The sequence below is a fragment of the Streptomyces klenkii genome (assembly GCF_003626645.1).
Taxonomy (GTDB): Bacteria; Actinomycetota; Actinomycetes; order Streptomycetales; family Streptomycetaceae; genus Streptomyces; species Streptomyces klenkii.
Map to the genome: position 1 here is coordinate 112,001 of NZ_RBAM01000009.1, position 57,369 is coordinate 169,369.

Annotated in this window: 47 protein-coding genes, 2 pseudogenes and 1 riboswitch (1 of these 50 running past the window's edge); of the genes and pseudogenes, 24 read left to right on the forward strand and 25 right to left on the reverse strand. The window is 73.8% G+C overall.

What is annotated here, in order from left to right; genetic code table 11:
• Nucleotides 1-334 precede the first annotated feature (334 nt).
• From D7231_RS22305 to D7231_RS22340, 8 genes are all read left to right on the forward strand, one after another.
• A complete protein-coding gene (locus D7231_RS22305) occupies nt 335-2,509 on the forward strand; it encodes a hypothetical protein (protein ID WP_120757282.1) in 2,175 nt (724 codons plus the stop codon).
• 67 nt (nt 2,510-2,576) lie between these two features.
• Nucleotides 2,577-4,127: a GT4 family glycosyltransferase PelF gene (gene pelF, locus D7231_RS22310; protein WP_120757283.1), complete on the forward strand. Its 1,551-nt coding sequence runs from the start codon at nt 2,577-2,579 to the stop codon at nt 4,125-4,127.
• Nucleotides 4,124-5,581 carry a hypothetical protein gene (locus tag D7231_RS22315; RefSeq protein ID WP_120757284.1) on the forward strand — a complete coding sequence of 486 codons (1,458 nt, stop codon included), beginning with the start codon at nt 4,124-4,126 and terminating at the stop codon, nt 5,579-5,581. The genes pelF and D7231_RS22315 overlap by 4 nt, the downstream gene beginning before the upstream one ends.
• A gap of 108 nt (nt 5,582-5,689) precedes the next feature.
• Nucleotides 5,690-6,691, forward strand: a complete 1,002-nt coding sequence (locus D7231_RS22320) for a GDP-mannose 4,6-dehydratase (RefSeq protein WP_120757285.1) — start codon at nt 5,690-5,692, stop codon at nt 6,689-6,691.
• Between the two features lie 60 nt (nt 6,692-6,751).
• Nucleotides 6,752-7,465, forward strand: a complete 714-nt coding sequence (locus tag D7231_RS22325; protein WP_120757286.1) for a nucleotidyltransferase family protein — start codon at nt 6,752-6,754, stop codon at nt 7,463-7,465.
• A gap of 9 nt (nt 7,466-7,474) precedes the next feature.
• Complete coding sequence (locus D7231_RS22330; protein ID WP_120757287.1) at nt 7,475-8,374, forward strand: NAD-dependent epimerase/dehydratase family protein; 900 nt, start codon at nt 7,475-7,477, stop codon at nt 8,372-8,374.
• Nucleotides 8,371-9,135, forward strand: coding sequence for a spherulation-specific family 4 protein (locus tag D7231_RS22335; RefSeq protein ID WP_120757288.1), 765 nt, complete (start codon nt 8,371-8,373; stop codon nt 9,133-9,135). Before D7231_RS22330 ends, D7231_RS22335 begins: the two co-directional genes overlap by 4 nt.
• Entirely contained in the window at nt 9,132-9,992 is an 861-nt protein-coding gene (locus D7231_RS22340; RefSeq protein ID WP_120757491.1) for an endo alpha-1,4 polygalactosaminidase, read from the forward strand. Before D7231_RS22335 ends, D7231_RS22340 begins: the two co-directional genes overlap by 4 nt.
• A 40-nt stretch (nt 9,993-10,032) precedes the next feature.
• Here the strand turns inward: D7231_RS22340 and D7231_RS22345 are convergent, their stop codons facing one another.
• A complete protein-coding gene (locus D7231_RS22345) occupies nt 10,033-10,452 on the reverse strand; it encodes a YchJ family protein (protein WP_120757289.1) in 420 nt (139 codons plus the stop codon).
• A 152-nt stretch (nt 10,453-10,604) separates the two neighbouring features.
• Between D7231_RS22345 and D7231_RS22350 the strand changes: the two genes are divergently transcribed.
• Both D7231_RS22350 and D7231_RS37685 read left to right on the forward strand, forming a co-directional pair.
• A complete protein-coding gene (locus D7231_RS22350; RefSeq protein ID WP_228774206.1) occupies nt 10,605-11,354 on the forward strand; it encodes a polysaccharide deacetylase family protein in 750 nt (249 codons plus the stop codon).
• 109 nt (nt 11,355-11,463) lie between these two features.
• Nucleotides 11,464-13,809: an FUSC family protein gene (locus D7231_RS37685; protein ID WP_147449773.1), complete on the forward strand. Its 2,346-nt coding sequence runs from the start codon at nt 11,464-11,466 to the stop codon at nt 13,807-13,809.
• 25 nt (nt 13,810-13,834) lie between these two features.
• Here the strand turns inward: D7231_RS37685 and D7231_RS37690 are convergent.
• Both D7231_RS37690 and D7231_RS38150 read right to left on the reverse strand, forming a co-directional pair.
• Nucleotides 13,835-14,215, reverse strand: a pseudogene (locus D7231_RS37690) (universal stress protein); the annotation flags it as partial.
• 81 nt (nt 14,216-14,296) lie between these two features.
• On the reverse strand, nt 14,297-15,853 hold the full coding sequence (locus D7231_RS38150) for an FAD/NAD(P)-binding protein (protein ID WP_158673794.1): 1,557 nt from the start codon (nt 15,851-15,853) through the stop codon (nt 14,297-14,299).
• 118 nt (nt 15,854-15,971) lie between these two features.
• Here D7231_RS38150 and D7231_RS22370 point away from each other — a divergent pair, with 118 nt between their 5' ends.
• A complete protein-coding gene (locus D7231_RS22370) occupies nt 15,972-17,507 on the forward strand; it encodes an MFS transporter (RefSeq protein WP_241999856.1) in 1,536 nt (511 codons plus the stop codon).
• Between the two features lie 15 nt (nt 17,508-17,522).
• Complete coding sequence (locus D7231_RS22375) at nt 17,523-18,755, forward strand: sodium:proton exchanger (RefSeq protein ID WP_120757294.1); 1,233 nt, start codon at nt 17,523-17,525, stop codon at nt 18,753-18,755.
• 64 nt (nt 18,756-18,819) lie between these two features.
• On the opposite strand, the gene D7231_RS22380 is transcribed toward D7231_RS22375, so the two are convergent.
• Entirely contained in the window at nt 18,820-19,902 is a 1,083-nt protein-coding gene (locus D7231_RS22380) for a carboxylate-amine ligase (protein WP_120757295.1), read from the reverse strand.
• A 344-nt stretch (nt 19,903-20,246) separates the two neighbouring features.
• Nucleotides 20,247-20,409: riboswitch (cyclic di-AMP (ydaO/yuaA leader) on the forward strand.
• A 4-nt stretch (nt 20,410-20,413) separates the two neighbouring features.
• Between D7231_RS22380 and D7231_RS22385 the strand changes: the two genes are divergently transcribed.
• Nucleotides 20,414-20,887, forward strand: a complete 474-nt coding sequence (locus tag D7231_RS22385) for a C40 family peptidase (RefSeq protein ID WP_120757296.1) — start codon at nt 20,414-20,416, stop codon at nt 20,885-20,887.
• A gap of 146 nt (nt 20,888-21,033) precedes the next feature.
• Here D7231_RS22385 and D7231_RS22390 read toward each other — a convergent pair whose 3' ends face one another.
• Nucleotides 21,034-22,104 (reverse strand): S1 family peptidase, encoded by a 1,071-nt coding sequence (locus D7231_RS22390; RefSeq protein WP_120757297.1) that lies wholly within the window; start codon nt 22,102-22,104, stop codon nt 21,034-21,036.
• A 532-nt stretch (nt 22,105-22,636) separates the two neighbouring features.
• On the reverse strand, nt 22,637-22,843 hold the full coding sequence (locus tag D7231_RS22395; RefSeq protein WP_120757298.1) for a hypothetical protein: 207 nt from the start codon (nt 22,841-22,843) through the stop codon (nt 22,637-22,639).
• 225 nt (nt 22,844-23,068) lie between these two features.
• Between D7231_RS22395 and D7231_RS22400 the strand changes: the two genes are divergently transcribed.
• Nucleotides 23,069-26,035, forward strand: coding sequence for an AfsR/SARP family transcriptional regulator (locus D7231_RS22400; RefSeq protein WP_120757299.1), 2,967 nt, complete (start codon nt 23,069-23,071; stop codon nt 26,033-26,035).
• Nucleotides 26,036-26,066: 31 nt separating this feature from the next.
• On the opposite strand, the gene D7231_RS22405 is transcribed toward D7231_RS22400, so the two are convergent.
• From D7231_RS22405 to D7231_RS22455, 11 genes are all read right to left on the reverse strand, one after another.
• Nucleotides 26,067-26,594, reverse strand: a complete 528-nt coding sequence (locus D7231_RS22405) for a DUF4231 domain-containing protein (RefSeq protein WP_158673795.1) — start codon at nt 26,592-26,594, stop codon at nt 26,067-26,069.
• Nucleotides 26,595-26,642: 48 nt separating this feature from the next.
• Entirely contained in the window at nt 26,643-27,407 is a 765-nt protein-coding gene (locus D7231_RS22410) for a glycerophosphodiester phosphodiesterase family protein (RefSeq protein ID WP_120757301.1), read from the reverse strand.
• A 21-nt stretch (nt 27,408-27,428) separates the two neighbouring features.
• Nucleotides 27,429-28,631 (reverse strand): patatin-like phospholipase family protein, encoded by a 1,203-nt coding sequence (locus D7231_RS22415; protein ID WP_120757302.1) that lies wholly within the window; start codon nt 28,629-28,631, stop codon nt 27,429-27,431.
• Nucleotides 28,628-29,698 carry a hypothetical protein gene (locus tag D7231_RS22420; protein WP_120757303.1) on the reverse strand — a complete coding sequence of 357 codons (1,071 nt, stop codon included), beginning with the start codon at nt 29,696-29,698 and terminating at the stop codon, nt 28,628-28,630. Before D7231_RS22420 ends, D7231_RS22415 begins: the two co-directional genes overlap by 4 nt.
• The gene (locus tag D7231_RS22425; RefSeq protein WP_120757304.1) at nt 29,695-30,597 is read right to left on the reverse strand and encodes a hypothetical protein; all 903 of its coding nucleotides are present in this window, start codon (nt 30,595-30,597) and stop codon (nt 29,695-29,697) included. The genes D7231_RS22420 and D7231_RS22425 overlap by 4 nt, the downstream gene beginning before the upstream one ends.
• An 8-nt stretch (nt 30,598-30,605) precedes the next feature.
• Complete coding sequence (locus tag D7231_RS22430; protein ID WP_158673796.1) at nt 30,606-32,432, reverse strand: Hsp70 family protein; 1,827 nt, start codon at nt 32,430-32,432, stop codon at nt 30,606-30,608.
• Between the two features lie 267 nt (nt 32,433-32,699).
• Nucleotides 32,700-33,485 (reverse strand): 3-oxoacyl-ACP reductase FabG, encoded by a 786-nt coding sequence (fabG, locus tag D7231_RS22435; protein WP_120757306.1) that lies wholly within the window; start codon nt 33,483-33,485, stop codon nt 32,700-32,702.
• The gene (locus tag D7231_RS22440; RefSeq protein ID WP_120757307.1) at nt 33,482-33,754 is read right to left on the reverse strand and encodes an acyl carrier protein; all 273 of its coding nucleotides are present in this window, start codon (nt 33,752-33,754) and stop codon (nt 33,482-33,484) included. Before D7231_RS22440 ends, fabG begins: the two co-directional genes overlap by 4 nt.
• Before the next feature lie 77 nt (nt 33,755-33,831).
• Nucleotides 33,832-34,791, reverse strand: coding sequence for a beta-ketoacyl synthase N-terminal-like domain-containing protein (locus tag D7231_RS22445; RefSeq protein WP_120757308.1), 960 nt, complete (start codon nt 34,789-34,791; stop codon nt 33,832-33,834).
• Nucleotides 34,788-35,957: a beta-ketoacyl-[acyl-carrier-protein] synthase family protein gene (locus D7231_RS22450; protein ID WP_120757309.1), complete on the reverse strand. Its 1,170-nt coding sequence runs from the start codon at nt 35,955-35,957 to the stop codon at nt 34,788-34,790. Before D7231_RS22450 ends, D7231_RS22445 begins: the two co-directional genes overlap by 4 nt.
• Nucleotides 35,954-37,813 carry an AMP-binding protein gene (locus D7231_RS22455; RefSeq protein ID WP_241999857.1) on the reverse strand — a complete coding sequence of 620 codons (1,860 nt, stop codon included), beginning with the start codon at nt 37,811-37,813 and terminating at the stop codon, nt 35,954-35,956. Before D7231_RS22455 ends, D7231_RS22450 begins: the two co-directional genes overlap by 4 nt.
• Nucleotides 37,814-38,210: 397 nt before the next feature.
• Here D7231_RS22455 and D7231_RS22460 point away from each other — a divergent pair, with 397 nt between their 5' ends.
• The 6 genes from D7231_RS22460 to D7231_RS22485 all read left to right on the forward strand — a co-directional run bounded on the left by D7231_RS22460 (nt 38,211) and on the right by D7231_RS22485 (nt 45,521).
• Nucleotides 38,211-39,938, forward strand: a complete 1,728-nt coding sequence (locus D7231_RS22460; protein WP_228774159.1) for a class I adenylate-forming enzyme family protein — start codon at nt 38,211-38,213, stop codon at nt 39,936-39,938.
• A complete protein-coding gene (locus tag D7231_RS22465) occupies nt 39,935-40,393 on the forward strand; it encodes a hotdog fold thioesterase (RefSeq protein ID WP_120757310.1) in 459 nt (152 codons plus the stop codon). The genes D7231_RS22460 and D7231_RS22465 overlap by 4 nt, the downstream gene beginning before the upstream one ends.
• A 143-nt stretch (nt 40,394-40,536) precedes the next feature.
• Entirely contained in the window at nt 40,537-42,018 is a 1,482-nt protein-coding gene (locus D7231_RS22470) for an MFS transporter (protein WP_120757311.1), read from the forward strand.
• Nucleotides 42,019-42,190: 172 nt separating this feature from the next.
• Nucleotides 42,191-44,047, forward strand: coding sequence for an asparagine synthase (glutamine-hydrolyzing) (asnB, locus tag D7231_RS22475; protein WP_120757312.1), 1,857 nt, complete (start codon nt 42,191-42,193; stop codon nt 44,045-44,047).
• A gap of 136 nt (nt 44,048-44,183) precedes the next feature.
• On the forward strand, nt 44,184-44,849 hold the full coding sequence (locus D7231_RS22480; RefSeq protein ID WP_120757313.1) for a hypothetical protein: 666 nt from the start codon (nt 44,184-44,186) through the stop codon (nt 44,847-44,849).
• Between the two features lie 90 nt (nt 44,850-44,939).
• The gene (locus D7231_RS22485; RefSeq protein WP_120757314.1) at nt 44,940-45,521 is read left to right on the forward strand and encodes a DUF4291 domain-containing protein; all 582 of its coding nucleotides are present in this window, start codon (nt 44,940-44,942) and stop codon (nt 45,519-45,521) included.
• A gap of 12 nt (nt 45,522-45,533) precedes the next feature.
• On the opposite strand, the pseudogene D7231_RS22490 reads toward D7231_RS22485, so the two are convergent.
• The 3 genes and pseudogenes from D7231_RS22490 to D7231_RS38365 all read right to left on the reverse strand — a co-directional run.
• Nucleotides 45,534-45,839: pseudogene (locus D7231_RS22490) on the reverse strand (hypothetical protein); the annotation flags it as partial.
• Between the two features lie 527 nt (nt 45,840-46,366).
• Nucleotides 46,367-46,570: a hypothetical protein gene (locus D7231_RS36235; RefSeq protein ID WP_147449775.1), complete on the reverse strand. Its 204-nt coding sequence runs from the start codon at nt 46,568-46,570 to the stop codon at nt 46,367-46,369.
• Nucleotides 46,533-46,820: an ATP-binding protein gene (locus D7231_RS38365; RefSeq protein WP_338419879.1), complete on the reverse strand. Its 288-nt coding sequence runs from the start codon at nt 46,818-46,820 to the stop codon at nt 46,533-46,535. Before D7231_RS38365 ends, D7231_RS36235 begins: the two co-directional genes overlap by 38 nt.
• 301 nt (nt 46,821-47,121) lie before the next feature.
• Between D7231_RS38365 and D7231_RS22500 the strand changes: the two genes are divergently transcribed.
• Both D7231_RS22500 and D7231_RS22505 read left to right on the forward strand, forming a co-directional pair.
• The gene (locus tag D7231_RS22500; RefSeq protein ID WP_158673797.1) at nt 47,122-48,405 is read left to right on the forward strand and encodes an NsdA family TPR-like regulatory protein; all 1,284 of its coding nucleotides are present in this window, start codon (nt 47,122-47,124) and stop codon (nt 48,403-48,405) included.
• Between the two features lie 32 nt (nt 48,406-48,437).
• Entirely contained in the window at nt 48,438-49,151 is a 714-nt protein-coding gene (locus D7231_RS22505) for a creatininase family protein (protein ID WP_120757316.1), read from the forward strand.
• Between the two features lie 196 nt (nt 49,152-49,347).
• On the opposite strand, the gene D7231_RS22510 is transcribed toward D7231_RS22505, so the two are convergent.
• Nucleotides 49,348-50,190, reverse strand: coding sequence for a hypothetical protein (locus tag D7231_RS22510; protein ID WP_120757317.1), 843 nt, complete (start codon nt 50,188-50,190; stop codon nt 49,348-49,350).
• A 219-nt stretch (nt 50,191-50,409) separates the two neighbouring features.
• Here D7231_RS22510 and D7231_RS22515 point away from each other — a divergent pair, with 219 nt between their 5' ends.
• On the forward strand, nt 50,410-51,456 hold the full coding sequence (locus D7231_RS22515; RefSeq protein WP_147449777.1) for a hypothetical protein: 1,047 nt from the start codon (nt 50,410-50,412) through the stop codon (nt 51,454-51,456).
• A gap of 100 nt (nt 51,457-51,556) precedes the next feature.
• Here D7231_RS22515 and secD read toward each other — a convergent pair whose 3' ends face one another.
• Nucleotides 51,557-53,896: a protein translocase subunit SecD gene (gene secD, locus D7231_RS22520; RefSeq protein WP_120757319.1), complete on the reverse strand. Its 2,340-nt coding sequence runs from the start codon at nt 53,894-53,896 to the stop codon at nt 51,557-51,559.
• A 97-nt stretch (nt 53,897-53,993) separates the two neighbouring features.
• Nucleotides 53,994-54,398 carry a hypothetical protein gene (locus D7231_RS22525; RefSeq protein WP_120757320.1) on the reverse strand — a complete coding sequence of 135 codons (405 nt, stop codon included), beginning with the start codon at nt 54,396-54,398 and terminating at the stop codon, nt 53,994-53,996.
• Nucleotides 54,399-54,576: 178 nt separating this feature from the next.
• On the opposite strand from D7231_RS22525, the gene D7231_RS22530 reads away from it, so the two are divergent.
• Nucleotides 54,577-55,215, forward strand: coding sequence for a DUF4352 domain-containing protein (locus tag D7231_RS22530; protein WP_147449778.1), 639 nt, complete (start codon nt 54,577-54,579; stop codon nt 55,213-55,215).
• Nucleotides 55,216-55,237: 22 nt separating this feature from the next.
• On the opposite strand, the gene D7231_RS22535 is transcribed toward D7231_RS22530, so the two are convergent.
• Both D7231_RS22535 and D7231_RS22540 read right to left on the reverse strand, forming a co-directional pair.
• A complete protein-coding gene (locus D7231_RS22535) occupies nt 55,238-56,152 on the reverse strand; it encodes a LysR family transcriptional regulator (RefSeq protein ID WP_120757322.1) in 915 nt (304 codons plus the stop codon).
• A gap of 71 nt (nt 56,153-56,223) precedes the next feature.
• Nucleotides 56,224-57,369 carry the 3' portion of a glycine C-acetyltransferase gene (locus D7231_RS22540; RefSeq protein ID WP_120757323.1) on the reverse strand. Its footprint extends 54 nt past the window's final position, so the window shows 1,146 of its 1,200 coding nt (coding positions 55-1,200); its start codon lies off the right edge, out of view; the stop codon is at nt 56,224-56,226.

A 57,369-nucleotide genomic window follows, 5' to 3' on the forward strand; every position in this document is an offset into this window, starting at 1 on the left:
CTCCGGGCATGGCGCACTATATGCCTGGGCGGTCGAGAGACTGTTGAGAGACGCAAGTGCCTCTCGATGCCGCGGCACCTGTGTGCCCGGCGCGCCCGCGCTACGCCGTGCGGTCCGGCTCCGGCCGTGCGGCTCGGTCACGGGCATCGGTGTCCGGGGCCGTGGGGGGATCCGGCAGGCGGTCGCATGGGGAGGCATGACCGCCGGGGGCCGTGCCAGTGGGGATCAATTGGGGATCGATTCGCTGTGCGGGCCGCGCCGTCGGCGCTGCGCGCACACGTCTTTGGACCGGAGGGCCGCGCCGTGCGCGCCGCCGTCCTGGGGGGAGAAACCTATGGGTCGTCCGACCCGCCTTGCCGCGGTACTGTCCGCGGCCGCTCTGCTCGCCGTCGCCGCTCCGGCCGGCGCGGCCCGAGCCGCCGATCCCGCACCGAGGATCGACCTACAGGTCCTCGTCGTGGACGACGGCGGGCCCGCCACGGAGGCGCTGCGCGCCGAGCTCGACGGCGCCGGCACGCCGTACACCAAGGTGGACCTGACGGACAGCCGCCGGCAGCGCATCGACGAGGCCTTCCTCAGCGACACCGCCGACGGCAGACCCCGCGCCAGATTCCAGGGCGTCGTGCTGCCCAACGAGAACCCGTTCGGCGCGGACTCGCCGGAGATGGCCGCCCTCGCCACGTACGAGAAGCGCTTCGGCATACGCCAGGTCGACGCCTACACGTACGCGAGCCCCAAGGTCGGCCTCAACAGCCCCCAGAACGGGGGAGGGTACAGCGGACCCCTCGACGGCAAGACCGCACAGGTGACCGTGGACGGTGCCACGGGCCCCTTCGGCTACCTCAAGAAAAACGTTCCCTTCGAGGACAACGACACCTCCGTCAACGAGAGCTACGGCTACCTCGCCGCGCCCCTCGCGCAGCAGGAGCAGGGCGCCACCTACACCAGCTACCTCGACGCGCCCATCCCCGGGAGCAGCGGGCGCGGCTCCCTGATCGGCCAGTACACCCACGACGGCCGCAGCGAACTCGTCGTCACCTTCATCGCCAACCAGTACCAGAGCCAGTTCCGGCTGGTCTCGCGCGGCATCGTGGAGTGGCTGACCCAGGGCATCCACCTGGGCGCCTCCCGCAACTACTTCGGCGTGCACGTCGACGACGTCTTCGCCTCCGACGACCGCTGGGACACCAAGCGCAAGTGCACCCCCGGCGACGTCGACTGCCCCGGCAACCCCAGCCCCGACAGCCCGCCGATCCGCATGACGGCGGCCGACGCCCAGTACGCCAAGCAGTGGTCGCAGAGCCACAACCTCCCGCTCGACCTGGCCTACAACGGCGTCGGCAGCGAGGAGTACAAGGCCGAGCACGGCGGGACGTACGACCCGCTGCTCGACCAGCTGCGCACCGACCAGAAGTCCTTCCGCTGGATCAACCACACCTACACCCACGCCTTCCTGGGCTGCGTGCAGAACACCACCGTCGTCCCCTGGAAGTGCGCCACCGATCTCCTCGGCAACGTCCGCTGGGTCAGCCGCGCGACCATCAGCGGCGAGATCGGCAACAACCTGAACTGGGCGGCGCGCCAGGGCCTGACCCTCGACAAGGACGAGCTGGTGACCGGTGAGCACTCCGGTCTGAAGACCACGCCCCAGCAGCCCAAGGACAACCCCGAACTCGCGCCGTCCCTCGCCCAGTACGGCGTCGGCTGGGTCGCCAGCGACAACTCGCGCGAGCCCCAGCAGCGCGCGGTCGGCTCCGCGCTCACCGTGCCGCGCTACCCGATGAACGTCTACTACAACGTCGGCAAGGCCACCGAGCAGACCGACGAGTACAACTGGCTGTACACGAAGAAGGCCGACGGCGGCAGCGGCACCTGCGAGAACTCCTCGACGACCACGTGCCTGAAGGCACCGCTGGACGTCAAGACCGGCTTCTCGTCGTACATCGTGCCCCTGGAGGCCCGCATCGCCATGGGCCACGTCCTGTCCAACGACCCGCGGCCGCACTTCATGCACCAGTCCAACCTCTCCGAGGAGCGGATCGGCTACAACGTCCTGGAGAAGGTCCTCGGCGACTACTCCGGCCTCTACGCCGACAACACCCCGCTGGTCAACCTCCGCATGCGCGACATCGGCGCGGAGATGAGCAAGCGGGCCGCCTGGAGCGCCGCGCTCGCCTCCGGCAAGGTCACCGCCTACCGCATCGGCAGCGCCGTCACCGTCTCCGCACCCGCCGGCACCCAGATCTCCGCCACCCTGCCCGGCGGCACCGTGCGCAACGACACCAACGCCGCCTTCGGCGACGCCTACGCCGGCCTGCGCTCCGGCTGGGCCGCCCCCGCTGCCGGCCAGACCGGCCTCGGCCTCACCCTGCCCGCCGCCACCCCGGCCGCCGGCGCGCCGGCCTCCGCCACCGCCCGCGTCCAGCCCCCGGCCCGCACCGCACTCCCGGTGCCCGAGGGCGTCACCGGCCGCGTTCCGTACGGCCCCGGTGACGCCGCCGGACGCTGACCCGGCCCGCCATCACTCCGTGCCGCACCACACCATGCACAGCCGACACTGGAGAGAACCGAGTTCTATGCACGGACCGCCTGCCGAAACGGCATCCGACACTCCCTCGGTGACGCTGCTCACCGAAGGAACGTACCCGCACAGCCATGGCGGAGTGAGCGTGTGGTGCGACCAGCTCGTCCAGGGCATGCCCGACGTCGACTTCCGGGTGATCGCGGTGACCGGCACCGGCCGCGAACCGCTCGCCTGGGAACTGCCGCGCCACGTCCGGGGAGTGGAGAGCCACCCCCTGTGGGGACCGCCGCCCGCCGGGCGCGCACCGCGCGGCCGGCACCTGCGCGCCTTCCTCACCGCCTACGAGCAGTTCCTGCTGTCCCTCCTGGACCCGGCCCAGGAACAGCACTTCGCCCGCACCTTCTACCGACTCGCCGACCACGCCGCCTCCGGCGCCCTCTCGGCCGCCCTGCGCGGCGAGGCCGCGGCCCGCACCCTCGTCCGCGTCTGGAACCGCCCGCACCTGCACACCGCGGCCGCCCGCCCCACCCTGCACGACGCGCTGCTCGCCACCGACCTGCTGGAGCACGCGCTGCGCCCGCTCGCGGCGACCCCGCCCGCCCGGGGCGTCACCCACGCCGTCAGCGGAGGGCTCGCCACGCTGCCCGGCCTGCTCGCCCACCACCGGCACGGCACCCCCTTCCTCCTCACCGAGCACGGCATCTACCTCCGCGAGCGCTACCTCAGCTTCCGCGCCGAGGCCTACCGGTGGCCCGTCAAGGCCCTCATGCTGGGCCTGTTCCGGCTCCTCGCCGTGGAGAGCTACCGCCGCGCCTCCCTGGTCACCCCCGGCAACCGCTACAACCGGCGCTGGGAGGAGCACGGCGGCACCCCGCCGGACCGCATCCGCACCGTCTACAACGGCGTCGACCCGGCGGCGTTCCCGCCCGCCGGGCCCGAGCCGGAACGGCCCACGCTCAGCTGGGCCGGGCGCGTCGACCCCATCAAGGGCCTGGAGACGCTGATCCGCGCCTTCGCCCTCGTCCGCGAGGAGATACCCGACGCCCGCCTGCGGCTCTTCGGCGGCACCCCGCGCGGCGGCGAGGGCTACCGCACCGCCTGCGAGAAGCTCGCCGCCGAACTCGGCGCCGGCGAGGCCGTCGTCTTCGAGGGACGCGTCGACGACATCCGCGACGCCTACGCCGCCGGCAACGTGGTCATGCTCTCCAGCATCAGCGAAGGATTCCCCTTCACCCTCATCGAGGCCATGTCGTGCGGGCGGGCCACCGTCTCCACGGACGTCGGCGGCGTCAGCGAAGCCGTCGGCGACACCGGCCTCGTCGTACCGCCCCGCGACCCCGAGGCCATGGCCCGCGCCGCCCTGAAACTCCTGCACGACCCCGCGCTGCGCGCCGACATGGGGGAGCGGGCCCGCCTCCGGGTGATCGAGCAGTTCACCCTCCGGCAGACCATCGACGCCTTCCGCGACATCTACCACGACCTCGCCGGCACCCGCCGGCCCGAACCCTTCGAGCGCCCCCGGCGCACACAGGACCGGCCCGCCTGGGCCGCCGCCGATGCCGAGAGACCCGTCATGGCCATGGCCGCGGGCGGTGCGGGATGAGCGGCTTACTGCGCCTCGTGCCCGACGAGCCCGAGCCCGCCCACGACCTGGCGGCCGTCCCCGCGGCGGCGCGGCCCCGCCCGCGGCCCCGCTGGGCGGCCGACCCCGTCGACGCGCTCGCCGAAGAACTGGCCGAGGTGTGCGCCGCGGCCGTCCACCCCGACGAGATCGCGGCCGTCCTGGAGGCCGACGGCCTCACCGGCGAGCAGATCACCGAACGCTACGGCCGCGCCGACGCGTTCGAGCTCGCCGCCGAGCTGTACGCACGCGTCCCCCGCAGCCATCCCGAGCCCGGGCCCCGCCCGGACCCGTGGAAGGTGCGCCCGGGCCGGTTCGTCCTGCGGGCCCTGGTCTTCACCCTGCCCGGCTTCGGCTACTCGCTGGCCGCACCGCTGATGGCCGGCGGCCGCGACGGCTACGGCCTGCCCCAGGGCACCGCCGGGCTCGTCGTCTCCGCCCTCGTGGCCTGGGCCTGGAACCAGGCCCTCGCCCACCGCGCCTACCTGCGGCTGGCGACGGGCGGCCGCACCGCGGCGGCCCGCTGCCTGCAATGGGGCGCCCCGCTCGGCGCCCTCCTGGCGACGGCCGCGGCCCTCGCCCTGCCCGGCCTGGCCGGGGTCACCGCCTTCGCGGCGGGCCAGGCGCTCTACCTCGCCGCGGCCACGGTGCTGCTGGTCCTCGGCCGGGAGAAACTGCTCCTCCTCACGCTGGCGCCCACCGCCGCCGGGGGAGCGGCGCTCCTCGCCGTCCAGCCGCCCGGCGCCGTCCGCACCGGCCTGCTCCTCGCCACCGCGGGCGGCGTGCTCGGCACGGCCGCGTACGAGATCCTGCGCGCCCGCCGGGAAGGGGAACCACCGCAACAACCCGCGCTGTCACCGTTCGCCTCCGTCCCGTACGGCCTGTTCGGCCTGGGCTGCGGCGTGCTGACGACCCTCGCCGCCCTCGGCGACGTCCTGCGCCGCACCCCCGGCGCGACCACCGCCGGAGCCGCCGTCATCGCGCTCACCCTCAGCATGGGCGTCGCGGAATGGCTGCTCTACCGCTGCCGCGGCACCGCCCTCGCGGCACTCGCCCGCTCCACCACCACCGCCGGGCTGAAACTCGGCGCGGCCCGCATACTGGCCCTGTGCGTCGCCGCCTACCTCGCGGCGCTCGCGGCGCTCGGCCTCGCCACCGGGGCCCTGTGGCCCGACGGCCCGCCGGTCACCGCCGCGCGCACGGCCGCCCTGCTCGCCCTCGGCGCCGTCCTGTGGACCGGGCTGCTCCTCCAGGCCTTCGGGGTCGCCTGGACCCCGGCCCTGCTCTGCCTCGGCGCGGCCGGCGCCGAAGCGGCCGCGCTCGCCCTGCGGCTCTCCGCACCCGTCGCCACCCAGCTCGCCGTCTGTACGGCGGCGGCAGCGGGCCTGCTCGCCGCCGCCACCGCCCTGCTCAGCCGGATCACCGCGCACTGCTGACGCACCGTCCGATCCGTACCGCTGCTCCGCCGCTCCTTCGCTCCTCCGTATGTCCCCGCTCCGCCGCGGCGCCCGCCGCGTTCCGCTCACGCAAAGGGAGACACCGTCATGTCCGCACCCGCACCCGTCGCCGTCACCGGCGCGGAAGGATTCATCGGCTCGCACCTGGTGGAAGCGCTCGTCGCCGCCGGCCACCGGGTCCGCGCGATGGTGCAGTACAACTCCTTCTCCTCCTACGGGTGGCTGGAGACCGTCCCCGGCGAGGTGATGGACAACGTGGACGTCGTCCTCGGCGACGTCCGCGACCCCGGCTCCGTCCAGGGCCTCGTCACCGGCACGGAGGCCGTCTACCACCTGGCCGCCCTCATCGCCATCCCGTACTCCTACCGCGCGCCGCACAGCTACGTGGAGACCAACGTCACCGGCACCCTCAACGTGCTCGAAGCCGTGCGCCACCTCGGCATCCCGCGCCTGGTCCACACCTCCACCAGCGAGACCTACGGCACCGCGCAGACCGTGCCCATCAGCGAGGACCACCCCATCAACACCCAGTCGCCGTACGCCGCCTCCAAGGCCGGCGGCGACCGCCTCGCCGACAGCTACCACGCCAGCTTCGACGTCCCCGTCGTCACCCTGCGCCCCTTCAACACCTTCGGGCCGCGCCAGTCCATGCGGGCCGTCATCCCCACCGTCATCGGCCAGGTCGCCGCCGGGGAGCGCACCATCACCCTCGGCGACCTGCGCCCCACCCGTGACTTCAGCTACGTCAAGGACACCGTCGCCGCCTTCCTCGCCGTCGGCACCGCGCCCGCCGCCGACGTCGTCGGACGCACCTTCAACTCCGGTACCGGCGAGGAGATCTCCGTCGGCGACCTCGTCACCCTCATCGGCAAGATCATGGACACCGAGCTGGAGGTCCGCGCCGACGAGGAGCGCATCCGGCCCGCCGCCTCCGAGGTCATGCGCCTGGTCTGCGACGCGACCCGGCTGCGCACCGCCACCGGCTGGGCCCCCGGCCACACCCTGGAGGAAGGACTCGCCCGCACGGTCGCCTTCTTCCGCGACCCGCTGAACCTCGGCCGGTACAAGGCCGGCATCTACAACGTCTGACGCGGCGGCACCGCTCGCCGCCCGTCCCGGGCGTCACCCACGCAGAGAGGAACAGCACCCATGCATGTCGTCATTCTTGCCGGAGGCAAAGGCGTCCGGCTGCGGCCCTACACCACCGCCCTGCCCAAGCCGCTCGTCCCCATCGGCGAGGAGCACGCGATCCTGGAGATCGTGATGCGCCAGCTCGTGAGCGCGGGCTTCACCAGCTGCACCCTCGCCATCGGCCACCTCGGCCACATCATCCGCGCCTACGTCGGCGACGGCTCCCAGTGGGGCATACGCGTCGACTACGCCACCGAAGAGAGCCCCCTGGGCACCATGGGCCCCCTCCTCACCATGCTCGACCGGCTGCCCGAGAACTTCCTCGCCATGAACGGCGACATCCTCACCGACCTCGACTTCGGCGATGTGTACCGTACGCACGTGGCATCCGGAGCCCCGCTGACCATCGCGACCTACGCCCGCCAAGTGAGCATCGACTTCGGCGTGCTGACCACCGACTGCGACAGGGTCGTCGGATTCGCGGAGAAACCCAGAATGGACTACCGCGTCTCCATGGGCGTCTACGGCGTCTCGCGCACCGCCCTCGCCCGCTACACCCCCGGCCTCCCGCTGGGCTTCGACGAACTGGTGCTGGACATGCTGGAGGCACAGACCCCGCCCCGCGCGTACGAGTTCGACGGGTACTGGCTCGACATCGGCCGGCCCGACGACTACGACCGCGCCAACCGGGAGTTCTCCCTGCACCGCGACATGCTGATCAAGGGAGCGTGAACGGCAGGCATGCGCATTCTCGTCCTGGGCGGCACCGGCTTCCTGGGCCGGCACGCCGCCGAGCACCTGCGCGCCCTCCCGGGCGCGCAGGTGCTCCACGCCGGGCGGTCCCCCCGAGCGGACCTCCCCGCCGACCTCGCCCGCCCGGACACCGGGCGGCTCGCCGCCGCGCTGCGCAAGGCCGCGCCGCACGCCGTGGTCAACTGCGCGGGCGCCGTGGGCGGCAGCGCGGTGGACCTCACCGGCGTCAACGCCCTGGGCCCCGCGGCCCTGTGCGCGGCGCTCGCCGAGGCCGCGCCGAAGGCCCGCCTCGTCCACCTGGGCTCCGCCGCCGAGTACGGGCCGGCCGACCGCCCCCTCACCGAGACCGACCCCGCCCGCCCCGCCGGCCTCTACGGCGCCGCCAAACTCGCCGGCACCCTCGCCGTCACCGGCTCCGGCCTCGACGCCGTCGTCCTGCGGGTGTTCAACCCCGTCGGCCCCGGCGCGCCCGCCGCCTCGCTGCCCGGCCGGCTCGCCGGGCTGCTCCGCGAGGCCGGGCGGGACGGCCGGGTCCGCGTCGGCGACCTCTCCGCCCACCGCGACTTCGTCGACGCCCGCGACGTGGCCGCCGCCGTCGCGCTCGCCGTCACCGCGCCCGGGCCGCTGCCGCCCGTGCTCAACATCGCCGGCGGCACGGCCCGCCCCGTCCGGGCCGTGGCCGAGGCCCTCGTCGCCGCGGCGGGCTTCCGCGGCCTGCTCGACGAGGACGGCGACGGCTCGTCCCGCTCCGCCGCCGTGCCCTGGCAGGAGGCCGATGTCTCCCTGGCCCGCAAGGCCCTGGGCTGGTCGCCGAGCCGTTCCCTCGCCACCTCCGTCGCCGACCTCTGGGCCGAGGTCCTGGACCGCCCCGAGGAGTGCGCCCGATGACCCCGCCGGGGCCGCCGCCGGCGGGCGGGCGGCTGCTCGTCCCGCTCTACGTCCACCCCGCGGCCGACCCCGCGGCGTGGGCCGCCCTGGCCGAGGCCGCGCCCCGGCTCCACAGCGTCGTCCTCAACGCCGCGGACGGGCCCGGGCAGCGGCCCGACCCCGCCTTCCACACCGCCGCGGAGCGGCTGCGCTGCGCGGGCGTCCCGCTCCTCGGCTACGTCGACACCGGCTACGGCCGCCGCGCGCCGCGCGCGGTCGTCGGCGACATCCGCCGCCACCGCCGCTGGTACGGCGTCGACGGCGTTTTTCTCGACCAGGTCCCGGCGCACGCCGCGCCGCTGCCCCACTACCGCCGGCTCGTCCTGCTCGCCAAGGCGCTCGGCGCGCGGACGGCCGTCCTCAACCCCGGCACCCACCCCGACCCCGGCTACGCCCGCATCGCCGACCTCCTCGTCACCTTCGAAGGCACGTGGGAGGCCTACCGGCGGGCGGCGGTCCCCCCGTGGACCGCCGACCACCCGCCGGCCCGCTTCTGCCACCTCGTCTACGCCGTCCCGCCCGGCCGGGCGGCCGACGTCGCCCGTACGGCCGACGGCCGCGGCGCCGGTGTCCACTGGGCGGTGCCGGGCGAGGGCACGAATCCTTGGCGCGCGGCGCCGTGGCTCGACGGGGAGCCCCGCCCCGGGGCCGCCGGACCGGAGCCCGGCGCAAGAAGGCCGGGCCTCAGCCCGGACGCGCCGCTCCTGTGGAGGGCACGATGAACCGCCGGCAGTCCTACGCGGCCCTGGTCGCCTTGCTCCTGCTCGTGGCCGTGGCCGGCTGCTCCGGCACGGAGGCCGGCGACGGGCCCGACGACGACGCCGACGGCACCCCCGCGCCGAGTTCCTCCGGGACGGACCGCCGCGCAGGTGGTCCGCACTGGCAGCCGCGGCCCGGGCTGCGCTGGCAGTGGCAGCTCGACGGCAAGGTCGACACGTCCGTCGGCGTGCCCGTCTACGACATCGACGGCTTCGAGAACTCCGCCCGTACGGTCAAGGAGCTGCACGACCGCGGCGCCAAGGTGATCTGCTACGTCAACGCCGGCGCGTGGGAGGACTTCCGCGCCGACCAGAAAGCGTTCCCCAAGCGGCTGCTGGGGGCGCCGAACAAGGGCTGGAAGGGCGAGAAGTGGCTGGACATCCGCCGCCTCGACGAGCTCCGGCCGATCATGGCGGCCCGCTTCGACATGTGCCGCGAGAAGGGGTTCGACGCCGTCGAGCCGGATCTGACGGAGGGCTACCGCAACCGCACCGGCTTCCCGCTGTCCGGGGCGGACCAGCTCGCGTTCAACCGGATGCTGGCCGGGCTCGCCCACGAACGCGGCATGGCCGTGGGCCTGAAGAACGACCTCGACCAGATCCCCGCCCTCGTGGGCGACTTCGACTTCGCGGTGAACGAGCAGTGCGCCGAGTTCGAGGAGTGCGAGAAGCTGACGCCGTTCGTCAAGAACGGCAAGGCGGTCTTCCACGTGGAGTACGCGCTGGAGCCGAAGGAGTTCTGCGGCGAGGCGCAGCGGCTGGGGCTCAGCTCCATGCGCAAGAAGCTCGGGCTGGACGCGTGGCGGGAGCCCTGCCACTGACCCACGGTCACAGCCGAAGCCGCGGCCGCGGCGGCGCGGCTCAGACCTCGGCCACGTACACCCACCGGCCGTCCTCGCGGACGAAGCGGCTGTTCTCGTGCTGGGAGTCCGCGTGGCCGTGGGCCGCGTAGTGGGCGCGGAACTCCACGGTGCCCTCCTGGTGGAAGGGCGTGCCGTCCGTCGTCCCGAGGATCTCCAGCCGGGTCCACTGCATGCCGGGGTCGAACTCCAGGCTGCCGGGCCGGGTGGAGGAGTGCCAGGTGCGCAGCAGGTAGGCGGCGTCCTGGACGGCGAACGCGCTGTAGCGCGAGCGCATCAGCCGTTCGGCCGTCGAGGCCGTCCGCCGGCCGTCGTGCAGGGCGCCGCAGCAGTCGCCGTAGGCGGCGTCCAGCCCGCAGGGGCAGGGGGAGCCGGCGGTCACGGCCGGCCGGGGTGCGTGGTGTCTGGTTTTTCCGCTCACCCCACGATTGTGCCCGTTCCCCGGCCCGGCCCGAGCCGCAGGGCGCCCGCCGTGTGACTCCGTAGGCGGCGCACTGCTGGCGGCTGTGCGCGGGCGCCGGAATCATCTGAACCCCCAGCCGTGCCCCTCGGGAGGAGTCCCCCGTGCTCCACATGTCCCCCGCGCCCCGCACCCTCCGCGTACGGTCGCCCTTCGTCGCGGCCCTGGCCGCACTGCTCCTGACGCTGTGCTGCCTGCCCGCCGCCGCCTCCGGCCCCGCCCCCGGCCGTCCCGTCCCCGCGGACTCCTACGACCGGAGCAGATGCGGCAACACCTCCAAGCGGGTGCTGCTCACGCTCGACGACTGGTCGTACGACCACGCCGAGCGGGCCACGGAGGTGGGCGCGTACCTGAAGGGCCGGAGGATCCGCGCGGCGTTCTTCCTCATCAACGAGTACGCCTCGCAGTACCCGGAGGTCGCCAGGACCTTGCGTCGCCAGGGGCACTGGGTCGGCAACCACACGTGGTCGCACCCGCACTTGACGGGCCTGTCCGAGGAGGCCGCCCGCAAGGAGATCGGCGACGGCGTCAAGAGCTCGCTGTTCCGGCCGCCGTACGGGGACTACGGCCCGCGCGAGGAGCGGATCGCCGCGGACCGCGGCGCCCGCGTGTGCACCTGGACGGTCGACACCCTCGACTGGGAGGGCGGGGACGGCCGCTTCCCCGACGTCGCCACGCTCCGCGCGAGGGTCCGCAACGCCCCCGCCGCGGACAAGCGCGGCGGCGTGATCCTCGGGCACCTCTTCAGCCGCTTCCCGGACGCGGTGCCGGGCATCGTCGACGACCTGCGGGACCAGGGCTACTCCCTGTGCCGCAACACCGGCCCCACCACGACGGTGATCGCGGACCCGCTGCGGTGCTGACCGTAGCCGTGCGACGGGGTGTCGCCTTGAAGCTGACGGGACTTCACTTAATGTGAGGAAACACTATGATCCTCACAATTGGCCGGGAGGCGCCCCGGTGGCCGCAGGCGTGAGCACGCCCGTCCGCAGGCTCCTGCGGCACGAGGGCGTGCCGCAGGCGGCTCGCCGTGCCGTGTGGACGGTGGCGGCCGGCTGCCCGGGCTTCTACCTCTTCCGGTACGTCACCGGCGACTCCGTCATGGCCCTGTACGCGATCTTCGGGGCGCTTCCCCTCGCCGTGTTCTGCCGCGTGCCCGGCCCCGCGCCGCAGCGGACCCGCACCCTGCTCGCCGCCCTGCCCGTCGGCTGGGTCCTCGTCACCGCCGGCACCCTCCTCGCCGTCAGCCCCTGGGCGGCGGCCGCCGGCATGTTCGCCGTCGGCTTCGCCGTCTCCTTCTGCGGCTTCGGCGGCCCGCGCCTGACCGGCCTCGCCATGGCCTTTCAGCTCTACTACGTGCTGCCCTGCTTCCCGCCGTACGAGCCCGGCACCCTCGGCTCCCGGCTCGCCGGCCTCACCACCGGCATCCTCCTGGCCGTCCTGGCCGAGCGGTTCCTGTGGCCCGAGCCCGACCCCGTCCCCTACCGCGCCGTCCTCGCCCGGGCCACCGCGGCCGTCGCCGACTACACCAGCGCCACCGCCTACCACCTGGAGGCCGGCGGCGGCGCGCTGCCCGAGCGGGAGGCGGCCGACCGGGCGCTCGCCGCCGCCCGCGTCTCCCGCGCGCCCGTCACCGAACGCCCCGCCTCGCCCTCCGCGCACGACCGGGCCCTCAACCACACCCGCGCGGCCGTCCGCCACGTGCGCGACCAGCTCGACCGCCTCGCCGACTGCCCCGGCCCCCTCCCCGCCGACCCCGACGCCGTCACCCTGCTCCGGCACACCGAGCTCTCCCTGCGGTCCGTCGCCGGCGAGCTGCGCACCGGCACCGCCGGCACCCACCCCGACCCGCTGCCCGCCGCCCTCGCCGCCTTCGACGCCGTCCGCGCCGCCGGCCTGCGGGGCACGGCCACCGAGCGGCTGCGCCAGGACGCCGTCGCCCGGGGCGCCGCAGAAGGCGCCCGGCTGGCCGGCGAGGCCGCCCGCATCGCCCTCGGCCACGGGCCCCCCGCCGGGCACGGCCCCCCGGCCGGGGACACCGGCGGCTCCGCGCGGCCCGGCACGGACGTCTTCGCGTACGCCACCGCGCCCGCCTACCGGCTGTGGTGGCAGCGCCTGCGCGTCCACCTGACACCCCACTCGGTCCACTTTCAGAACGCCCTGCGCCTGGCCGCCGCGCTCGCCTGCGCCCGGCTGGTCGTCGGTGTCCTCGACCTCTCGCACGGCTTCTGGGTGCTGCTCGCCACCCTCAGCCTCATGCGCACCTCGGCGGCCGACACCCGGGCGGCCCTGGGCCCGGCCTTCGCCGGCACGGTCGCGGGTGCGGCCGTCGCGGCCCTCATGCTCTACGCCGTCGGGGACCGGCCCCTCGTCTATGCCGTCGCGATGCCCTTCGTCATCCTCATCGGCTTCACCCTGGGCCCGCCGCTCGGGCCCGGCTGGACACAGGCCGCCTACACGCTCGCCTTCGTCCTCGTCTTCAGCCAGCTCGCCACCGCCGACTGGCACCTGTCCGAGGTCCGGATCCTCGACGTCCTCGTCGGCGGCGCGATCGGTGCCGTCGCCGGCCTGCTGGCCTGGCCGCGCGGCGGCCGGGGCGAACTGGGGCGCGACATGGCCGACTACCTCGCCGAGTGCGCCGTGGCCTGCCGCGCCGTGACCGCGCTGCTGGGCGACGACCGGTTCCGGCGCGAGCGCTCCCAGGGGGACCCGCTGCGCCCCGCGCGCCGCGCGATGTACCTCGCCGAGGCGTCCTTCGCCCAGTACTTGACGGAGCGCATGCACTGCCGGCGGCCCGAGCAGCACTGGGAGGCCGCCCTGGCCACCGGCCGCGCCGTCGTGCACGGAGCCGAGCTGCTGCTGATGACCCACCAGGACGGCCTGCGCGAGCCCCTCCCGCCGGGTCCGGCCGCCGCGCTGACCGGCCTCGCGGGGCAGGTGGCGCAGGAGGTGCTGCGCGCGGCGGACTCCTTGCGCAGCGGCCCGCCGAGCGAGCCCCGCACGACCGTCTCCCGCTATCCGGCGGAGGAGTCCGGCCCGCTGCGCCGCGCCACCGACCGGCAGCCGGGCATCAGCGACGCCCACGTGCTGCTCATCGTCGACACCGAGGCGTGGCTCACCGGCGTGGCCCACGACGCGGTGCGGACGCGGGCGGCTCCGCGCCGGACGGACGTGCCGGCCACACGTCGAGCAGACCCGCCGGGATCGTGGCCGGCGGCCGGGCCGGGCGCCGCCGCGGACGGCCTCCGGCACCGTCCTCCTCCGGTTCGTCCCCGGCACGGGGGTGGACGACCAGGACCGGGCACCGGGCGTGCCTGAGGCAGTGGCGGCTGACCGAGCCGTGCACCAGCCGGTGGACGGGGCCGTGGCTGCCCGCCCCCATCACCAGCATGTCGGTGTCCTCGCGCGCGCACGCCACGAGCGCCGGCCCGGCGTCCGCCCGCAGCACCCGCGGGCGCACCCGCAGGCGCCGCGCGTCCTCGCCCAGAGCCCTGCGGCAGGCCCGTGACAGCTTGTCCCGGGCCGCTCGCTCCCAGTGGGCGCAGATGTCGGGCGGCGCCGGCTGCACGGCGTCGGCCGCCTCTCCGCCCGGGGGCTGCCAGGCGAGCACCGGGCAGAGCACGGCACCGTGGTGGTCCGCCTCCTGCGCGGCCTGCCTGAGGGCGGCCAGGCTGCCCGCCGATCCGTCCACTCCGACGACGACGCGCGTCACGTCCTTGGGCATGGGCTCCGTCCTTTCCCTCCGCGGACCTCTCGCTCCTCGTCCGGCTCCTCGGTCCGGCTCTGTGTCCACTCCTTGTCCACGCTAGGAAAGGCAGTCCCCGGACGGCATCGGCCGTATGGCCGAAATGACCGAAAAGGCCGGATCTACCGGATCCGGGGGCGCCGTCTCCGCCAGCCGGTCCGCGACCTGCCGGGCCTGGCGGACCACGTTCCGCAAGTGGTTCGCGAAGGGGATGTGGACGTGCGTGCCCACCCCCACCACCCACACGCGCTCCGGCGGCGCCCCCGGCCTGCTCCGTACCCGCAGGTCCGCCTCCAGGCGGCCGACCGCCGTGCCCCCGGCGGGCGCCCCGTCCAGGTGCAGGGCGGTCCGCTCCCGGTCCCAGTGCAGGACCGGCCGCTCGAAGCCCGTGGCGTTGACGACGTAGTCGTACGTCTCCGGCGCGGCCCCGGAGCGCTCCACCCGCCACAGGCCGTCCTCGAAGGAGACGGCCCGCGGGTAGGGGCGGGCCACGCGCAGCGCCCCCGAGTCGAAGTGCGCGAGCAGCCGCCGGGCGTTCACGCGGGCCAGGGCGGTCGCGTACCGGTCGGTAAGCCAGGCGAACTCCGCCGACAGCTCCTCCAGCCGGCCCGCGGGCAGCGCCGGGGCGAGCGAGATGAGCTGCTCGATCATGGGCACGATGACGTCCGGCCAGGCACAGGCGCCCGCCTCGGCCAGGGTGGTCTCCTCGCGCAGCCGCCGCACGGGATCCGAGGCGCGGGAGACCTGCCGGCGCAGCGGGCGCCGGTCGTACAGCCGCACCGCCTCCACGACGCACCGCGCCAGCCTGTCCTCCAGGTACGGGTCCGCCGGGTCGAGGCGGGGGACGCGCTCCAGCGGCGGGTACGCGCGCAGCGGCGCGGCGAGGGACTCGCGCACGGCGGGCAGCTTCCCCGACGGCGAGGTGAGGGTGGCGCGGTGCCCGTCGCGGCACAGCAGGAGCGCCGCGTCGGCCGCCGACTGGTGGGTGCCGAGGACCAGCACCCGGGAGCGCGGGCGCAGGCCCTCCCGGATCCGGCTCGACGGGTAGGGACTGTCGAGGTAGCGCGGGTGGTGCCGGAACTCCGCGAAGCCGTACGGGATGCGGGGGCGCTGGACGCCGGTGCAGACGACGACGTCGTCGGCGTACAGCTCCTCGCCCGTGCTCAGCCGCACCCGGTGGCCGCCGCGGCCGTCCGCCGCCGCGCCGACGCTCTCCGCCGAGGCCCGCACGTGCTCCACGGCGATGCCGGCCCGCCCGGCCTGCTCCCGGGCCCGGGCCGCGCGGTCCGCGCAGTACTCGGCCATGCGGGCGCGGGGGACGCAGTCCTTCGCGGAGCCCGTCCAGCCCTGCGCGCGCAGGTGCTCGACGAAGTCGCCGGGCCGGTCGGCGAGGAGCGAATTGAGCTCGGCGGCCGAGTTGCACAGCAGCAGCGGGTCCTCGTCCCCGAAGGCGAGTCCCCAGCCGGCCGGGCGGGGGTCCACGACGCGGACGGCCCGCACGGGGTGCGGGGGCCGGCGGCCGGAGAGCGTGCGGACCAGCTGCACCAGCAGGCTGGTCCCGGCGACCCCGCCGCCGATGACGACGACCTCCCGGCCGGTGTCATCCTTCACATCCACCGCCCTTCTCCCGGCTCTCACTCCCGGGCCCGTAGAGCACAATGCCCAGCCGGCCGGCCCGCGGAACCCGCCCGGCCTTCCGGATGCGGGCCACCGGCCCTGCGGATACGTTCCGGCTGTGGACCGTCTCTCCTCCGAAGGCCCTCCTGAGCAGGCGCGGGCCGATCCCGCGCGCTGGGGGATGCTCGCCGTGCTGTGCGCGAGCCTGCTGCTCGTGGCCATGGACGCCACCATCCTCAACGTGGCCCTGCCCTCGCTCATCAAGGAGATGCGGCCCGACGCCCTGGAACAGCTCTGGATCATCGACATCTACGGGCTCGTCCTCGGCGGCCTGCTCGTCACCGCGGGCGCGGTCGGCGACCGGTACGGCCGGAAACTGCTGTTCACCACCGGATTCACGGTCTTCGGCGCGGCCTCGGTGCTCGCCGCCACGGCAGGCCTGACCGAGAGCGTCCTCCAGCTCATCGCCGGGCGCGTCCTGCTCGCCATCGGCGGGGCCATGGTGATGCCGTCCACCCTGTCCCTGATCCGCACCATCTTCCCCGACCCCCACGAGCGCACCCTCGCCATCGGGATCTGGGCCGCCGTCGCCGGGGCGGGCGCCGCGATCGGCCCCCTGGTCGGCGGGCTGCTGGTGAACGCCTTCTCCTGGTCGGCGGCGTTCTGGGTCAACGTCCCCGTCGTCCTGGTCACCGTCGTGGCGGCCGTCCTCCTGCTGCCCGAGTACCGCAGCCCCTCCCACCACGACCTCGACCTCGTCGCCGCCCTGCTCTCGGTGGCCGGGGTGGTCCTCACCGCCTGGGGCATCAAACACCTGGCCGGCGGCTTCCGGCCCGCCGACCTCGCCGCCCTGCTCGCCGGCCTCGCGGCCCTGACCTGGTTCGTCCGCCGCCAGCTGCAATCCGCCGACCCGCTGCTGGACGTCCGCCTCTTTACGAACCGCCCCTTCCTGGCCGCGGCCCTCGCCACCCTCATCGCCATGATGGGCATCGGCGCGGCCCTCTACCTGATCTCGCTGTGGCTCCAGTACGTCCGCGGCCACGACGCCCTCGCCGCCGGCCTGCGCACCCTGCCGGTGGCCCTCGCCCTGCTCGCCTCCTCGCTGCTCACGCCGTGGCTGCTGCGCCGCACGGGCGTCCGCACCGTCCTGACAGCGGGCCTGGCCGCCCTGACGTGCGGCTTCGCCCTCCTCGCCGGCGCGCCCCAGCCGCTGGGCTACGGCGTCGTCGCCGTCGCCCTCGTCACCTTCGGCATCGGCGACGGCATGGCGATCACCGCCGCCGCGGCCGTCATGGTCGCCGCCGTCCGCCCCGAACGCGCCGGCCAGGCCGGCGCCGTCTCCGAGAGCGCCTACGAACTGGGCATCGGCTTCGGCGTCGCCCTCCTCGGCAGCATCCACACCTCCCTCTTCCGCTCCGGCATGCCCCCCGGCATCCCGCCGGCCGCCCGGGAATCGGTGGGCAGCGCCGACCAGGCGGCCCGCGCCCTCGGCTACGGCACGAGGGAGGGCCGCACCCTGCTCGCCGCGGCGAGAACGGCCTTCGACGACGCCCTGCGCACCACGTCCCTGGTGTCGGCGATCATCGTGGCGGCGGCCGTGGCCCTCGCGGCATTCCTCGTCCCGAAGAACTTCCGCGCGGACTCCGCGCACTGACGTTCAGGAGCCGGTATGCGCGAGTCGGCGGCCCCGCCCTCCGTCCTGGCGAGCGCGGTGCGGATTGCGGTTGCCTGTGCGGGGGCGGTTCCTGCGGTTGTGGTGCGGTTGAGCGGGGGCGAGCCGGCGCCCGGGGCGGCCGTCGGCGTGTTCGGGCTCGGCGTGCTGAGTGCGGCGCTGTTGCTGATGTGGGCCGCGGAGACGGCCCGCGCGGACATGGCCGGGGCGCTCGCGCTCGCCCTCCTGGCCTTCATCGCCGTGCTGCCCGAGTACGCCGTCGACCTCTACTTCGCCTACGCGGCCGGCTCCGACCCCTCCTACGCCGCGTACGCGGCGGCCAACATGACCGGCGCCAACCGGCTGCTGGTGGGCGTCGGCTGGCCGCTCGTCGCGCTCGCCGCCGCGCTGTCCCGGCGCCGCCGGGGCGTCGCCCCGGGACCGGTCGTCCTGGAGCCGCACCGCCGGATCGACGTGGCCTTCCTCGCCGTGGCCGCGGTCGTCGCCTTCGTCATGCCGCTCACCCGGGAGATCAGCTGGTACGTGCCGGTCGTGCTCATCCCCTGGTACGGCTACTACCTCTACCGGATCGGGAAGTGCGGTTCGGGCGAGATGGAGGAGATGGTCGGCGTGCCGGCGCGGCTCGCCGCGCTGCCCCGGGCCGGCCGGCGCACCACCACGGCCGTGCTGTTCGCCGGCGCCGCGGCGGTCGTCTTCGCGTGCGCCGAGCCGTTCGCGCACGGCCTGGTCGAGGCGGGCGCCTCGCTCGGCATCGACCGCTTCGTCCTGGTGCAGTGGCTCGCGCCGCTCGCCTCCGAGGCCCCGGAGCTGATCGTCGCCGTGGTCTTCGCGTGGCGCGCGCGGGCCGGCGACGGGCTCGGCGCGCTGCTGTCCAGCAAGGTCAACCAGTGGACGCTGCTGGTCGGCTGCCTGCCCCTCGCCTATGCGCTCGGCGGGGGAGGGGCGGCCCTGCCGCTGGTCACCCGTCAGGTGGACGAGGTCGCCCTGACGGCCGCACAGACCGTCCTGGCCGTCGTCGTCCTGCTGGACCTGCGCTTCGCGCGGTGGCAGGCGGCCGCCCTGTTCGTCCTGTTCGCGGTGCAGTTCGCGCTTCCCGGCGAGTACGCCCGAGAGGTGCTGACCTACGTCTACCTGGGCCTGGCGGCCCTCCTGCTGACGACGCGGGTCCGGTACCTCCCGGCCACCGGGCGGGCCCTCGGCGGGCGGATCGAGGGCGATCCGCACTTCTGACGGGGTGCCGGCAAGCCTCTGACGAAGTGCCGGCAAGCGTCCGGCGAGGCCGCCCGGCCGCGGCCTACGGCTCCGCGATCAGCTCCATCACCGCCTTCAGCCCGTCCGTGGCCAGCGCCCTGCGCTGCCGGTCGGCCGGGGTGCCCCGGCGCAGCAGCCGGTGCACCAGCGAGCTCACCTGCCGGGTGTCGCCCGCCTCCTCCAGCGACTGCCCTATGTGCACGAGGAGGGAGCGGACGACGTCGTCCGCGCCGCGGCGCAGGCCCGCGGGGTCCACGAGCACCCCGTCGAGGCCGTGCCGCGCGGCGTGCCAGTTCGCGGCGGCGAGGAGCTCCGGCAGGCAGGGTGTCGGGGGCCGCCCGGCCTTCTCGTCGCGGATGGCGGTGGCGACCAGCCCGCGGACGATGCCGGCGAACATGACGGAGTCGTCGGCCCGCAACTGCACGTCCAGGCAGCGCACCTCGATCGTGGGGTAGCGCTCCGAGAGCCGCGCCTGCCAGTACAACTGGCCCCGGTCGGCGATCGCACCGGCCGTCATCAGCGCGTTGATGCGCTCCTCGTAGTCCGCGAGGCCGTGGAAGTACGGGGGCGGGCCGCTGACCGGCCAGCGGCTGTAGACCACGGTCCGCCAGCTGGAGAAGCCGGTGTCCTGGCCGTTCCACAGCGGGGAGTTGCCCGCCATAGCGACGAGGACGGGCAGCCAGGGCCGCACCCGGTTGAGGACCGCGACGCCCATCTCGCGGTCGGGGATGGCGACATGGACGTGCATGCCGTGGACGAACTGCTCGTCCACGAGCTGGGCGGCACGCGTCCGCATCGCCAGATAGCGCGGGTTGATGGTGACCGGGACGGGCTCGGGGCCCGAGCACGGCGCCGTTCCGCAGGCGGCGATCCGGCAGCCGGACCGCTTGGCGGCGGAGCTCACCGCGTGGCGCAGCCGCAGCAGGTGCCGGCCGGCCTCGGCGAGATCGGAGCAGACCGGAGTGGCAACTTCCACCTGGGCCTGCAACAGCTCCGCCTGAATCTCCCGCTCGTGCACGACCGGATCCAGGTCGACCGCCGCCCGGACCTCGTCGGCCAGGGGTACCGGCAGTGCGGTGGCCGGGTCGAGCAGAAGATACTCCTCCTCGATCCCTAGGGTGAGCATGCCGTAGGGCTACCCTCGGGCCCTTGCTGCGAACCGCACGGAGCCCGCCGCTCCGGCTTTCTGACGCAAAGACGCCCTGCCGCGCCCCCGTTCACCTCGTCCTTCGCGCCCTGCCGCGGTGACTCGAATCAGTTCTTCAACCGCCTTTTGATAAAAGGGATTTCCCGCTGCTCGTGATGCCGGGTAACACCCCGGTTCCGCGGGCCGACGCGAAGTGAAGAAGTTCACAGAAGCCCCTTTCGGCTCCGAATTCCGGCAGTTCGTGATGCAGGATCGTGCATCGAACAACAAGATCCCGTCACCGAGGCGGGCGACCCGGGCGGACGCCGAGTCCTGCCGCCGTACCGGGTGCGGAGCAGAAACGAATGGATCGGCAGGAGCGGGAGACCCGAGCACGGCGGACCACGATGGCGGTGGTCCTTGGGGTGAAGCCATTTCGCATGGCCGGGCAACTTCGACAGCCCGAACCCGACAGGTCATCTTTCGTAGGCGGATGACGAAGGGTTTTGGCATGTCTGCGTTCCCTGGCATATCCACGCTCATGTCCCGCGCCGGTGCCGCCTCCGTGGTCACCGCCGCCACCGTGACCGCGTCCATGCTGCTTCCCGGCATGTCGGCCGAGGCGAGTGCGGCCACCCCGGGCGCCGCCGCCCTGAAGGTCGCGGCCTCCAAGCAGGGCTCCCCCTACCAGTACGGCGCCGCCGGCCCCAACCGGTTCGACTGCTCGGGCCTCACGCTCTACTCGTTCAAGAAGGTCGGCAAGAACCTGCCGCGCACCGCGGCCGACCAGTACAACAAGACCCGGCACATCTCCTCCGGCTCCCGCCAGGCGGGCGACCTGGTCTTCTTCCACTCGGGCAGCAACGTCTACCACGTCGGTATCTACGCGGGTAGCAACAAGATCTGGCACTCGCCCAAGCCCGGCGCGTCGGTGCGCCTGGAGAAGATCTGGTCCGGCAGCGTCTGGTACGGCCGGGTCAACTGATCACGCGGGCCGGCCACGTAAACCGATCGCGTCGGCCGGCCACGTAAACCGATCGCGCCGCACACGCCCGACCGGGCCGGGGCGACCCTACCCCGGCCCGGAGACCTCCGGGGATCCCTCCGCGGGCATCCCCGGAGGAGTGTGCGTCAGGGCAGCTGCGCCCCGAAGGCCTGGAGGGCCGCCGGTACGGGCTGGAAGAACGTCTCGCCGCCCGAAGTGCAGTCGCCGCTGCCGCCCGAGGTGAGGCCGAGGGCGGTGTCACCGTCGAAGAGCGCGCCGCCGCTGTCGCCCGGCTCGGCGCAGACGGAGGTGCCGATCATGCCGTCGACCGCGCCCTCTTCGTAGTTGACGGTCACGTCGAGGGCCGTGACCTGGCCGTCGTGGACGCCGGTCGTGCTGCCGCTGCGCTGCACCGTCTCGCCGACGGTCGCTTCCCCGGCCTTGCTGATGTTCTGCGTGCTGCCGTTGTAGAGGTCCACCGCGCTGGGGTGGGCGGTGGACGAGGTGTAGCGCACGAGCGCGTAGTCGTGGCCGGGGAAGGTCGAGCTCTCGGTCGCCCCGATCCGGGCGCCGCTCTGCGTGGCGGACCAGGTCTGCGAGGCGTTGCCGCAGTGGCCGGCCGTGAGGAAGTACGGCTGACCTCCCTTGGTGACGTTGAAGCCCAGGGAACAGCGCACGCCGCTGCCCCAGATCGCGTCGCCGCCCGCGATGAACGGGCGCAGCGTCCCGGCCGTTCTCTTCACGACCGCCTTGTCGCCGAGGCTCGCGACGACCTTGTCGAGGCGGTCCTTGCGGGCGCCGGTGACGGTGCTGTCGGCGGTGACGACGACCTTGTTGAGGCGCGGGTCCACCGCCCAGGCCGTGCCCGGAATGGAGGCGTCCGACTTCAGCGTCCCCCGGGCCGAGGCGAGCTCGGTCGCCGAGTGGCGCACGGTCCTCGGCTCGGCGCCCGCGGCCCGTACCCGCGCGGCCGCCGCCTGGTCGAGGACGCCGACGACGAGCCGGCCGCTGCCGGCGTCGTAGTACGCGCCGGCCGAGTCCGCGCCCAGGCCGGCCGTGACGCGCTGGGCGAGCTCCGCGGCCTGCGGCGAGGAGAGCTGACGGGGCGCCGGCGAGCTGGCCTGCGCGCTGGGGAGCGTGAGCGCCGCGGCGGTCAGGGCCGCCATCGCCGCACCGGCGGCGGCCGTACGGCGCGTGGAGATGCGGGAACGTTTCACTCGTGGCCTCCTGTGGGGGAGTGCCCGGCGGCGCGGTGGCGCCCGGGCGGTGTGGAGGACGTGCGTTACGTCGTGCGTCTGCGTGTACGTCATGCGCCCACGTGCCGCGCACGGGTGGGACACGGAGCGCGACAGGCCGATGTGATCGTCGCGTCCATGTCAAGAACGGGATACGGGCGAGTATCCCGAGGCGGCGAGCGGAAGTTCAAGAGCGACATTCGGTCGTGCGAACGGTCCCGGCGGCGGACCCCCGGCGGCTCACGCGCACCGCGAGCCGTCCCCCTGAACGGGGGTGACGCGTACGGACGGAGGCCGGGCGGTGAGCGGACGGCGAGGCGTACGCCTGTCCGGTATTCGTCATCCGTGGGCCGTCCGTGCCGGGCCCTGGGGGAGGCCTTTGCACAGTCTTAACGGGCGACCTTAGCGAGCGATCTTAGCGAGCGACCGTTCTTAACGGCCGGGGGCGACGCGGCGCCCGCAAAGACAAAGCCGGGGCCCGCCGTACGGCGGACCCCGGCCTCGTCACGCCCCGTTACTGGGCGCCGGACGTGTGGGTCGGGCGGATCGGGCCGCTGCCCCCCTGCCCCTGCGCGGCGCCCCCCTCCACGTGCTCGACCGGCTGGTCCAGCTCGGTCGAGATGGCCTGCTCGGTCGGCGTGGCAGGCTGCTCGGCCGGCGTGGCGGCCTGCTCGGCGGGGGCCCCGGCCTGCTCCGTGTGCTTGGGGTCCTCAGCGGTCATATCGAACTCCTGTAGAGAAGGCGCGCCGTGACGCGCCGTGAAACACATGTGCTTGAAGTATGTATCGGCGCCATCAACGTACGATCAACGACCCCTCACCGGGCGCGGGCCGCCCGCCCGCGGGCAGGGCCGGCCGCATTCGCCGGACCCTGCTCTTGTCAGGGACACTGAGGTACTGTCACCGCTGGCGCCGGACGGATCCGGCACGGCACGGTCGGGGGAGACATGCGGGAGACAACGGAGCCGTCCGCTCCCCTGCTCCATTTCCAGCTGCTCGGCCCGGTCCGCGCGCAGGCGGGCGACCACCACGTGGATCTCGGGGCCCGCCAGCAGCGCGCCATGCTCGCCGTCCTCCTGCTCCGCGGCGGCGCCACGGTCTCCAGCGACGAGCTGATCGACGCCCTGTGGGGCGAGAACGCACCGCCCCAGGCCCTCGGCACCATCCGCACCTACGCCTCCCGCCTGCGCACCCTCCTCGAACCCGGCCGCGCCGCCCGCACCCCCGCGACCGTCCTCGTCTCCGTCGCCGGCGGCTACGCCCTGCGCGTCGAGCCCGGGCGCGTCGACGCCCACGTCTTCGAACGCCTCCTCGCCGAGGCGGCCGCCGCCCGCACCGCGGGCGACACCGGGACGGCCCACGCCACGTACGCCGCGGCGCTGGAGCTGTGGCACGGCACCGCGCTGGCCGGGCTCCCGGGCCCGTACTGCGAGCGCCAGCAGGACCGGCTCGCCGAAGCGCGCCTCGCCGCCCAGGAAGGCCTCTTCGACTGCGCCCTGGCCCTCGGCCGGCACGCCGAGATCGTCCCCGAGCTCACCTCGCTCGCCGCCGAACACCCGCTGCGGGAGCGGCTGCGCGCCCAGCTGATCCTCGCCCTCTACCGCTGCGGCCGCCAGGTCGACGCCCTCGCCGCCTACGCCGACGCACGCCGGCTGCTCGTCGAGGAGCTCGGCGTCGAACCCGGCCCCGAGCTGACCCGGCTGCACGCCCGGGTCCTGGCCGGCGACCCCGGGCTCGCCCTGCCCGCCGCCGAGGCGACCGCAGGCGGACCGGCCGAGGACCGGCGCCCGGCCGGCGCCCCCTTCCAGCTGCCCGCCGGCATACCCGACTTCACCGGCCGCGAGGAGCTGCTGCGCGAGGTGCGCGACGCGCTCACCGGAGCCGCCGGCCCCGCCGTGCCGATCGCCGTGCTCACCGGCATCGGCGGCGTCGGCAAGACCACCCTCGCCGTCCACGCCGCCCACCTGGCCCGCCCCGACTTCCCCGACGGCCAGCTCTACGTCGACCTGCGCGGCACCGGCGCCGACCCCGCGGGCAGCGGCAGCGTCCTCGCCCACTTCCTCCAGGCGCTGGACGTCCCCGAGGCCGACATCCCCGACGACCTGGAACAGCGCGCCGCCCTCTACCGGTCCGTGCTCGCCGACCGCCGCGTCCTGCTCCTCCTCGACAACGCCCGCGACGCCGCCCAGCTCCGGCCGCTGCTCCCCGGCACCGCCGGCTGCGCCGTGCTCGTGACGACCCGCTCCCGTGCCGTCACCCTCGGGGGCGCCCGGCAGTTCCACGTCGGCGTGGCGAGCGAGGCCGAGGCCCTCTCGCTGCTGGCCGCCATCGCCGGAGAGGAGCGCGTCTCCGCCGAGCCGCGCGCCGCGAAGGCCCTGGCCGCCGCGTGCGGCCACCTGCCGCTCGCCGTCCGCATCGTGGCCTCGCGCCTCGCCTCCCGGCCCGGCTGGACCGTCGCCTCCCTCGTCGCCCGCCTCGACGACGAACGCCGCCGCCTCGACGAACTGCAAGCCGGCGACCTCACCGTGGAGGCCACGTTCCGGCTCGGCTACACCCACCTGCCGGACGACCAGGCCCGGGCCTTCCGCCTGCTGGCCCTCGCCGACGCCCCCGACCTCCCCCTGGCCGCCGCGGCCGTCCTCCTCGATTGCGACGAGTTCACCGCCGAGGACCTCGCCGAGGGCCTCGCCGACGCCGGCCTGCTGGAGTCGTACGCCCCCGGCCGGTACCGCTTCCACGATCTCCTGCGGCTCTACGCGCGTCGCCGCGCCGAGCGCACCGAGACGCCCGAGGCCCGCGACGCCGCCGTCACCCGCCTCCTCGACCACCTGCTCGCCACCGTCGGCAACGCCTCCCGCATCCTCGAACCCGACCACGCCCTGCACCGCCACCTCCACCCCGTCACCGCCCCCGGCACCGGCTTCGCCGCCGCCGACGAGGCCCGCCAGTGGCTGCGCCGCGAACACATCACGCTCGCCGCCGGCCTCGCCCAGGCCGTCCGCGAACTGCCCGGCGCGCTGCGCCCCGCCGGCGACGTGCTGCTCACGTGGTCGGGCCTGATCGAGGGCCCCGCGCACCGCGACGAACTGCGCCGCCTGTCCGAACTGACCGCCGTCGCCGCCCACGGGGCGGGCGACCTGCGCGTCGAGGCCCGGGCCCGCTACGCCCTCGGCAACCTGCACTACTTCACCGACGTGTACGAGGCCGCCGAGCGCGAGCTGTCCGAGGCCCTGCGCCTCGCGGACGGCGCCGCCGACCCCCTGTGCCGCCACCTCGCCGCCAACGCCCTCGGCATCCTCTGCTTCGCCACCGACCGCCCCGCCCGCGCCCTGCCCCTGCTGGAGCAGGCCCGCCACCTGTGCGACGCGCTGGGCGACAAGGGCAGCGAGGCCCGGGTGCTCGCCAACACCGCCCGCGTCCGCCTCGCCCTCGACCGGCCCCGCGAGGCCGAACGCGACGCCGCCGAGGCCGTGCGCATCGCCCGGGCCACCGGCAACGGCCCGACCATCGCGCTGACCCTCTACCAGCACGGCTGCGTCCTGCACAAGACCGGCCGCCCGGACCTGGCGGCCGGTCAGCTCCAGGACGCCCTCGGCTCCTTCATCGAGCAGCAGCAGCGCGGCTGGGAGGGCCTGGCCTGGGCCCGCCTCGCCGAGTGCCGCCTGGCCGAGTGGCGCGACGAGGACGCGGTCTCGTGCGCCGAGCAGTCCCTGAGCATCGCCCGCGACCTGGGCAAGACGTACTGCCAGGGCCTGGCCCTCGCCGTCCTCGGCCGGGCCGGCGCCCGCCTGGGCGACCCCTCCCGCGGCCAGGACCACCTCCGCGAGGCCCTGACCCTCTTCGAACGCCTGGGGGTGCCCGAGGCGGCCTCGGTGCGCGAGCTCCTGGCGGGAGCGCCCGCGCGGGTGCGGTGACGCGGCGCCGCAACCCCGCGCCCGCCGGGCGTCAGCGCGCGGCGCGGTGGCCCGCCCCGCCGTTGACCGGCTGGACGGCAGGGCCGGGGTCCGGCAGGTTCTTGAAGAACTGCGAGGACTCCCGGTGGCGGATCTTGAACACCGCGTCGAGCAGGGCGTTCGCCGAGCGGGGCGACCCGTCGGTGGCGTCCGGGCCGAGGCCTCCCGCGCACCACTGGAGATAGACGCGGGTGAGCTCGATCTCCGTCTCCCGCAGCAGTATCCAGGAGACGTCCCAGCGGTAGAGGCTCTTCAAGGCGGTGGTGACCGCCACCAGGAACCCCGTGCCCGAGATCGCGGCGCTCTTGCCGGGGAAGTCGAGCGAGGTCAGGACCGGCAGGGCCGCGCCGGCCAGGATCACGACCGCGCCGCTCAGCCGGTAGAAGCGCCGGTGCCAGGCGGCGCGGGCGTCGTAGAAATCTATGACGTCCAGGACGTAGCGCTCGGTATCGGCGGTGAAGCCCCTCTCGGAGCTCCGCCAGCGGGGCGCGGAGAACCTCGGACCCAGTTTCCTCAGCACACTCTTCCTCGCACTCACTCGCAAATCACTCACTTGCCACTCACCTGCTCACAGGGCCGGCGGCGGATGCGCCGCGTACGCCGACGGCAGGTAACCGGAGAAGAAGACGTTGGTCACCGACTCGCGCGCGGCCCGCTCCTGCTCCGGCGAATGGACGGTCCAGCCGATGACGGGCAGCCCGCGCCGCTGCCAGAAGCGCAGGGCCCGCGACGGCAGGGCGTCCAGCTCGAAGCTGAGGAAGCCCGGACGGCAGACGGCGTTGGTGGCCATGGACCGGCCCGCCTGGCGCAGCACGGGCGGCGCGGACCGCAAGGCCCCCGCGATCTGTCCCACCGGCACCCCGGGGAGCGCGCGCCGCAGCCGGAACACCGTGCGCGGGTCGAAGGACTGCACGGCGACCGGGCCGTCGTAGCGGCGGACCGCGCTCGTCACGGCCCGCTCCAGGCCGCCCGCCCCGGCGAGCCCCCAGCGGCGGACGTCCACCATGACGGGCACGCGCCCCGCCACCGCCGCGAACACCTCCGCCAGCGTGACCGGCAGGGCGGCGCCCGGCACCGACGAGGCCACCGCGCGCAGTTCGCCCAGGGTCAGGGACGTGACGGGCCGTTCGCGCCCGGACGGCAGGCGGACCGCCGCGTCGTGCACGACGACGAGCGCGCCGTCCCTGGTCAGCTGCACGTCGAGCTCGAAGGGCACGCCGTGCGCGGCGGCCCGCCGGAACGCCGCCATCGAGTTCTCCGGCGGGCCGTCCGGGCCGCCGTGCAGGCCCCGGTGCGCGATCGGCCGGCTCAGGTGCCAGGGGAGATCCCGCACGTTGGCCTCCAGGACGGAACGTCACGACGGAGCCGCGGGCCGGGGCGCGTCGCACAGCCGCTGGAACGCCGCGAGCATGCGCGTCTCGGCCTGGGAGAGGGAGTTGTGCACACCGAGCAGATGGCGGAGCTCCTCGAAGCGTACCCACGCGTCGCGGTATCCGAGCCTGCGCAGCGCCTGGACCCGGTCCGGGGAGAACGACAGCAGGCCGGTGAGCGGGCCCAGCGGGCCGGGCGGGATGATGGGGACGCTGGGGCGGATGTCGATCCGGGTGACGGGGCCCGCGGGGTGCGAGCTCACGACGGCGTCCGGGTGCAGGTGGACGACCACGACGACCTCGCAGTGCTCCTGCTCGGCGAAGGCGCGCACCGGGGTGCGGTCGCCGGGCCCGCCCAGCCCGCCGTCGAGGTAGGCGCAGCCGTCGACCACGCGGGACGGGAAGATGAACGGCAGCGCGGCGCTCGCGAGGACGGCCTCCCGGATCTGGTGCTCCGGCAGGCCGTTGAGGCGCAGGATGGCGCCCTTCGCGCCGCCGAGCCACCGCAGGACCTCCATGAGGTGCCGCAGCCGCACCGGCAGGGCGGGCGTGCGGACGAGCGGGTAGGCAGCCACCCACAGGGGCCGCCCGGCCCGGATCGCCGCCGCGTCCACCGCCTCGCCGACGAGCTCCTCCAGCAGGCCGATCCGGCGGCGCAGGCCCAGCAGCCTGGGCGCGAGCAGCCGGGCCTGCCGGCCGGTGCCCTCGGCCGCCGCGCCGGCCTCGTCCAGCGGGAGGCCCTGGTCGGCGAAGGGCGTGACGCCCGAGCGGGTGGAGAAGCGCTCCCAGAACCCGGCCAGGCGCCGGGTGCCCGTGCGCAGGTCGGGGGCGCCGACCAGGACGGCGCCGTTGAGGGCGCCGATGCTGGTCCCGGCGATGGCCGCGATCTCCAGGCCCATCTCCGCGAGGTAGTCGCAGACGCCCAGTTCGTAGGCCCCCTTGGCGCCTCCGCCGGCCAGCACGAGCCCGATGCGCAGCGATCCGGGCGAGGGGAACGCCGGGCGGGCCGCGGGTGCCGGGCACGGCTCCTCGGGAGCCGGCCGCGCCCGGGGTACGGGGGTGGCGGGCCCGGCGGCCACGCCGTCGGCGCGGGCCGCCCAGCCGGCGAAGGTGCGCGCGATCTCCTGCGCGCTGCTCAGGTCCTCAGGGTCTTCCGCAGGGTCTTCCGTGTCTCGCGCTTCAGTCACCGTGCATCACGCCCCGCACCGTCGTCGCCGTCGCCCTCGCTGCCGTCTTCGGGCTCCGCGTGCTTGCGGAGCCGGATGCGCCGCTGCCGCGCCTCCGCGAACTGCTCGGCCACGATGCGCCGTACGAGCTGCTCGACGCTCAGGCTGGACGGGAGGAAGAGGTCGCCGCTGCCGCTGCTGTCCCGCAGGGCGGCCCGCGCGGCGTCGTCGGGATCGGCCCCCGCCACGGCGAGCTCCGTGGCCCGCGCCAGCGCGGAGGTCAGCGGGCCGGCTGCGTCCGATAACTCGTCGGCGACGCCCAGGCCGAGGAGCTCGGCCACCATCAGCCGGTGGTTCTCGCTGGGCAGGTCCCGTACGACGGCGGTGAGCATGGCCGGCACCGACTTCACGCCCTCGAACCAGGGCACCGGCGGATCTTGCAGCATGCGTTCGACCAGCTGCCGCTGCATGAGCGTCTCGCCGCCGGTGAAGGCGTACGTGCCGGCCGGCCCGGAGGCCACCTCGCGGGCCAGCAGCACCGCTCCCACGAGCCAGGGCAGCTCCGGGTCGGGCCGGGGATTGCGCCAGCGCCGGGCCGAGCGGTCCAGCGCCAGCTGGGCCTCCAGCGCCGCGAGCCGGCGCTCGTGGTCGGACAGGAAGCGGCCGGTGTCGCTGGCCAGCCTGCCGAGGATCGCCCCGAGCTCGCCGATCGCGGCCGCCGACCACTGGCCGGCGGCCTCGACGCGCTCGATGCGCTTCTTCGCGTCGTGCACCTCTTCCGAGACCTCGGCCACCACGAGGTCGGTCACCGTCATCCGCTCGCTCAGGTGCGTCAGCCAGCGCAGCGTGAGCTGCTGGGAGCTCAGCATCCGGTCCCGGGTGGTGCGTTCGCGGATCCGGTCGCGGCCGGTCGCCCGGCCGAGCAGGCGGGCGAAGAAGCCCTCGCGGCCGGCGGCTCGGGTGAGGTCGTGCGCGGTGTGCAGGTCATTGGTCAGTTCCAGGAGCAGCCGGTCGTCGACGAGCGGCACGCCCCGGGCCACGGTCTCCAGGCTGAGCGAGCCGTTCCGGGACGGCGTCACGGCGTTCACGGCGCCTCGCCCGGGGCCAGGAAGACGAACGCCTTCAGGTGGTTCTCCGGGGCCTCGCCCTGGACGGCGTAGGCGGGGGCGACGAGGAAGCCGGGGACGCCGGTGTCCTGCCGGTTGTAGGCCTGGTACTCGCCCTCGGCGAGGGTGGTGACGTCGGCGTCGAACAGCAGGGTCGCGGGCAGTTCGACGGCGGCCATGTCGCGGAGGATGCCGTTGGCCGCGTCCACGACCTTGTAGAGACGGGGGTCGACGCCCTCCGTCACGTAGCCGCGGTGGGCCAGCGTGGACTGCACGTTCTCGGCCGTGGCCGGAGCGCCCTGCTGGGACGCGAACAGCATCTGCACGGTTTCGCTGACGGCCCGGGCCCGCGCGGCCGGCAGGCCGCCGGCCATCTGGTCCCACTGCCGGGCGTCGGCGGGGCACAGCTCGCGGGCGAGGTTGCGCAGGTCCTGGTCGACCAGGCGCTGGTAGCGCTCCTTGATCTGCGAGTGTCTGCGGTGCATGTCGCTGGGGGCCTCGCCGGTGGCGATGGCGTCCCGGACGCCCGCGGAGCGCAGCCGGTCGAGCAGGACCTCCGCCTGCCGCAACCGGTCCTCCAGGTGGTCCACCCGGTGGGCCATGGCGGTCACGCCGTCGGAGACCCGGACCACCGTGTCCCGCAGACGGGTCAGGTCGGTCTGCGAGGAGCCGCCGCCCCTTCTCGCCTTCGCGGTCTGCTGCTCGGCCGTCGCGTCCACGGTGTGCTGCCAGGACTCCACCGCGGCCAGCCGCTGCTGGAGGTCGTGCAGCTGGCCGAGCCACCACTCCTGCGAGTACTGGCCGCCCGCCGCCTGTATGGAGGGGACGGTGGTGTGCGGCTCCTTGGGCGCCTCGTGATCGTTCCACCCGTAGTTGTACATGGTCTGGCTCACCTTCCCTGCGGGGTGTCGGGCCGGTCGGTGCTGCCGCGGCCGTACAGGTCGTCGAAGGCGACCTCGGCCCGGCGGGCGGCCCCCGACCGGCGGTCGCAGACCTCCACTTCGATCTCGGTGGTCCCGAACGAGAAGGCGACGTCCAGGGAGCGCTCGCTCGTGGGGAGGCCCACCGACCCCGAGATGTCGGGGATGACCTTTCCGATGGCCTCGCAGCCTTCCTCGTCCGTATAACCGGGGTCGTGCGCGTACGTGGCGTGGATCGTCACCTGGACCGACGTCCATTTCGGGAACACCGCGACGGTGCTCACCGCCTTGTGGTCCGCCGGCACGAGATCGCCGCGGCGGGCCATGATGACGAAGCGGTCGTTGCACTTCTCGTTGCCGTCGTCGTCGATGAAGAATTTCTCCTGCGGGTCGATGCCGTGCCGGAACGGCATGCTGCACCCGAATCCGTAGGTGTATTTCGAGCGGCGGCCCCAGATGATGGACGGGTCGTAGGCGAAGTGCACGGCGCCGCCGAGCACGGCGACCGCCGGGTCCATCGGCGTGATCACGCGCACTTCGTGGCCGAAGCGCTGGGCGATGCGGTCCCGGAGGTACGTCGAGCGCGCGAATCCGCCCACCAGCAGCATTTGTTCCCGCCCGACGGCCGGCCCGTCGCCGGCCGCCGCGGCCCGCTGCCGCTCGATGGTGGAGAGGATCGGGCGCACCACGGATTCGAAGAGCGTGGTGACCTCGTGCGCGGTGATCTCGATGTAGTGGGTCTCCCCGGAGGCGAGCACGGTGAGCCGGGTCCGGGTTCCCGCGTCGAGGGCGTCCCAGATCTTGCCGGGAATGTTGATGAGCACCGTGTCCGTGATCACGGGCGTGCCGTCGGCGGCGGTCTCGGAGACGAGCCGGACCTTCTCGGTCTCCCATTCCGTCTCCAACTGCCCGACTTCCTTGGGGAAGGCCGCGGTCAGCGCTTTGAGCTGCTGCTCGCCGAAGCGGTCGGCGAGGATCTCCGTCACGAAGGCGTGGTTGACGTAGGCGGAGCCGAGGCGGTCGCCGTCGGCGACGCGGGTCTCCTTGAGCTGGCCGGGGCCGACGCCCTCGGCGCGGATCTGGTAGCTGGTGATGTCGACGGTGCCGCCGCCGCAGTCCACCACCATGAACCGGCTGCCCGGGTCGTCGACCTCCAGCTGCCCCTCCGGGCGGTCCGGGCCGAGCACCGTGCCCGCGTTGAGCGCGCAGTAGACGGCCGCGGCCTCGGGCTCCTGCACCAGCAGCAGCCGCTCGGCGTCTCCCGGCAGCCCGGCGGAGACGGCCGCCGCCCGCATGAACTGCCGGTCCGCCTCGGTCCACATGGCCGGAATGGTGAGGCACCAGCGGATTTCGTCGGCGGTATAGGCGGCGCCGCCGACGGCATAACGGCCGATCTGGTCCAGCGCGGCCCCGCGCACATGCGTGAGCATGGCGGTGACGAGAACCTTCACCGTTTCGCGCCGGGCGCCCGCCAGATTGCCGAGGAATTCCGGGATGTCGGACTTTCCCTCGCGCCCGTGAATTGCCATCTTGAACTTGCTGGCGTAGCCGAAGCCCTGAGGGTTTCCGCGGGCGAGTTCGCGGTCCCAGGCATTGCGCGCCTTTTCTCCGAATTTCACCGGGTCGCCGGTCCGGTTCACGAGGACGGCGCTGAGGTCCTTCGGGTAGGTCTGGCCTCCCGATTGCGTGAACGGCTGGTAGACCACGACCCGGTGGCCCGCCGCGTCCTGGAGCGCGGAAACGGTCGCCCAGGCGAACCCGGTGCCGTGCGTGCCGAAATCGATCGCGACGATCACCTTGGGTTTGAAAATCGCACCACGTGTTGACGGCGTCATGGGTCCCCCGAGCTCCGCACAGTTGCCGACAGGTGCTTGAGGGTACACGTCACCGTGGGTGGCGGGGAGTCCATTGGCGGAATGGATTCCGCCTCCGTGCGGCGGGGCGCCGGGAATCAATTTCCTTGGTGGCGGCACCTATTGGCGAAAGCTCAGAAGAAGCTCAGAGGAAGCTCAGGAGAGGCTCAGGAAGCTCAAGGGAATCCCATAGATATATCCGGACGATCTTTATCCCGGCAGGCCTCCGTTGATCTCCACGACCTGCCCGGTGATGTACGCGGCGCGGTCCGACACGAGGTACGCGACCAGATCGGCCACCTCCTCCGGGGTCCCGGCCCGGCCGAGCGGGATCTGCTCCAGATGGCGCTTCGCCACCGCCTCCGGCAGGCCCGCCGTCATGTCCGTCGTGATCAGGCCCGGGGCGACGACGTTGGCGCGGACGCCGTACTTGCCGCCCTCCCTGGCGAGCGAGCGCGTGAAGCCGATGATGCCGGCCTTGGAGGCGGCGTAGTTGGTCTGCGCCGCGCTGCCGTGGACGCCGGCGACGGAGGACAGCGTCACGATCGCCCCCTTGCGGCGCTTCATCAGCGGAAAGACAGCCGCGCGGCAGATGTGGTACGTGCCGTGCAGGTTGGTGTCGATGACCTCCCGCCACTCCTCGTCGGCCATCAGCGCCAGCGGCCGGTCGCGGGTGATGCCCGCGCACGTGACCACCGCGTCGGGCGGCCCCAGCTCGCGGACGGCACCGGTGACGAACTCCCGGGCCGCGCCGCCCTCCGCCACGTCCGCCTGCCGGGCGAGCACCCGGGCGCCCGCCTCCCGGGCCGCCTTCGCGGCGGCCTCCGCGGCGTCGGCGTCGGACCGGTAGCAGAAGGCGACGTCGTAGCCGTCCTCGGCCAGCCGCGCCACCACCGCCCGGCCGATGCCGCGCGAGCCGCCGGTGACCAGGGCCACCGGCCGCCGCGCGGCGCCGCCTTCCGTCTCGCCGCGCACGGTACGGGCCGCCGCGCTCATGCCGCGGACCGGCCCGCGACCCGGTCCCGTACCAGCTCGCTGATCAGCCGGAAGGTTCCCAGGTCCGCGAGGTCGGAGTCGTCGACGCGGATGCCGTACTGCTCCTCGATGCGCACCGCGATCTCCAGGGAGACCAGCGAGTCCACGTCGAGGTCCTCCTTGAAGCGGGCGTCGTCGGTGACCTCCTCGACGGGCAGTTCGAGGGCGTCGGCGACCACGGCGCGGAGCTCTTCGACGTCGAGGGTGTTGATCGTGGGCTGAGCGGACATGGCGGTGCCTCCGGTTCGGGGGATGTGAGGGCTGGTTGATACGCGGGTGGGGGTGCGGGTGCAGGTTCAGGTGCTGGTCAGGGAGCGGTCAGCAGGAGCGCCGCGGCGGCGTCGTCCGCCGGGCCCCCGGCGGAGGCCAGGACGGCGGCGTCCTCGTCCGGCCGGCGGTCGAAGTACGCGACGGCCGCGGCGCACTGGAGCACGCCCAGGGCGCCGGAGCACCGGCCGAGCCGCCCCGTCAGGTCGAAGGCGGGCGCGCCACCGGGAGCGCCGCACGCGTCCTCGCCGGGCAGCCACAGGCTCACGGAGGCGGGGGAGCGGCCGCCCAGGGCCGCGGCCACCGCGACCGACGGGTCCGCGCCGCGCGCGTACGCTCCCGCGCCGATGACCGCGCGGGGCCGGGCGCCGCGGTCCCGGGCCTCCAGGACGAGGGCGGCGGCGCCGTCGAACACCGGCTCGCCCAGCAGCTTGGTGACGGCGTCGCCCGACGGCTCCACGCCGATGACGACGGCGGTCTCCGCGCGGCCCGCCGCGATGAGCCCGCGCGCCCAGTACACGGCGTCGAGCCCGCTGCCGGGCCCGTTGCACAGGGTGAGGCTGGGGCCGCGCAGGCCGTGGCGCATGGCCACGGACCCGGCGATGACGTTGCTGGACGTCTGCGGCAGGCCGAGGGGGCTCAGGCCGGTCACGGTGTCGCGGGCGATGACGTCGGCGAACGCGCAAACGCTGTCGAGGATGCCGAAGTTGGAGCTGACGACCACCGCGGTGGTGTCGCCGTCGCCGGTGAAGGCCTTGCCGTCGTGCAGCCCGGCGTCGCGCAGGGCCGGTTCGGCGGCGCGCAGGGCCAGGCGCGAGGCGCGGTCCTTGTGCCGCATCTCGCGGCCCGTGAGGCCCGTGTGCGGGTCGAAGCCGCCTTCGCGGACGGCGCCGAGGAGTTCGTCGGGGAAGGTGATGCCGGGGACGGCGAGGCCCACGCCGGAGATGACGACCTCGGGGTTGCCGGACGTGCGGTGCGCGGTCTGCGCGGCACTGGTCATCGGACTGCCTCCACTATCGCCGCGGCGTTGATCCCGCCGAAGCCGAACGCGTCGATCTGGGCGAGGCCGAGGTCGGCCGTGGCCGCCGTGTCCCGGACGAGCCGCAGCCCGGCGGCCTCCCCGACCGGGTCGGTGAGCCCGAGCACCGGCGGCACCGTGCCCTGCCGGAGGGCGAGCGCGGCGACCACCAGGCTCAGCAGCCCCGAGCCGCCCAGCGTGTGCCCGGTCATGGACTTCACGGCCGTCATCAGCGGCCCGCCGTCACCGCTCCCAGGGCCGTCCCCGGGGCCGGCCGCGAAGACCTGCGCGAGCACGCCGGCCTCGGTCGTGTCGTTCTTCGGGGTGCCGCTGCCGTGCAGCATGACCAGGTCGATGTCCCCGGCGGCGACCCCGGCCCGCCGGTGGGCGTCGCGCACCACGCGGGTGATGCCCTCGGGATCGGGGGCCGTGGGGTGGTGGGCGTCGCAGTTGACGCCGACGGCCCGCACGCGCGCGTGCACGCGCCGGCCGGGTTCCGGTGCGGCCGGGGCGCGCTGCACGACCACCGCCACCGCGCCCTCGCCCATCAGCATGCCCTTGTGGGAGCGGTCGAACGGGCGCAGCGCGTCGGGGATGTCGTTCTGCACCCGGTCCAGCGTCCCGAACGCGCTCTCGCCGATCGCGTCCGTGCCGGCCACCACGACGGTGTCCGCGGCCCCCGCCTCGATCAGGTCGGTGGCCATGGCCAGCGCGTAGAGCGAGGCGGCGCAGGCGTTGGCGAACGTGTACGTGCGGGTCGCGCCGAACTCCGCCCGCAGGGCGGTGCCGAAGTGCAGGTCCGAGGGGGCCAGCGGGGTGCCCTCGCGCCACCACAGCTCGGCGCTGCGCTGCTCCTGGAGGGTCGTGCCGACCAGGACCGGGACGTCCGCGAGGTCGTGGGGGAGCCCCGCGTCCGTGAGGGCCTGGGCGACGGCCTGCCGCAGCCAGCGGGTCGCCCGGCCCGGCTCGTCGGCGCCCGGGCGGGCGCGGTCGTCGATCTCGTAGGCCTGCCGGGCCCGGTACTTGGCGGTGTCGAAGGCGCGCAGCCCGGCGAGGCCGCTGCGGCCCGCGCAGAGCGCGGCGAAGATCTCCTGCGGGGTGCCGCCGATGCTCGCGACCGCTCCCATGCCGGTGATGTCCCAGGTCATGACTGTCCTATCCGCTCGCGCAGCCGGTAGGCGGCGAGCTTGCCCGTGGCCGTCGCCGGCAGGGCGTCCACGAATTCGAAGCGGCCGGGCCGCTTGTACGGGGCGAGGCGGGTGCGGACGCAGGCGCGGATGGCGCGCCGGACCGCGTCCCGGTCGGTGCCCTCGGCGGTCACGGTGAACGCCACCGAGCGCTGGAGGCCGTCGGGGTCCGGGACGCCGACGACGACGCAGTCGGTGACGCCGTCGATCGAGCGGACCACGTCCTCGATCTCGCGGGGCACGACCTTGTAGCCGCCGAGGTTGAGGATGTCGTCGGCCCGGCACAGGTACGCGATGCTGCCGTCGGGGTTCCGGCGGACAACGTCCCCGGTGTACGCGCCGCCGTCGCCGAACGTGGCCGCGTCGGCGTCCGGGCGGTCGACGTAGCCGAGGGAGACGGTCGGCCCGGCGATGTGCAGCCGGCCGTCGGTGCCGTCGGGCACCGGGCGGCCCCGCTCGTCGCGGACGGTCACGGTCACGCCGGGGACGGGCAGGCCGGCCAGGCCGTGCAGCGAGCGGTCCGCGGGCGTCGCGATGGCGACGTGCATGACCTCGGTCGCCCCCAGGCAGTTCATGACGTGCGCGCCGAACGCCGCCTCGATGCGCCGGCTCAGGGCGGCCGGGCAGTGCTCGCCGGCGGTCAGGCACAGGCGCACGGACGACAGGGCCTCGGGGTCGGGGCGGCCGCTGTGCGCCGCGTCGAGGAGGCCCGCGTACAGGCGCGGCACCGAGCACAGCACGGTCGGCCGGTGCCGGCGCAGGGCCGCGCTCACCGACAGCGGGTCCACGGCCCCGCGCAGGACGACGGCGCTCGCCCCGGCCGCCAGCGTGCACAGCACCGAACTGCCGAAGCCGTAGCCGAACGACATCCGGGCGGTGGACAGCACGACGTCGTCGGGCCGCAGCCCGAGCACCGCGCCGTACCCGTCGAGCATGGCGTGGATCCCGGCGGCGGAGTGCCGCACGCCCTTGGGCCGGCCGGTGGAGCCGGAGGTGTACTGGATCAGCGACTCGGCGCCCGCGGGGCGGTGCGCGGGTGGGACGGGCGGGCCGGGCAGGTGGGCGCCTGCCGGGCCGGGCCCGGTCGCCAGCCCCTCCCGTACCTGATCACCCGTCATCCGGGGGAGGGCGGCGAACGCCTCGTGCAGGGCGGCCTGCTGGGCGGGAGCGGTGTCGAGGTGGACGACGGCCGCTCCGCAGTCGGCGGCGATGAACCGGATGTCGTCGTCGCCGAGCATCGGGCTCACCGGCACCGGCACGCACCCGTGCCACCACAGCCCGAGGACGGCCACGGCCGTGGCCACGGAGTCCTCGGCGACGATCAGGCCGCGGCCGCCGGCCGGCACGCCCCGCCCGGCCAGGGCCCGGGCGTAGTCCTGCGCGGCCTCGTGGAGACGGGCGTACGAGACGGTGCCGGCGTCCGGGTCCGTGTACGCGGTCCGCTCGCCGTGACCGGCGGCGATGCGGGTGCCGAGCAGGCGGTCCACCAGGGTGCGGTCCGCCGGGGCGCGGTCCGCCCGGACCGGGGGCGTGGCCCCCGCCGGGGCGCCGGAGCCGGCCGAGACCTCGGAGCTCTGGCAGCTCTTCGCGGCCAGCAGGTCGAGTGCGTCCCGGACGCTGTCCACGGCCGCCGTCTCGTCGTCGCCGAGCGCGATCCCGAAGGTCTGCTCGATGCGCGCCGCGATCTCCACCTTCTCCAGGGAGTCGACCTTGAGCTCCTGGTGGAACGAGGCGTCGGCCCGTACGTCCTCCACGTCGATGTCGAGGACGAACGCCACTATTTCGCGAAGCCGGTCACCGGCATCGGGTTTCCGCACAGGTGGCACTGTGTACTCCTTCTCGGGAACGTACGGCTACCGGTCTCCACGGATTCCGGAGCGCGCCGGAGGACTTTCCCGAACATAGCCACGCGCCTGTGACGCCCGAACCGGACGCGGGGGAGTCCGTCAAGTGGAATCGCCGCGACTCCCGGCGGCTCAGGGTGACTTGACGGTCTATCGCGCTCCGGTTGGCGGGCCGCCGGAGGGCGCGCCTAGCGTCGCCTACCGGCGGGCCCCCACAGCGGACTGCCATGTTCCGCCGAACGCGTTCCAGCGAGCACGACCAGCGAGCACGTCCAGCGAACCCGATCCAGCGAACTCGTTCCGCCGAACGCGTTCCGGCGAACTCGGACACCCGTATGCCGATCCGTCCCGAATCCCTGAGGCCAGGTGAATGATGCCGCTCACTTCGCACACCCTGCTCCCCCCGGAGGCCCGCCTGCGCCTCGTGGACCACCCCGGCCTCGGCGGCGGCAACGCCTGGCGCGTCGCCGCCGCGGTCAACCCCGCCGCCGACCTGCCGCTCATCGCCGCCGACGTGCCGCTGCTCAACACGGACGGCTGGCAGCAGAGCGAGTTCAGCCTCCGGCAGCTCGACGACCTCGCCGAGGCGTGGGCGGCCTGGTACCACGACCGGGGCGTGCGGCCCCGCGACCGCGTCGCCGTCTACATCGAGGACTCCTTCGAGGACCACCTCCACCTCGCCGCCCTCGCCCGCATCGGGGCGATCGCCGTCCTCATCAACGGCCGGATGAAACCGGAGCTCGCCCTCGGCCTCATCCGCCGCACCGCCCCCGTCGGCATCTACACCGACGCACCCCGGCTGGCCCTCTTCGCCGGCCGCGAGCGCGAACTGCCCGTCGTCCGCTGGACCTGCACCCGCCAGGACGTCGGCATCCTCGGCAAGCGCACCCTGCCCGCCGGGGCCGAGTACCGCCACGGCGCCGACGACCCCGTCGTCATCTGCCACTCCTCGGGCACCACCGGCAACCCCAAGCCGGTCGTCTGGACCCACGCGCAGAGCGTCGCCGGCGCCCGCTACCGGCTCGTCAACCCGCCCGGCCCCGAGGACTCCGTCGTCCTGGCCGCCTACCCCCAGTCCCACTCCAGCGCCATCGCCTTCACCCTCCTCTCCGTCCTCGGCGGCCTGCCCACCGTCGCCTGGTCCGACCCCACCGGGCCCGGCCTCGCCCGCGGCTGCGCCACCTACCGGCCCGGCGTCGTCCTCGCCTTCAACGAGGCCCTCGCCCACCTCGCCACCCACCACCACCCCGACCCGGCCGACTTCACCTCCGTACAGGTGTGGGTCAACCTCGGCGACTGCGGCCACGACGCCCACATGCGGCGCCTGATGGAGCTCGGCCACACCGTCGTCGAAGGCGGCGGCACGGTGCCCGGCTCGGTCATCGACGACGGGCTCGGCTCCTCCGAGCTCGGCTGGGCGGCCCTGCGCCGCGAGATCACCCCGGACAGCCCGCCCCGCGCCCGCCACCTCGGCCGCCGCGTCCCCCTCTCCGAGGTTGCCGTCCTGCGCGAGGACGGCAGCCACGCGGACCCCGGCGAGGTCGGCCTGCTCGGCGTCCGCGGCGACTCCATCGCCCGCGGCTACTGGAACGACTCCGACACCACCTACCGCTCCACCCTCGCCGGCTACTGGCTCTCCGGCGACCTCGTCCACCGCACCGAGGACGGCGAGTACTTCCACGTCGACCGCGCCGTCGACCGGATCCGCACCGACGCCGGCGACGGTTACTCGGCCCTGATGGAGGAGGAGATCCTGCTGGGCCTGGACGAGGTCGCCGACTGCGCGGTCGTCGCCGGGCACGACCAGGACCGTACGGTGCCCGTCGCCCTCGTCCGGCTGTTCGGCGGCGGCGGGGACGCCGCGGACCTGCTGCGCCGGGCCAACGCCGTCCTCGACCGGATCGGCCAGCCCCGGCTCGCCCTCCTGGAAATCGCGGCGTCCCCCGCGGACATCCCCCTCGGCCCCACCGGAAAGGTCCTCAAGCGGCAGCTGCGCGAGAAGTACCTGTCCCTGCACACCTACCGGCCGGTGGATCCGGCGGCCGTCGCTGCGGCACCCGCCGCGACGCCCGCCCCGGAGGCGGTGGCCACCCGATGACCACGGCCGCGCCCCGGACCCCGGGCATCCTCGACGCACCCCCCGAGGACCCCGTCGCCTGGATCAACGCGGCGGGGGAGGGCACCCTCGCCGACCGGATGGGCATCACCTTCCAGGAAGCCACCCCCCAGCGGCTCGTCGCCACCATGCCCGTCGCCGGGAACACCCAGCTGTACCGCATGCTCCACGGCGGCGCCTCGGCCGTCCTCGCCGAGTCGCTCGGCTCGATCGGCGCCGTGCTGCACGCCGGCGAGGGCCACATCGCCGTCGGCGTCGACCTCAACGCCACCCACCACCGGGCCGTGCGCACCGGCACGGTCACGGGCGTCGCCACCGCGCTCCACCTCGGCCGTACGACGGCGACCTACGAGGTCGTCATCTCGGACGAGGCGGGGCGGCGGGTGTGCACCGCCCGCATCACCTGCGCCGTTCACGGCCGGCGCAGGGACCGCTGACACCCCCCCTCGTACCGATACGTCTCTTCGTTCCTTCGTTCCCTTCCGTTCTCTTCCGTTCCGTTCCGTTCCGTCCACCCCGTCCCGACCACAGGTCCGCGAACCGCGCCGGCCGCCGCACGCGCCCGGCGCCGAGGAGCCCCATGACCGACCAGCTCGCCCCGCCCTCCGTGGCGGAGGCCTCGACCCAACCGACCGTACGCACCGGACCTATCCTCCTCGTCCTGCTGTCCGCCATGTTCTTCGCCCAGTTCGACTTCTTCGTGGTGAACGTCGCCGCGCCGTCGCTGGAGGAGAGCATCCACGCGGGGCCCGCCGCCCTCGAACTCGTCGTCGGCGGCTACGCCTTCGCCTACGCGGCCGGCATGATCACGGGAGGCCGGCTGGGCGACAAGTACGGCTACCGCCGCCTGTTCGTCATCGGCACGATCGCCTTCGGCATCACCTCGCTGCTGTGCGGCATCGCCGCCAACCCCGAGCAGCTCGTCATCGCCCGCCTGGCCCAGGGCCTGTCCGGCGCGATCATGGTCCCGCAGGTGCTCGCCGTGATCACGGCGGACTTCCCCGACGAGCGCAAGCCCAAGGCCATGGCCTGGTACGGCGCCGCCGCCGGCCTCGGCTCCATCGCCGGCCAGGTCCTCGGCGGCGCCCTGATCGCCGCCGACTTCGCCGGGCTCGGCTGGCGCACCATCTTCCTCATCAACGTCCCCTTCTGCGTGGTCATCGCCGCCGCCGCACTGCGCGTCCTGCCCGCGCAGACGCAGCGCCGCAGCGTCGGCCTCGACCCCGTCGGGGCGTTCGGCGTCTCCCTCGCCCTCGCCCTGCTGCTCGTACCGCTGACCATGGGCCACAGCGCCGACTGGCCGGCGTGGACCTGGATCTGCATGGCCCTGGCGCTCCCCGTCGCGGCCGTCACCCTGCGCTGGGAGCAGACCCTCCGGCGCCGCGGCGGCGACCCGGTGCTCGTCTTCCCGCTGTTCCGCAGCCCGTCCTTCCGCGGCGGCGTGATCGCGAGCGTCGCGTTCATGGTCTACTTCGGCAGCTTCATGTTCACGCTGACCCTGCTGCTCCAGTCGGGCCTGGGGCTCGGCCCGTTCCAGGCGGGCCTCGTGTTCTCCCCGATGGGCATCCTCTTCACCGCCACCTCGATGATCGGCGGCAGGCTCACGGGCCGCTGGGGCATGAGTGCCCTCGTCGTCAGCAGCGGGGTCATCGCCCTGGGCCTGGTGGCCCTGGCCGTACGGCTGTACGCGGCCGGGCCCGACACCGGCCTGCCGTGGATCGTGGTGTGCCTGTGCCTGATCGGCGCCGGCAACGGCGTCGTGCTGCCGGCCCTGTTCGGCGCCGCGCTGATGCGGGTCCGGGCGCAGGACGCCGGCATCGCCTCGGGCATCCTCACCACCACCCAGCAGTTCGCCAGCGCGGCCGGTGTCGCCGTCATCGGCGCGGTGTTCTTCGCCGTCGCCGGCAAGCACGCCACCGACGCGAGCTGGGCCGACGCCATGGCCTGGGCCACCGCGATCAGCGTGCTGATGGTCCTCGTCGTGATGTGGATGACCTGGACGTTCCGCCGCTTCGCGGGCGACGGCGAGCGGCCCGCGGAGGTGCCCGCCGCGCACGTCTGACCGCTGCCACTACCACCACGGCACCGCAGGGGTGCGGCTCTTCCGCGAGGAGGGCCGCACCCCTCTCCCGACCCCATGCTTCCCGGCGCTTCCCGGCCCATGAGGCAGACCTCTCACCCCACGAGGCAGACCTTTCACCTCACGAGGCACACCGACAGGAGACAGACACGCCATGTGCGGAATAGCAGGATGGGTCTCGTACGACCCGGCACACCCCGTCACCGACGCCACCGCCGACGCGATGACGCACACCATGGCGTGCCGCGGCCCGGACGCGCACGGCCTGTGGCGGGACGGCACGGCCGCCCTCGGCCACCGGCGCCTCGCCGTCATCGACCCCGACGGCGGCAGACAGCCCATGACGTACGACCACGGCGGCCGCACCGTCCTCGCCCTCACCTACAGCGGCGAGGTGTTCAATTTCCGCGAGCTGCGGGCCGAGCTCGAAAGCCACGGGCACGTTTTCCGCACGCAGAGCGACACCGAGGTCGTCCTGCACGCCTACCTCCAGTGGGGCGAGGGTTTCACCGAGCGCCTCAACGGCATGTACGCGTTCGCCCTGTGGGACCCGCGGACCGAGGAACTCCTGCTCGTCCGCGACCGCATGGGCATCAAGCCGCTGTACTACTTCCCGCTCCCCGGCGGCGGCGTCCTCTTCGGTTCCGAGCCGAAGGCGATCCTCGCCCACCCGGCCGTGCGCCCTGCCGTCGACGCCGAAGGCCTCGCCGAGCTCGTCGCCTTCACCAAGACGCCCGGTCATGCCGTCTACAAGGGCATGTACGAACTCCCGCCCGGGCACACCCTCCGCGTCCGGCGGAACGGCACCCTCCTGCGCCGTTACTGGGCGCTGGAATCCCGCGAGCACACCGACGACCTCGACACCACCGTCGCCCGCATCCGTGAGCTCCTCGAAGACATCATCGCCCGGCAGATGGTCGCCGACGTCCCGCTCGGCACCCTCCTCTCCGGCGGCCTCGACTCCAGCGTCATCACCGCGCTCGGCGCCCGGCAGCGCACTGCCGAAGGCGGCGCGCCCGTACAGTCGTTCGCCCTCGACTTCGCCCGCCACGCCGAGAACTTCACGGCCGACGACTGGCGCGGCACCCGCGACTCGCCGTACGCCGACCTCCTCGCCCGGCACGCCGGCACCGACCACCGGGTCGTCACCCTCCCGCCGTCCGCGCTGCTCGACCCCGCGGCCCGCGAGGCCGTCATGCGCGCCCGCGACCTGCCCTTCGACCTCGGCGACGGCGACACCTCGCTCTACCTGCTGTTCAAGGCGGTCCGGGAGCAGTGCACCGTCGCCCTGTCCGGCGAGTCCGCCGACGAGGTCTTCGGCGGCTACCGCTGGTTCCACCACCCCGACTCCGTCGCCGCCGATACCTTCCCCTGGCTCGCCCCGCCCTTCGGCACCGGCATCTCCGGCCCCGGCAGCGGCCCCGGCGAGGCCCTCCTCGACCGCGGCCTGCTGGAGAAGATCGACCTCCAGGGGTACCGGGCCCAGCGCTACCGCGACGCGCTGGCCGAGGTGCCGCGCCTGCCCGGCGAGACCGGCCTCGAACGGCGCATGCGCGAGATCGGCCACCTGCACCTCACCCGGTTCGTCCAGTGGATGCTCGACCGCAAGGACCGGGCCAGCATGGCCGTCGGCCTGGAGGTCCGCGTCCCCTTCTGCGACCACCGTCTCGTCGAATACGTCTTCAACACCCCCTGGGCCATGAAGACCTTCGACGGCCGCGAGAAGAGCCTGCTGCGCGCCGCCACCCGCGACGTCCTCCCGCCCGAGATCGCCGACCGCGTCAAGGCCCCCTACCCGACCACGCGCGACCCGTACTACCTCGACGGGCTGCGCGCCGCGCTCAAACGCGTCACCGAGGGCCCGGACTCCCCGGTCCGCCCGCTCCTCGACGGCCCCTCGCTGGCGGCGGCCACCGCCGGCGACCCGCAGCCGGGCTACCGCACCGGCACCGAACTCGTCCTCGCCCTGGACTTCTGGCTGCGCACGCACGAGGTGTCACTGGAGTTCTGACGCGCCGGCCCCCCGTCCCGCCCCCCTCCGCAAGTCGGCCAGTTGTCGACTGCCGGACGGCACGCCGTGCCAGGACACTGCCGGATGAATCCCATGGCCGAGTACCGCGTACGTACGTCGAGCGAGGGGACAACCGGTGATCCACCTGACTGAGACCCTGGCCCTGCAGAGCGTCGAGGACTTCCTGACGGAGGCGGAGCGGGAACACCTGATCAAGATCATGGACAGCGAGCTCGCGGCGACCGGATGGCGGCCCCGGCACCAGGCCGAAGTCCTCCGGGCGCCCGCGCCCGCCCAGGAGATCCTGCGCGCCGCCACGGCCCGCTCGCTGCACGTCCTCCAGCGGGCCCTGCCCTCGGTGGCCGCCGACGCCCACTGGGGCTACACGGAACTGACGGAGGGTCAGTACATTCCGACGCACATCGACGGCATCCCCGACCCGGCCACGGCGCCCCGGCGCATCGGACGGATCGGGGTCGTCGTCCAACAGGCCGGGGAGGGAGGCGAGTTCTACATCGAGACCACCGCCAGCCCGGCCGTCTGGTCCGGCACCGTCGTCGGCGAACCCGAGGGCTACGCACCCGGCACGCCTCTGACGCACCGCCTGCCGCACGTGCCCGACCACGCGGCCCTCCCCACCTGGCTGGAGGAGGTCCCCAGCACCCGCTGGATCACCCCCGCCGGCCCCGGCACCGGCCTCGCCTACGGCGCCCAGGTCCTCCACGGCGTCCGGCCGGTCCGCGCCGGCCGCCTCCGCAAGTTCGTCACGGACCTGCTGGACACGCCGGCGGTGCGGCGGTAAGGGAGTGCGGCGGGCCGAGGGCGCGCCGCTTCGGCCCTCCGAAAGGTAATTCACTTGGCCGCACGCGGCCGCCCGCCGAGACTGGCCCGCATGCAAGAACCTCACCGCCGTATCCGGGCGGCGTACACCGGCACCACCATCACCGTCTACCAGGCGTACGCGCCCCGCCTCGGCCTGCCGGCCGCCCGGGACGGCCGCTTCCCGGCCGCGTGGAAGCGCGACCGGATGACGTGGATCAAACCTTCTTTCCTCTGGATGATGTACCGCTGCGGCTGGGGCACCAAGGCTGACCAGGAGTGCGTCCTCGCGATCGAGATCGACCGCGCCGGCTTCGACTGGGCCCTGGCCAACGCCTGTCTCTCCCACTACGACCGGGACGTCCACGCCGACCACGCCGCCTGGCGCAGCGAGCTGAAGGCGGCGCCGGCCCGGGTGCAGTGGGACCCCGAGCGCGACCTCCACCTCAAGGCCCTGCCTCACCGCTCCCTCCAGCTCGGCCTCGCGGGCGAGGCGGCCCGCCGGTACGCCGACGAGTGGACGGTCTCCATCACGGACGTCACGCCACTGGCCCGCGAAATCCACGGCCTGGTCACCGCGGGCGACCTGGACGAGGCACGCCGCAGGCTCCCGCAGGAACGCCCGTACGAGCCTGCCGGCAGCCTGCGCCCGTAGCCCTGCGCCCGTTCAGAAGCTGGGATCGGACCTGGTCAGGAGCGTGATGTCACTGCTGGTGGCGACGGCCAGGGTACGTCCGGACGGAGAGAATCCCGCGGCGCGCAGTTCCGACCAAGAGGCGTGGAAGATGTGCCACCACTTCTCCCCGGCGGGCTCGCGGCAGAGACCGCCATCGGCTGAGAGCAGTACCCGGTGTTGAGACCAGTCGGGGCTGAAGACCTGGATAGTCCAGCCGTCGTCCGTGGTGGTGTGCAAGCCTCCGCCGAACAATCCGGCAATGCGGACCTGTGTCCCGGCGAGCGGGCCGAGCGAGGGCGAAGGCTGCCGGACCCTCCCAGGTGGGGCAGCCCCCGCCCCGTCTATGGGGGCGCCTGCCCTTCCTGCACGCCCCGGCCCTTCACCGAGCATCCCGGTACATGGCATCAGCCAGGCCGGGATCAACATGGAACTTGATCAAGGCCCATTGGTAGAACCAGTACCAGCTCTCATCCACCCGTCGAAGGACGCGCAGTGCGACCCTTCGACCTGCCGATGTCAGTGTCACTACTGCCTTCTCCACGTGTAGCCCGCCGCGTGCGGTCCGGCCCCTGGCTCCGTACGCCGCTCAAGGTCGGACCGCTGACAGCGGCTGAAGCAGGCAACCGCTGCCAGCACCTCCCCGAGGGACAGCCCTCGCCCCGTCTATGAGGGTTCTTGTTCTTCCCGTTGTCGCCGGGCTACGCGATCAAGGATCCGTCGCAACGCAGCTTCGCTCTCTTCCCGCGTCACCGGAGGCAGGTGCAGACGGAGGTCTTTCAGCACCTCGTCCAGCCTCTGTTCCGAGAGGCGCGTCCGGGCCGCCGTCATCGCCTCAGCTGACGCCAGTACAGCGACGTCTGGACTTCATCCGTCGGCCGCAGGCGCAAGGCAGATCCGGTCTTGAAGACCAGTACCAACTCCGTACCGCGCGACGTCTCCAAGCTTCGGATGGCCTTGATCTCGCGGATGTCGCCGCGGATGCTCACCATGTCATCGGGCTGCAGCTGTGACGCACTGATGCGTGCCACTGTGATCTCCCTTCACGGCCGGTACTGCCAGCACCGCCCACACTGATTTGCCGACGCCCACCCGGTTGCTCACACCCCAGGAGGTCGACAGCTCGGCCACCAGAGGAAGTCCGCGGCCTCCCTCGTCGCTCCGGGGGCTTACGGAAGGCCACCTCTCGCAGGCGTCATCGACCCTGATGCGGAGAGCGCCCACCTCCAGCCGGAACCAGGTCTCGATCTCCCGGCCCGGCGAGACGCGCCCATGCACCACGGCATTGGTCAACAGCTCGGAGAGGACCAGGAGCGCGGCGTCCTCGACCGACGCCAGCCCCAGGCCTCAAGTGCTCTGCGCAACTCGGCGCGTGCCAGGCCGACGCAGCGAGGATGACGAGCCCAACGCCGTCTTACCTCTTCGCTGTTCGCGTCATCCTGTCGTCTCTTCATGCCAAGCAGCATCACGGGTGACAGTTCGAGAAACGAGCCCGGCATGGTTACCCATGATGGGTAACATCGCCGGTAACCCGACCGCATGGCCTCCACCGCGGATTCCGTCCCTCCCCGGAGCCCCGCTCATGCCCAAGTCCGAGCCTCACCAAGGCTTCCCGGCACGCCTGCTGCGAGAGGAAGCGGTGATCGAAGCGTGTCGCGTCCGCGACTTCTCCGCGATCTTCCAGTTGGCGAGGCGGGCGGGCCTCTACCCTTCGCGCCTCGCGCGGTGCGTGGAGATGACGCCGAGCGCTGTCGGAGAGATCATCAAGGGGAAGCGCGAGATCACCAACATCAGCGTCATTGAGCGCGTGGCCGATGGCCTGCGGATCCCGGGCGGCATGCTGGGCCTCGCCCGCCGTGACTGGGAGACGGACGATGCCCCGGTGGCCGTTCCGGTGGCGTCCGGCGACGTGGACCCGTTCGGTTGCCCGGCCGACACCGGGCCGGACGACGATCTCACTGACCCCGAATTCGTTGCCACGCTCATCGAGAGTCAACTTCCCGAGCACTACAAGAGCTCCAACTTCTTCGGAGCCCGTCACACCATCCCCGCCGTCGTGCAGCACGCCCAGACCATCACGAGACTGTTGGAGAGCGCCCGCGCCGAGGCGCCGCGGGAAGCGCTTCTGCGAACCGGCGGAAGAGTCGCCGAATTCATCGGATGGCTGTACCAGGACCTGGGTGATTTCCGGCGCGCGGCGCTGTGGTCCGACCGCGCGATGGAGTGGGCGCAAGAGGCCGCCGACGATCACATGCAGTCGTACCTCCTCTTCCGCAAGAGCAACCAGGCCACCGCGCGCGCCAGCGCAGACAGGGCGGTCGGGCTGGCCAAGGCGGCGCAGCGCCTGCCCGGACTTTCGCCCCGGATCGCGGCGCTTGCCGCCCAGCAGGAGGCTCAGGGGTACGCGCTGATGCGGAACCCGAAGGCGGCCCTGACGCGGTTCGATGAAGCGCGCGCCCTCGTTGCCGAACCTGCCGAGGCCGGGCCGGCCACCGAGCTCGACACCTCGTACTGCACGCCGACGTACATCGAGATGCAGCGCGCGAACTGCTGGATCGGTCTCGGCAAGCCTCAACAGGCAATTGAGTTGTTCGAAGGGCACTTGGCAGAGTTGCCGCAGGTCTACCGCAACGACCGCGGCGTCTACCTCGCACGGCTCGCCCGCGCCTACGTTCGAGCCGGTGAGCTGGAGCGCGGAGCCGAAGCGGCAGCGAAGTCTCTCGGGATCGTCAGGCACACCGGGTCGGCCCGTACGTTCGGCGAGCTTTCGGCGGTGGTGGACTCCTTGACGGGAGAGCGGCAACTACCGACTGTAGCGGCCTTTCTTGAACACTTTGCAGCTGTTCGTGACCAGTTCGCGGCATGACTGGCCCGGAAGTGATGAGAGATGCTGGGGTCATGGACGAACTGATCACGCAAGCCACCACCGGCGACGTGCGCCGCCGAGGTCCCGCCGTCGCCGTCCTACCCATCGGGAGCTTCGAGCAGCACGGCGACCACTTGCCCCTGATCACCGACACCGTCATCGCCTGCCTCATTGCTCGCCGGTTGGCCGATGACCACGGCCTGTTTCTCCTGCCACCGATCACCATGGCCTGTTCCCACGAGCACGCCCCGATGGCCGGTACGGTCAGCATCAGCGCCGGGACGCTGTACGCCATGGTCAACGACATCTGGCGATCGCTCGAATCCTCGGGGCATCCCGGGCTGATCATCGTCAATGGTCACGGCGGCAACTACGTCCTGTCGAACGTCGTCCAGGAACTGAACGTCACCGGCCCCCGAGTCGCCCTCTTCCCCGTCAGTGAAGACCGGGCCCGGGCCCGCGCCGAGGCCGAGTTGGAGAGCAGCAGCGCCGAGGACATGCACGGCGGGGAGTTCGAGGTCTCCCTGCTTCTCCACGCCGCACCGCACCTGGTGCACGAGGGCATAGAGGAGGACGACCACTCGGCTCCGAAGCGCCCCCACCTCCTCACTCTGGGCATGGCGGGCTACACCACCAACGGCATCATCGGTCAGCCGTCGCTGGCCACCGCCGCCAAGGGCAAAGCGCTCCTCGACAGCTTTTCCCGTTCGGCACGCGCTCACCTGGACGCGATAGCTGTGCCCTGACCTGCTGACCTGCTGACCTGCTGACCTGCTGACCTGCTGACCTGCTGACCTGTTGACCTGCGTGAACGCGGCCAAGCCCAAAAGGACCGGGAACGCCCGTACGAGCCGGTCGGCGGTGTCTGGCCGTAGCGGGTTCATGGCCGGAAGACGCCCTCGCCCTGCCGTGAACCCGCCGTTGCTCGGGTGTGCTCTCCGGTCAGATGTTCGCCAGGAGCTCTTCGAGGGGCTGGGTCGCGGCGTCTTCCGCGGGGCGGGAGAGGTACAGGGTCGTGTGGAAGTAGCCCTCGGTCTCCTTGCCGCGGGGGTCCTCGCCTGCGGCCTCGACGGCCGCGACCGCGTAGGCCTGCTCCTCCGCGCCGCTGAAGTGGCGCTGGGGGAACGTGCGGGCCGTGTATTTCTCGGTGTGCAGGCCGTGGGCGGCCAGGGCGTCGGAGATCGGGGCGTACGAGGCGGTGCGGAGCACGAACGAGGCCACCCAGGCCGGTTCGTCCGTGCCCGCCGTGAGCGCCTTGAGGGTCCTGGCGGAGAGGAACGTGGTGCCGCCGGTGATGGTGATGAGCCGGGCCGGCCGCGTCTGCCGCAGCAGCTCGCCGCTGGGCTCGGCGGTCTCGAGGTTCTCGGCGAAGCCCCCGTCCAGCAGCCCGACGGCCCGGGCGTAGGAGACGGCTTGCGCGGCCACGTCGATCCCGACGACCCGCGCGGCCCCGGGCCGCCGCCGCGCCGCGAAGTACGCCCGGTCCTCCGCGATGAGCTCGGCGGTGGTGAGCGGCGCGAGCCGCGGGGAGGTGTAGCGCGCGTACAGCTCGTCCAGTGTGACGTCGTGGTTGAGGAGCGCCGCGTTGATGCCGTAGGAGCAGCAGATGTCGACGACCGTCAGCGGCTCGGTCGCGGCCGTGGCCCTGCGGGTCTCGGCCATACGCCGGAAGACGGCCTGGGCATGATGCGGTGTCTGGTACTCCAGAGGTCCCAGCACCGTGAAGTACGCCCGGGGGTCGGGCTGGTCGTAGATCTTGTCGAACGAGGTCATCCCGGAGGTCATCGTACAAATCCTCTCGCCCCTGGGGCCGGCCGGAGACCGCCCCGCTACAGGTAGAGCCTCCGGGGCCGAAAAGGGAACAGGGCAGGGGTTAAATCCGGCCATTTTCGGCGGCGTCATGTGCCGTGCCCCGCGGGGCACGGGGTGCCCGACGGGCCTGGCGTGAGCACGTCTACAGTTGCCGCTCCGAGCAGGTAAGTGCGAGATAAAGCGAGAGCGTGCGTGTCAGTCGAGAGGCCTGCGTCCGGGAGACGCAGCAAGAACGTTTCCTCCCAGGAGCCCGAAGGCTGGCGCACCGGCCCCGCCTGGCAGGAGATGAACGGGCGGGCGGCCCGTAAGCGGCGGGTCCTCGGTGCCGTCGGCGTCGTGGCCGCCGCCGCGGCCACCCTGGCCGTGCTCCGGCCCGAGCTGCTCCTCTCCCGGATTCCGGGCGCGTGGGACGGCGGGAAGAGCGACGCGAAGACGGCCTCCCACAGCACTCCGACGCCCATGGCCCCCGAGACCGCGCGCCCCAGCGGCGCCCCCGGCAGCACCGAGGGCGTCGCCACCCCCGGCCGGCCCTTCGCCGGATCGCCGGCCGAGCAGTACGCCGACGGCGCGGCGGGCATCGTCCTGCCCGAGGCGCGGGCCGCGGGAACCATGTCGCAGGAGCAGGTTGCCGAGGGCCTGAAGCTGGCCAAGGACTTCCTCGTCGCCGCCAACCTGGACCCGGCGGTCATCCGGGGCGAGCGCCCGGCGGCGGCCCTCGCCCTGCTCGACCCGTACCAGGAAGACCTCGTCACCCGCACCGGCACCGCACTCGGCAAGCCGGACCGGGACCACGACCCGGTCACCCTCTTCAGCCGCTTCGACGGCAAGAAGGTGCGCATGGTGGGGGAGACCGTGAAGACCCGCGGCCGGATCACCTTCGCGGAGCACAAGGACGGCTCCGTGGGCATCCGCGCCGACGTCACCTTCGTCTACCCGCTCACCAAGAACGAGCAGGGGTCCCGGGCGGTCGAGCGCACCATCGTGCGGCGCGTCCTGGACACCGACCTCCTCGACCCCGAGCGGTTCCGGGTGACGCCGGGCAGGCTGACCGTCCGCTCCTACGACGTGGACATCGCCAACTCCGCCTGCGGCGTCCACGACGGGTTCCTCCACCCCGCCTTCGACAAGGGACGCCCCGCCGGCCGGGCCCACTCCGGCCCCGCCGTCGACCCCTACGACCGCAGCCAGGACCTGGACACCGGCAGGGGCGAGGGGTGCGGGACGGTCACGCGGACGTGAAGGACGGGCGGCGGCCCGTGCGCGACCGCGCTGCCGCCGCCCGCCCCGCCGTGCGCCGCTTCCCGCCCGCGAGCCCGGGAAGCGGCCGCACGACAGCCCGTCAGACCACGGCGCCCGAGCCCCGGTGCCCGTTCTCCGTGCGCGGAGCCGGAGGCGCCGTCACCGCACCGGGATGACGCCCTTCGAGGACCACCGCGAGCGGTGCCGCCGTCAGGACGGTCGAGGCGATGCCGAAGAGCACTCCGGCGAGGAGGGCGATGGAGAAGTCGGTGAGCGAGTCGCCGCCGAGGACCGCGAGTGCGGCGAGGACGAACAGCACGCCCATGCCCGTGTTGAGCGTGCGCGGCACCGTTTGCAGGATCGCGCTGTCCACGGCCGGGACGAGCCCGGCCCGGCCGGTGCGGCCCGTCCGGGGGCGCATCTCCCGGATGCGGTCGAAGACGACCACCGTGTCGTTGACGGAATAGCCGACCACCGTGAGCAGCGCGGCCAGGAAGACGCTGTCGGCCGGCCTGCCCAGCCACGCGAACAGCCCGGTCACCAGCAGGACGTCCTGGACCATCGCCGCCACCGCCGCCGTCGCGAAGGTCCACCGGAACCGTACGCTCAGGTACAGGAGCTGGGCCGCGACCGCGGCGCCCAGGGCGAGGAGCGCCTTGTCGCGCAGCTCGCTGCCCAGGCTCGGCCCGATCCGCTCGTCGCGCTCGACGGTGACGTTTCCGCCGTGCGCCTCCAGGGCCGCCTTGATGCGCTGCTGGTCGCGGTCCGAGAGGTCGCCGGAGCGGACGACGACGTCGCCGTTGCCCGCCTTCTGCACGACGGCGCGCGGGAACCCGGCGTCACCGACCGCGGCCCGTGCCCGCTCCACGTCGACGGGGCGGCTCGTGCCGTACTCCACCAGCCGGCCGCCGGTGAACTCCACGCCCAGGTGCAGGCCGCGCACGCCGATCCCGGTGACGGCGAGCGCCAGCAGCGCGCCGCTGACGGCCAGCCAGGTGCGCCGGCGGCGCATCAGGCGCGGCCCGCGGCGCACGAGGAAGGCCCGGACGCGGCCGGCCGACGCGACCCCCGCCAGCCGCGGCCGGCGCCGCACGCTGCGCAGCCGCAGCGCCCACTCGGCGAGGACCCGCGTGATGACGAGCGCGGAGACCATGGAGGCCACCACGCCCACCGACAGGGTGACGCCGAAGCCCTTCACCGGGCCGGCGGCGAAGAAGAACAGCAGCCCGGCGGCCAGCAGCGTGGTGACGTTCGAGTCGACGACGGCGCTCCACGCCTTGCCGAAGCCCTTGCGCAGCGGGCCGCGGAGATCGGACGAGGCCGCCGGGCGGCGCCCGTACTCCTCGCGGGTCCGCTCGAAGACCAGGACGTTCGCGTCCACGGCCATGCCGATCGCGAGCACGAAGCCGGCCAGCCCCGGGAGGGTGAGCGTGGCCCCGAGCGCGACCAGCGCGGCGTACGAGATGAGTCCGTAGAGCGCGAGCGCCACCGTGGCCAGAACGCCCAGCAGCCGGTAGACGGCGACGACGAACACCGCCGTACACACGAGGCCGATGACCGCCGCGGCCGCGCTCGCCCGGATCGCTTCGGCGCCAAGCGTCGGACCGACGGTGCGCTGTTCGACGACCTCGACCGGTACGGGCAGAGCGCCGCCCTTGACGAGCGCCGCCAGATCGCGCGCCTCGGAGTCGCCGAACCCGCCGGTGATCTGCGCGCTGCCGCCCTGGATGCCGCTGCGGCACGGCACGCTCTGCTGCATCGCCGGCGCCGACACGACGCGGTCGTCGAGGACGATCGCAACGCGCCGGGCGGCGTCCCCGGGCGCGGCACAGGCCGCCTCGCCCGTGACGCGCGCCCAGCTTTTGTCCCCGCCGCCCCGGAACGAGAGGGCGACCGTCCAGCCGCCGCCGGTCTGCGTGTCGAGGACGGCCCGGGCGTCCTTGACGTCCTTGCCGGTCAGGGCCGGCGGCCCCAGGCGCAGGCGCTGCCCCGGAGCGTCGGGGTCGGGCAGCGTGCGCGCTTCGCCGCCGGCCGGCGCGGACGCGGCGAGGACGGGGTGGAAGGTGAGCTGCGCGGTGCGCCCGACGACTTCGGCGGCCTTGCGGGGGTCCTGGACGCCGGGCAGTTCGACGACGATGCGGCGCTCGCCGGAGCGGGCCAGCGACGGCTCGGCCACGCCGAGCGCGTCGACCCGCTGCCGCAGCACTTCCAGGGCCCGGTCGGTGGCGGCGGCATCGGCGCGGGCTGCGGGCCCGTTACGGGTCTCCAGCACGATCTGGGTGCCGCCGCGCAGGTCAAGGCCGAGCCGGGGCGGGGTGGTCAGGGCGAAGTACAGCGAGGCGGCGACGGCGGCCAGGGCGAACAGCGCGCGCCACAGCGGGGCGCGGCGCGACCGGCGCGGCCGGGGCGCCCGGGGTATCCGGGGTTTCCGGGATGACATGGGTTCTCCACTTCACGGCATACGGAGGCGGAGCGCCGGCCGCACACCGCCCTCCCCGGCTCGGGCCGGGCAGGCGGAAGGGGCCGCGCTCGTGGCGTCAGTTGCTCCGTGGGGAGGGAGGGCCGCGAGTGGTGCGTGAAGAGGGGACCGTGGCGGGCGGCGCGCGCTCCCGGCGCGGGCCGGCGATCTCGCCCGGCGGCAGGGGGACGGCGAGCGGCCCCGCCACCGGGCCGGGCACCGTTCCGGGGAGCCCGGGCAGCCGCGTGTGCTGGACGGCGGCGGAGGCGTGGAGGCCGTGGGCGGCGAGGGCGTGGTCCGCCGCCGCGGGACGGGCTTCGGGCGCGGGCCCGGCGGTACGGATCTGCGCGGCGGAGCCGGTGACGGAAGTGGCGGGAGGAGGCGCAGCGGTATTGCTGCCCGTACCGGAGGCCGCGCCGAACAGGAGGACGAGCAGCGCCCACAGGACGGCCGGGACCGGCGTACGCCGCGGGTGACGGCTCACGGCGCCTCCGTTCGCTCCCGGTGTTCCGATGCCACGATTTGATCACCCAATTGTCACAGGAACCCCATCGGCCCCCTGATTGGCCGGAACCCGCCCGGCGGCGAGATAAGAATGTGCATGTCAAGCACGGAAATGTGCAGGTCAAACCATGCAACGCATCCATTACGGGGGATTCATCATGCGTCGTCAGCTCCTCACCGCCGCGGCCGTCATCGTGCTCGCGGCCACCGCAACCGCCTGCAACGGCGACGGCACCGACCCCGCGGCCGATGCCGGCGCCTCGGCCGACAAGAGCCCCGCGGCCCAGGGCGCCGGGGGCCAGGGCGGAGGCCAGGACAAGGGTCAGGGCCAGGACAAGGGCCAGGGTCAGGACAAGGGGCAGGACAAGGGCGGCGACGCCCACGCCGTCGGCGGCAAGCTCACCCTCAAGGGCAAGAAGGCGGGCGAGCAGCTCGACGTCACCCTGAAGGGCTTCGCCGACCCGGCCCACAGCGACAACAAGTACTTGCAGCCGGCCGCCGGCAAGCGCTGGGTCGCCGCCCAGTTCGAGCTCGTCAACACCGGTACGGTCGCCTACTCGGACAGCCCCTCCAGCGGGGCCAAGGTCATCGACGGGCAGGGCCAGGCCTTCACCCAGACCATGGGCGGCGTCACCGAGGGCCCGAAGTTCCCGGTCACCGTGAACCTCGCCCAGGGCGCGAAGTCCCTCGGCTGGGTCGTCTTCTCCGTCCCCGAGAACTCCAAGCCGGCCAAGGTGCAGTTCACGCTGGACGGCGGCTTCGCCAACGAGACGGGCGAGTGGACCCTCAAGAAGTAGCGAAAGAAGAGCGCGAGACCCCTCAGTTCGTCGACAGCGAGCCCGCGACTTCGGTGAGCGCGTCGAGGACCGGCCGGAACAGCGGATGGTCCTCGGCCCCCCGCCGCACCGCGGCGAACACGCGGCGCGTCGCGGCCGGGCCCGCGACCGGCCGGACGACGGTGTCCTTCAGCTCCATGCCGCGCAGCGCCGAGCGCGGCACGAGCGCCACCCCGGCCCCCGCCCCGGCCAGGGCCACCACGGCGCGGAAGTCGTCGGAGGAGTGCACGAGGCGGGGCTGGAAGCCGGCCAGCTCACAGGCCAGGACCACCACGTCGTGGCACGGGTTGCCCGGGTAGGGGCCGATCCAGTCGCAGTCGGCGAGCTGGTCCAGGCTCACGCGGGGGCTCTCCGCCAGCGGGTGGGACGCGTGCAGCACGGCGTCGAACGGCTCGGCGTAGAGCGGTACGCGCACGAGCCGCCGGTCGTCCTCCCGCGGCGCGCCCCGGTACTCGACGGCGAGGGCCACGTCGGCCTCCCCGTCCAGCACCATCGGCAGGCTCGCGTCGCCCTCGGCGTCGCGCACCCGCAGCCGGATCCCGGGGTGGCGGCCGGCGAGGAGGGCGATGACGGGGGCGAGCACCTCGGCGATGCCCGTCGCGAACGCCGCGACGGTGAGCTCCCCGGCCGTGCCGCCCGCGTACGCGGCGAGCTCGGCCTCGGCCCGCTCCAGCTGGGCGATGACCTCGTGGGCGTGGGTCAGCAGGATCTCGCCCGCCGCGGTCAGGCGCACGCCCCGGCCGCTGCGGGTCAGCAGGACGTGGCCGGTCTCCTGCTCCAGCGCGGCGAGCTGCTGGGAGACGGCCGAGGGGGTCAGGTACAGCGCGGCGGCCGCGGCGGTCACCGTACGGTGGTCCGCCACGGCCCGCAGGACGCGCAGCCGCCGGGGGTCGATCACCCCGCCATTTTGCCAGGAACGCGCGGTAACCCCGCCGGGGCCCGGCCCGGGCGGGGTCACCGAGGGGGTGGTCAGCCCCGCAGCGCCTTGCGCGCGTCGATGAACGCCGCGATCGCCCGCTCGACGTCCTCGGTCGAGTGCGCCGCGGACAGCTGGACGCGGATGCGGGCCGCGCCCATCGGCACCACCGGGTAGGAGAAGCCGATGACGTACACGCCGCGCTCCAGCAGCAGCTCCGCCATCCGGCCGGCCTCCGCCGCGTCGCCGATCATGACGGGGGCGATGGCGTGGTCGCCGGGCAGGATCTCGAAGCCCGCCTCGGTCATCTTCGTGCGGAACAGCTCGGTGTTGGCCCTCAGCCGCTCGCGCAGGTCGCCCGCGGACTCCAGCAGGTCGAGGACCTTCAGGGAGGCGGCGGCGATGACCGGCGCGAGGGAGTTGGAGAAGAGGTACGGGCGCGAGCGCTGGCGCAGCAGGGCGACGATCTCGGCGCGGGCGGCGACGTAGCCGCCGGAGGCGCCGCCGAGGGCCTTGCCGAGGGTGCCGGTGATGATGTCGACACGGTCCATGACGCCGTGCAGCTCGGGGGTGCCGCGGCCGCCGGGGCCGACGAAGCCGACGGCGTGCGAGTCGTCGACCATCACCATCGCGTCGTAGCGGTCGGCCAGGTCGCAGATCTGGCTCAGCGGCGCGACGTAGCCGTCCATGGAGAAGACGCCGTCGGTGACGATGAGCTTGCGGCGGGCGCCGCCCTCGTTCGCCGCCTGGAGCTGCTTCTCCAGGTCGGCCAGGTCGCGGTTGGCGTAGCGGAAGCGGCGGGCCTTGGACAGGCGGATGCCGTCGATGATGCTCGCGTGGTTGAGGGCGTCGGAGATCACCGCGTCCTCGGCGCCGAGGAGGGTCTCGAAGACGCCGCCGTTGGCGTCGAAGCAGGAGGAGTAGAGGATCGTGTCCTCCTGGCCGAGGAACGCCGACAGCCGCGCCTCCAGCTCCTTGTGGACGTCCTGCGTGCCGCAGATGAAGCGCACCGACGCCATGCCGTAGCCCCAGCGGTCGAGGGCGTCCTTGGCGGCGGCGACGACCTCGGGGTGGTCGGCGAGGCCCAGGTAGTTGTTCGCGCAGAAGTTCAGGACGTCGCCGGGGGCGCCGCCCGCGGTGACGTTCACGGAGGCGCTCTGCGGGGTGCCGATCACGCGCTCGGGCTTGAAGAGACCGGC

Excerpts from the sequence above, each read along its gene's own strand:
- D7231_RS22305 (WP_120757282.1), top strand. The coding sequence starts at position 335 with ATGGGTCGTCCGACCCGCCTTGCCGCGGTACTGTCCGCGGCCGCTCTG.
- pelF (WP_120757283.1), top strand. The coding sequence starts at position 2,577 with ATGCACGGACCGCCTGCCGAAACGGCATCCGACACTCCCTCGGTGACG.
- D7231_RS22315 (WP_120757284.1), top strand. The coding sequence starts at position 4,124 with ATGAGCGGCTTACTGCGCCTCGTGCCCGACGAGCCCGAGCCCGCCCAC.
- D7231_RS22320 (WP_120757285.1), top strand. The coding sequence starts at position 5,690 with ATGTCCGCACCCGCACCCGTCGCCGTCACCGGCGCGGAAGGATTCATC.
- D7231_RS22325 (WP_120757286.1), top strand. The coding sequence starts at position 6,752 with ATGCATGTCGTCATTCTTGCCGGAGGCAAAGGCGTCCGGCTGCGGCCC.
- D7231_RS22330 (WP_120757287.1), top strand. The coding sequence starts at position 7,475 with ATGCGCATTCTCGTCCTGGGCGGCACCGGCTTCCTGGGCCGGCACGCC.
- D7231_RS22335 (WP_120757288.1), top strand. The coding sequence starts at position 8,371 with ATGACCCCGCCGGGGCCGCCGCCGGCGGGCGGGCGGCTGCTCGTCCCG.
- D7231_RS22340 (WP_120757491.1), top strand. The coding sequence starts at position 9,132 with ATGAACCGCCGGCAGTCCTACGCGGCCCTGGTCGCCTTGCTCCTGCTC.
- D7231_RS22350 (WP_228774206.1), top strand. The coding sequence starts at position 10,605 with ATGTCCCCCGCGCCCCGCACCCTCCGCGTACGGTCGCCCTTCGTCGCG.
- D7231_RS22375 (WP_120757294.1), top strand. The coding sequence starts at position 17,523 with ATGCGCGAGTCGGCGGCCCCGCCCTCCGTCCTGGCGAGCGCGGTGCGG.
- D7231_RS22380 (WP_120757295.1), bottom strand. The coding sequence starts at position 19,902 with ATGCTCACCCTAGGGATCGAGGAGGAGTATCTTCTGCTCGACCCGGCC.
- D7231_RS22385 (WP_120757296.1), top strand. The coding sequence starts at position 20,414 with ATGTCTGCGTTCCCTGGCATATCCACGCTCATGTCCCGCGCCGGTGCC.
- D7231_RS22395 (WP_120757298.1), bottom strand. The coding sequence starts at position 22,843 with ATGACCGCTGAGGACCCCAAGCACACGGAGCAGGCCGGGGCCCCCGCC.
- D7231_RS22400 (WP_120757299.1), top strand. The coding sequence starts at position 23,069 with ATGCGGGAGACAACGGAGCCGTCCGCTCCCCTGCTCCATTTCCAGCTG.
- D7231_RS22425 (WP_120757304.1), bottom strand. The coding sequence starts at position 30,597 with ATGTACAACTACGGGTGGAACGATCACGAGGCGCCCAAGGAGCCGCAC.
- fabG (WP_120757306.1), bottom strand. The coding sequence starts at position 33,485 with ATGAGCGCGGCGGCCCGTACCGTGCGCGGCGAGACGGAAGGCGGCGCC.
- D7231_RS22440 (WP_120757307.1), bottom strand. The coding sequence starts at position 33,754 with ATGTCCGCTCAGCCCACGATCAACACCCTCGACGTCGAAGAGCTCCGC.
- D7231_RS22445 (WP_120757308.1), bottom strand. The coding sequence starts at position 34,791 with ATGACCAGTGCCGCGCAGACCGCGCACCGCACGTCCGGCAACCCCGAG.
- D7231_RS22450 (WP_120757309.1), bottom strand. The coding sequence starts at position 35,957 with ATGACCTGGGACATCACCGGCATGGGAGCGGTCGCGAGCATCGGCGGC.
- D7231_RS22460 (WP_228774159.1), top strand. The coding sequence starts at position 38,211 with ATGATGCCGCTCACTTCGCACACCCTGCTCCCCCCGGAGGCCCGCCTG.
- D7231_RS22465 (WP_120757310.1), top strand. The coding sequence starts at position 39,935 with ATGACCACGGCCGCGCCCCGGACCCCGGGCATCCTCGACGCACCCCCC.
- D7231_RS22470 (WP_120757311.1), top strand. The coding sequence starts at position 40,537 with ATGACCGACCAGCTCGCCCCGCCCTCCGTGGCGGAGGCCTCGACCCAA.
- asnB (WP_120757312.1), top strand. The coding sequence starts at position 42,191 with ATGTGCGGAATAGCAGGATGGGTCTCGTACGACCCGGCACACCCCGTC.
- D7231_RS22485 (WP_120757314.1), top strand. The coding sequence starts at position 44,940 with ATGCAAGAACCTCACCGCCGTATCCGGGCGGCGTACACCGGCACCACC.
- D7231_RS22500 (WP_158673797.1), top strand. The coding sequence starts at position 47,122 with ATGCCCAAGTCCGAGCCTCACCAAGGCTTCCCGGCACGCCTGCTGCGA.
- D7231_RS22505 (WP_120757316.1), top strand. The coding sequence starts at position 48,438 with ATGGACGAACTGATCACGCAAGCCACCACCGGCGACGTGCGCCGCCGA.
- D7231_RS22510 (WP_120757317.1), bottom strand. The coding sequence starts at position 50,190 with ATGACCTCCGGGATGACCTCGTTCGACAAGATCTACGACCAGCCCGAC.
- secD (WP_120757319.1), bottom strand. The coding sequence starts at position 53,896 with ATGTCATCCCGGAAACCCCGGATACCCCGGGCGCCCCGGCCGCGCCGG.
- D7231_RS22530 (WP_147449778.1), top strand. The coding sequence starts at position 54,577 with ATGCGTCGTCAGCTCCTCACCGCCGCGGCCGTCATCGTGCTCGCGGCC.